56 protein-coding genes (1 of these 56 cut by a window edge) are annotated in these 56,602 nt (G+C 71.1%); 21 read left to right on the top strand and 35 right to left on the bottom strand.

What is annotated here, in order from left to right; all coding sequences use genetic code 11:
• The 4 genes from HQQ78_RS02660 to HQQ78_RS02675 form a co-directional block, all read right to left on the bottom strand.
• Window positions 1–549: the 5' portion of an ABC transporter permease gene (locus HQQ78_RS02660; protein WP_056045720.1), read on the bottom strand. 192 nt of this gene lie to the left of the window's left edge; the window shows 549 of its 741 coding nt (coding positions 1–549); its start codon is at window positions 547–549; the stop codon falls past the left edge of the window.
• Entirely contained in the window at window positions 546–1,232 is a 687-nt protein-coding gene (locus HQQ78_RS02665; RefSeq protein ID WP_123570197.1) for an ABC transporter permease, read from the bottom strand. Before HQQ78_RS02665 ends, HQQ78_RS02660 begins: the two co-directional genes overlap by 4 nt.
• A complete protein-coding gene (locus HQQ78_RS02670) occupies window positions 1,229–2,065 on the bottom strand; it encodes an ABC transporter ATP-binding protein (protein WP_159824824.1) in 837 nt (278 codons plus the stop codon). The genes HQQ78_RS02665 and HQQ78_RS02670 overlap by 4 nt, the downstream gene beginning before the upstream one ends.
• Before the next feature lie 128 nt (window positions 2,066–2,193).
• On the bottom strand, window positions 2,194–2,841 hold the full coding sequence (locus tag HQQ78_RS02675; protein ID WP_056045731.1) for a TetR/AcrR family transcriptional regulator: 648 nt from the start codon (window positions 2,839–2,841) through the stop codon (window positions 2,194–2,196).
• A 115-nt stretch (window positions 2,842–2,956) separates the two neighbouring features.
• Between HQQ78_RS02675 and HQQ78_RS02680 the strand changes: the two genes are divergently transcribed.
• The 7 genes from HQQ78_RS02680 to HQQ78_RS02710 all read left to right on the top strand — a co-directional run bounded on the left by HQQ78_RS02680 (window position 2,957) and on the right by HQQ78_RS02710 (window position 9,614).
• Window positions 2,957–3,685, top strand: coding sequence for an SOS response-associated peptidase (locus HQQ78_RS02680; RefSeq protein WP_173150959.1), 729 nt, complete (start codon window positions 2,957–2,959; stop codon window positions 3,683–3,685).
• 62 nt (window positions 3,686–3,747) lie between these two features.
• On the top strand, window positions 3,748–4,788 hold the full coding sequence (locus HQQ78_RS02685; RefSeq protein ID WP_173150960.1) for an App1 family protein: 1,041 nt from the start codon (window positions 3,748–3,750) through the stop codon (window positions 4,786–4,788).
• Between the two features lie 95 nt (window positions 4,789–4,883).
• Window positions 4,884–5,246: a helix-turn-helix domain-containing protein gene (locus HQQ78_RS02690; protein ID WP_056045735.1), complete on the top strand. Its 363-nt coding sequence runs from the start codon at window positions 4,884–4,886 to the stop codon at window positions 5,244–5,246.
• A complete protein-coding gene (locus tag HQQ78_RS02695; RefSeq protein ID WP_173150961.1) occupies window positions 5,243–6,526 on the top strand; it encodes a type II toxin-antitoxin system HipA family toxin in 1,284 nt (427 codons plus the stop codon). The genes HQQ78_RS02690 and HQQ78_RS02695 overlap by 4 nt, the downstream gene beginning before the upstream one ends.
• A 109-nt stretch (window positions 6,527–6,635) precedes the next feature.
• Complete coding sequence (locus HQQ78_RS02700) at window positions 6,636–6,962, top strand: DUF6504 family protein (RefSeq protein ID WP_055972315.1); 327 nt, start codon at window positions 6,636–6,638, stop codon at window positions 6,960–6,962.
• A gap of 152 nt (window positions 6,963–7,114) precedes the next feature.
• Window positions 7,115–7,798: a nicotinamide riboside transporter PnuC gene (gene pnuC / locus HQQ78_RS02705; protein WP_159824818.1), complete on the top strand. Its 684-nt coding sequence runs from the start codon at window positions 7,115–7,117 to the stop codon at window positions 7,796–7,798.
• Window positions 7,779–9,614 (top strand): glycoside hydrolase family 15 protein, encoded by a 1,836-nt coding sequence (locus HQQ78_RS02710; RefSeq protein ID WP_371740398.1) that lies wholly within the window; start codon window positions 7,779–7,781, stop codon window positions 9,612–9,614. Before pnuC ends, HQQ78_RS02710 begins: the two co-directional genes overlap by 20 nt.
• A gap of 102 nt (window positions 9,615–9,716) precedes the next feature.
• Here the strand turns inward: HQQ78_RS02710 and HQQ78_RS02715 are convergent, their stop codons facing one another.
• A complete protein-coding gene (locus HQQ78_RS02715) occupies window positions 9,717–11,081 on the bottom strand; it encodes a glucose-6-phosphate dehydrogenase (protein ID WP_056045748.1) in 1,365 nt (454 codons plus the stop codon).
• Window positions 11,082–11,281: 200 nt separating this feature from the next.
• A complete protein-coding gene (locus tag HQQ78_RS02720; RefSeq protein ID WP_173150963.1) occupies window positions 11,282–12,595 on the bottom strand; it encodes an aromatic acid exporter family protein in 1,314 nt (437 codons plus the stop codon).
• A gap of 132 nt (window positions 12,596–12,727) precedes the next feature.
• Here HQQ78_RS02720 and HQQ78_RS02725 point away from each other — a divergent pair, with 132 nt between their 5' ends.
• The 3 genes from HQQ78_RS02725 (at window position 12,728) to HQQ78_RS02735 (ending at window position 17,643) form a co-directional block, all read left to right on the top strand.
• Complete coding sequence (locus HQQ78_RS02725) at window positions 12,728–16,180, top strand: DNA polymerase III subunit alpha (protein ID WP_173150964.1); 3,453 nt, start codon at window positions 12,728–12,730, stop codon at window positions 16,178–16,180.
• A 93-nt stretch (window positions 16,181–16,273) separates the two neighbouring features.
• The gene (locus tag HQQ78_RS02730) at window positions 16,274–17,296 is read left to right on the top strand and encodes a glutathione S-transferase family protein (protein ID WP_123570205.1); all 1,023 of its coding nucleotides are present in this window, start codon (window positions 16,274–16,276) and stop codon (window positions 17,294–17,296) included.
• 11 nt (window positions 17,297–17,307) lie between these two features.
• Window positions 17,308–17,643 (top strand): TraR/DksA family transcriptional regulator, encoded by a 336-nt coding sequence (locus HQQ78_RS02735; protein ID WP_371740319.1) that lies wholly within the window; start codon window positions 17,308–17,310, stop codon window positions 17,641–17,643.
• A gap of 58 nt (window positions 17,644–17,701) precedes the next feature.
• Here the strand turns inward: HQQ78_RS02735 and HQQ78_RS02740 are convergent, their stop codons facing one another.
• Window positions 17,702–18,418: a TetR/AcrR family transcriptional regulator gene (locus tag HQQ78_RS02740; protein ID WP_173150965.1), complete on the bottom strand. Its 717-nt coding sequence runs from the start codon at window positions 18,416–18,418 to the stop codon at window positions 17,702–17,704.
• Window positions 18,419–18,543: 125 nt separating this feature from the next.
• On the opposite strand from HQQ78_RS02740, the gene HQQ78_RS02745 reads away from it, so the two are divergent.
• The 4 genes from HQQ78_RS02745 to HQQ78_RS02760 all read left to right on the top strand — a co-directional run bounded on the left by HQQ78_RS02745 (window position 18,544) and on the right by HQQ78_RS02760 (window position 23,078).
• On the top strand, window positions 18,544–19,467 hold the full coding sequence (locus HQQ78_RS02745) for an NAD-dependent epimerase/dehydratase family protein (RefSeq protein ID WP_173150966.1): 924 nt from the start codon (window positions 18,544–18,546) through the stop codon (window positions 19,465–19,467).
• Between the two features lie 230 nt (window positions 19,468–19,697).
• A complete protein-coding gene (locus HQQ78_RS02750) occupies window positions 19,698–20,939 on the top strand; it encodes a GAF domain-containing protein (RefSeq protein WP_173150967.1) in 1,242 nt (413 codons plus the stop codon).
• A gap of 94 nt (window positions 20,940–21,033) precedes the next feature.
• Complete coding sequence (locus HQQ78_RS02755) at window positions 21,034–22,575, top strand: aldehyde dehydrogenase family protein (protein WP_056045771.1); 1,542 nt, start codon at window positions 21,034–21,036, stop codon at window positions 22,573–22,575.
• Window positions 22,576–22,667: 92 nt separating this feature from the next.
• Window positions 22,668–23,078 carry a DUF779 domain-containing protein gene (locus HQQ78_RS02760; protein WP_173152108.1) on the top strand — a complete coding sequence of 137 codons (411 nt, stop codon included), beginning with the start codon at window positions 22,668–22,670 and terminating at the stop codon, window positions 23,076–23,078.
• 22 nt (window positions 23,079–23,100) lie between these two features.
• On the opposite strand, the gene HQQ78_RS02765 is transcribed toward HQQ78_RS02760, so the two are convergent.
• The gene (locus HQQ78_RS02765; RefSeq protein WP_173150968.1) at window positions 23,101–23,742 is read right to left on the bottom strand and encodes a hypothetical protein; all 642 of its coding nucleotides are present in this window, start codon (window positions 23,740–23,742) and stop codon (window positions 23,101–23,103) included.
• Between the two features lie 88 nt (window positions 23,743–23,830).
• On the opposite strand from HQQ78_RS02765, the gene rplU reads away from it, so the two are divergent.
• From rplU to HQQ78_RS02785, 4 genes are all read left to right on the top strand, one after another.
• Complete coding sequence (rplU, locus tag HQQ78_RS02770) at window positions 23,831–24,142, top strand: 50S ribosomal protein L21 (RefSeq protein WP_054144935.1); 312 nt, start codon at window positions 23,831–23,833, stop codon at window positions 24,140–24,142.
• 14 nt (window positions 24,143–24,156) lie between these two features.
• Window positions 24,157–24,423 carry a 50S ribosomal protein L27 gene (gene rpmA / locus HQQ78_RS02775; protein ID WP_043596143.1) on the top strand — a complete coding sequence of 89 codons (267 nt, stop codon included), beginning with the start codon at window positions 24,157–24,159 and terminating at the stop codon, window positions 24,421–24,423.
• Window positions 24,424–24,547: 124 nt separating this feature from the next.
• A complete protein-coding gene (locus HQQ78_RS02780; RefSeq protein ID WP_173150969.1) occupies window positions 24,548–25,723 on the top strand; it encodes an alcohol dehydrogenase catalytic domain-containing protein in 1,176 nt (391 codons plus the stop codon).
• 231 nt (window positions 25,724–25,954) lie between these two features.
• On the top strand, window positions 25,955–26,923 hold the full coding sequence (locus HQQ78_RS02785; RefSeq protein ID WP_173150970.1) for a phosphodiesterase: 969 nt from the start codon (window positions 25,955–25,957) through the stop codon (window positions 26,921–26,923).
• Between the two features lie 450 nt (window positions 26,924–27,373).
• Here HQQ78_RS02785 and HQQ78_RS02790 read toward each other — a convergent pair whose 3' ends face one another.
• On the bottom strand, window positions 27,374–28,207 hold the full coding sequence (locus tag HQQ78_RS02790; RefSeq protein WP_173150971.1) for an oxygenase MpaB family protein: 834 nt from the start codon (window positions 28,205–28,207) through the stop codon (window positions 27,374–27,376).
• A 38-nt stretch (window positions 28,208–28,245) separates the two neighbouring features.
• On the opposite strand from HQQ78_RS02790, the gene HQQ78_RS02795 reads away from it, so the two are divergent.
• Complete coding sequence (locus tag HQQ78_RS02795; RefSeq protein ID WP_173150972.1) at window positions 28,246–28,722, top strand: NUDIX domain-containing protein; 477 nt, start codon at window positions 28,246–28,248, stop codon at window positions 28,720–28,722.
• A 187-nt stretch (window positions 28,723–28,909) separates the two neighbouring features.
• Here the strand turns inward: HQQ78_RS02795 and HQQ78_RS02800 are convergent, their stop codons facing one another.
• From HQQ78_RS02800 to HQQ78_RS02820, 5 genes are all read right to left on the bottom strand, one after another.
• Window positions 28,910–30,565, bottom strand: a complete 1,656-nt coding sequence (locus tag HQQ78_RS02800) for a stealth family protein (protein WP_235452728.1) — start codon at window positions 30,563–30,565, stop codon at window positions 28,910–28,912.
• Window positions 30,566–30,692: 127 nt separating this feature from the next.
• Complete coding sequence (locus tag HQQ78_RS02805) at window positions 30,693–31,064, bottom strand: DUF6804 family protein (protein ID WP_056045790.1); 372 nt, start codon at window positions 31,062–31,064, stop codon at window positions 30,693–30,695.
• 3 nt (window positions 31,065–31,067) lie between these two features.
• The gene (locus HQQ78_RS02810) at window positions 31,068–31,652 is read right to left on the bottom strand and encodes a GDSL-type esterase/lipase family protein (protein ID WP_173150973.1); all 585 of its coding nucleotides are present in this window, start codon (window positions 31,650–31,652) and stop codon (window positions 31,068–31,070) included.
• Window positions 31,653–31,744: 92 nt separating this feature from the next.
• Window positions 31,745–31,951: a hypothetical protein gene (locus HQQ78_RS02815; RefSeq protein ID WP_173150974.1), complete on the bottom strand. Its 207-nt coding sequence runs from the start codon at window positions 31,949–31,951 to the stop codon at window positions 31,745–31,747.
• Window positions 31,948–33,537, bottom strand: a complete 1,590-nt coding sequence (locus HQQ78_RS02820) for an SDR family oxidoreductase (protein WP_173150975.1) — start codon at window positions 33,535–33,537, stop codon at window positions 31,948–31,950. Before HQQ78_RS02820 ends, HQQ78_RS02815 begins: the two co-directional genes overlap by 4 nt.
• Window positions 33,538–33,563: 26 nt before the next feature.
• On the opposite strand from HQQ78_RS02820, the gene deoC reads away from it, so the two are divergent.
• Window positions 33,564–34,292: a deoxyribose-phosphate aldolase gene (deoC, locus tag HQQ78_RS02825; protein WP_173150976.1), complete on the top strand. Its 729-nt coding sequence runs from the start codon at window positions 33,564–33,566 to the stop codon at window positions 34,290–34,292.
• 139 nt (window positions 34,293–34,431) lie between these two features.
• On the opposite strand, the gene HQQ78_RS02830 is transcribed toward deoC, so the two are convergent.
• The 5 genes from HQQ78_RS02830 to HQQ78_RS02850 are packed head-to-tail and all read right to left on the bottom strand — an operon-like array spanning window position 34,432 to window position 37,782.
• Window positions 34,432–35,373 carry a bifunctional riboflavin kinase/FAD synthetase gene (locus HQQ78_RS02830; protein ID WP_173150977.1) on the bottom strand — a complete coding sequence of 314 codons (942 nt, stop codon included), beginning with the start codon at window positions 35,371–35,373 and terminating at the stop codon, window positions 34,432–34,434.
• Window positions 35,374–35,378: 5 nt separating this feature from the next.
• Window positions 35,379–35,870 carry a hypothetical protein gene (locus HQQ78_RS02835; protein ID WP_254065001.1) on the bottom strand — a complete coding sequence of 164 codons (492 nt, stop codon included), beginning with the start codon at window positions 35,868–35,870 and terminating at the stop codon, window positions 35,379–35,381.
• Window positions 35,871–35,916: 46 nt separating this feature from the next.
• On the bottom strand, window positions 35,917–36,285 hold the full coding sequence (locus HQQ78_RS02840) for a hypothetical protein (protein WP_123570217.1): 369 nt from the start codon (window positions 36,283–36,285) through the stop codon (window positions 35,917–35,919).
• On the bottom strand, window positions 36,282–37,181 hold the full coding sequence (gene truB / locus HQQ78_RS02845; protein WP_173150978.1) for a tRNA pseudouridine(55) synthase TruB: 900 nt from the start codon (window positions 37,179–37,181) through the stop codon (window positions 36,282–36,284). Before truB ends, HQQ78_RS02840 begins: the two co-directional genes overlap by 4 nt.
• A 46-nt stretch (window positions 37,182–37,227) precedes the next feature.
• Entirely contained in the window at window positions 37,228–37,782 is a 555-nt protein-coding gene (locus HQQ78_RS02850; protein WP_159826397.1) for a hypothetical protein, read from the bottom strand.
• A 68-nt stretch (window positions 37,783–37,850) separates the two neighbouring features.
• Between HQQ78_RS02850 and HQQ78_RS02855 the strand changes: the two genes are divergently transcribed.
• Window positions 37,851–38,720, top strand: coding sequence for an A/G-specific adenine glycosylase (locus HQQ78_RS02855; protein ID WP_371740320.1), 870 nt, complete (start codon window positions 37,851–37,853; stop codon window positions 38,718–38,720).
• Between the two features lie 28 nt (window positions 38,721–38,748).
• On the opposite strand, the gene rbfA is transcribed toward HQQ78_RS02855, so the two are convergent.
• The 16 genes from rbfA to HQQ78_RS02935 form a co-directional block, all read right to left on the bottom strand.
• Window positions 38,749–39,288 (bottom strand): 30S ribosome-binding factor RbfA, encoded by a 540-nt coding sequence (gene rbfA, locus HQQ78_RS02860; RefSeq protein WP_123570219.1) that lies wholly within the window; start codon window positions 39,286–39,288, stop codon window positions 38,749–38,751.
• A gap of 101 nt (window positions 39,289–39,389) precedes the next feature.
• Window positions 39,390–42,182 (bottom strand): translation initiation factor IF-2, encoded by a 2,793-nt coding sequence (gene infB, locus HQQ78_RS02865; protein WP_173150979.1) that lies wholly within the window; start codon window positions 42,180–42,182, stop codon window positions 39,390–39,392.
• 88 nt (window positions 42,183–42,270) lie between these two features.
• On the bottom strand, window positions 42,271–42,762 hold the full coding sequence (locus tag HQQ78_RS02870) for a YlxR family protein (protein WP_371740321.1): 492 nt from the start codon (window positions 42,760–42,762) through the stop codon (window positions 42,271–42,273).
• Between the two features lie 4 nt (window positions 42,763–42,766).
• A complete protein-coding gene (gene nusA / locus HQQ78_RS02875) occupies window positions 42,767–43,756 on the bottom strand; it encodes a transcription termination factor NusA (RefSeq protein ID WP_173150980.1) in 990 nt (329 codons plus the stop codon).
• A gap of 163 nt (window positions 43,757–43,919) precedes the next feature.
• Window positions 43,920–45,680: a proline--tRNA ligase gene (locus tag HQQ78_RS02880; protein WP_173150981.1), complete on the bottom strand. Its 1,761-nt coding sequence runs from the start codon at window positions 45,678–45,680 to the stop codon at window positions 43,920–43,922.
• A 26-nt stretch (window positions 45,681–45,706) separates the two neighbouring features.
• On the bottom strand, window positions 45,707–46,543 hold the full coding sequence (locus HQQ78_RS02885) for a hypothetical protein (protein WP_056045829.1): 837 nt from the start codon (window positions 46,541–46,543) through the stop codon (window positions 45,707–45,709).
• A complete protein-coding gene (locus tag HQQ78_RS02890) occupies window positions 46,540–47,634 on the bottom strand; it encodes a VWA domain-containing protein (protein WP_371740322.1) in 1,095 nt (364 codons plus the stop codon). The genes HQQ78_RS02885 and HQQ78_RS02890 overlap by 4 nt, the downstream gene beginning before the upstream one ends.
• A complete protein-coding gene (locus HQQ78_RS02895) occupies window positions 47,631–48,629 on the bottom strand; it encodes a VWA domain-containing protein (RefSeq protein WP_056045834.1) in 999 nt (332 codons plus the stop codon). Before HQQ78_RS02895 ends, HQQ78_RS02890 begins: the two co-directional genes overlap by 4 nt.
• Window positions 48,620–49,102 carry a hypothetical protein gene (locus HQQ78_RS02900; protein ID WP_173150982.1) on the bottom strand — a complete coding sequence of 161 codons (483 nt, stop codon included), beginning with the start codon at window positions 49,100–49,102 and terminating at the stop codon, window positions 48,620–48,622. Before HQQ78_RS02900 ends, HQQ78_RS02895 begins: the two co-directional genes overlap by 10 nt.
• A complete protein-coding gene (locus tag HQQ78_RS02905) occupies window positions 49,089–49,976 on the bottom strand; it encodes a DUF58 domain-containing protein (protein WP_173150983.1) in 888 nt (295 codons plus the stop codon). The genes HQQ78_RS02900 and HQQ78_RS02905 overlap by 14 nt, the downstream gene beginning before the upstream one ends.
• 5 nt (window positions 49,977–49,981) lie before the next feature.
• A complete protein-coding gene (locus tag HQQ78_RS02910) occupies window positions 49,982–51,013 on the bottom strand; it encodes an AAA family ATPase (protein ID WP_371740323.1) in 1,032 nt (343 codons plus the stop codon).
• A gap of 55 nt (window positions 51,014–51,068) precedes the next feature.
• Window positions 51,069–51,728 (bottom strand): methionine ABC transporter permease, encoded by a 660-nt coding sequence (locus HQQ78_RS02915; RefSeq protein WP_056045843.1) that lies wholly within the window; start codon window positions 51,726–51,728, stop codon window positions 51,069–51,071.
• Window positions 51,728–52,789, bottom strand: a complete 1,062-nt coding sequence (locus HQQ78_RS02920; protein WP_173150985.1) for a methionine ABC transporter ATP-binding protein — start codon at window positions 52,787–52,789, stop codon at window positions 51,728–51,730. Before HQQ78_RS02920 ends, HQQ78_RS02915 begins: the two co-directional genes overlap by 1 nt.
• Before the next feature lie 81 nt (window positions 52,790–52,870).
• Window positions 52,871–53,794, bottom strand: a complete 924-nt coding sequence (locus HQQ78_RS02925) for a MetQ/NlpA family ABC transporter substrate-binding protein (protein WP_056045848.1) — start codon at window positions 53,792–53,794, stop codon at window positions 52,871–52,873.
• A gap of 228 nt (window positions 53,795–54,022) precedes the next feature.
• Entirely contained in the window at window positions 54,023–55,171 is a 1,149-nt protein-coding gene (gene ispG, locus HQQ78_RS02930; RefSeq protein ID WP_171007237.1) for a flavodoxin-dependent (E)-4-hydroxy-3-methylbut-2-enyl-diphosphate synthase, read from the bottom strand.
• 80 nt (window positions 55,172–55,251) lie between these two features.
• Complete coding sequence (locus HQQ78_RS02935; protein ID WP_199736192.1) at window positions 55,252–56,583, bottom strand: RIP metalloprotease; 1,332 nt, start codon at window positions 56,581–56,583, stop codon at window positions 55,252–55,254.
• Between the last annotated feature and the right edge of the window lie 19 nt (window positions 56,584–56,602).

Here is a 56,602-nt window from a genome sequence, read left to right on the forward strand (position 1 = left end):
GTTCGCCCGGAGGCCCGTGATGATGTAGCTGCCGAGACCGCCCGCGCCGACGAAGGTGGCGAGGGTCGCCGTCGCGACGACCTGAAGGACGGCGGACCGGATGCCGCCGATCAACAGGGGCAGGCCGAGGGGCATCTCGACCTTCGTCATGATCTGCCACTCGGTCATGCCGACGGCCCGTGCGGCGTCGACGGTCTTGCGGTCGACGGCCTCGAACCCCGAGTAGGCACCGGCGAGCACCGACGGGATCGCCAGGATGACGAACGAGATGATCGGCGCGGTGAGGCCGATGCCGACGGACAGGGCGATCAGGGTGATGACGCCGAAGGAGGGCAGGGCACGCGCGCCGCCCGAGATCGAGACGGCGATCGAGCGACCACGGCCGGTGTGTCCGATGAGGTACCCGACGGGAACGGCGATCACCGAGGCGATCACCACCGAGAGGGCGCTGTACCAGAGGTGCTGGCCCAGCCTCGTGGGGATGCCGTCGGCACCCGTCCAGTGGATCGGGTCCGCGAGCCAGGCGAACGCCTCGACGAAGAAGTTCACGGCAGCACGACCTTCTGGCGGGCCGGGACGGGAGCGACGGGCTTGATCTTGGCGTCCTTGCGGCTCCAGGGCATGAGGACCCGCCCGAGGAGCACGAGCAGGAAGTCCAGCACGAGGGCCATGACGATGGTGAGCACGATCCCCGCCACGATCTCGGCGGTGATGTCGCGCTGGAAGCCGTCGATGAAGAGGAGTCCCAGACCGTTGACGCCGAGCACCCCTCCGACCGTGGCGAGGCTGACCGTGCTCACCACGACGACCCGCAGACCGGCGAGCATGACCGGACCCGCCAGGGGGAACTCGACCCTCCAGAACCGTTGCCAGGACGAGTAGCCCACGGCCGTCGCCGACTGCGTGACGTCGGCCTCGACGGCGGCGAGGGCGTCGGCCACCGACCGGACCATGAGGGCGATGCCGTAGAGGGTGAGGCCGATGACGATGTTGACGGGACTCCGCAGCGAGGTGCCGAAGACCACCGGCAGGGCGATGAGGAGGGGCAAGGACGGAATCGCGTAGAACAGACCGGCGACCGTGAGTATCCCCCTCGACACCCGGTACCGGTTCGCGAACCAGCCGATGGGCAGCGAGATGACGAACGCCAGGATGACCGGCGGCACGCTCAGGCCGAGGTGCACGATCGTCTTGTCGAGGATGTAGTCGCTGTTGGACCAGATCCAGTTCACGACGCCTGCCCACCTCGGACCGACTCGGTCAGCACCCCGGCGGTGCGCCCGTCGCCGTCCACCACCACCTGCCCGGTCGGCGTCTGCTCGACGTGGAGGGCACGCTTGCCCCGGTTGGCTCCGATGAACTCGGCGACGAAGTCGGTGGCGGGTGCCGAGAGGATCTCGGAGGGGCTGCCCTGCTGGGCGATCTGGCCGCCCTTCTCGAGGATCACGACCTGGTCGCCGAGGTAGAAGGCCTCGTCGATGTCGTGCGTGACGAAGACGACGGTCTTGTCGAGTTCGCGCTGCAACCGGATGAGCTCTTGCTGCAGGTCGGACCGGACGAGCGGATCGACGGCACCGAAGGGCTCGTCCATGAGCAGGATGTTCGGGTCGACGGCGAGGCCACGGGCCACGCCGACCCGCTGTTGCTGCCCACCGGACAGCTGGCTCGGGTAGCGCTGGGCCAGGTCACGATCGAGACCGACCGTGTCCATGAGCTCGAGGGCGCGGTCACGGGCGACCTTCTTCGACGTGCCCTTGAGGACGGGGACGGTCGCGATGTTGTCGACGACCTTGCGATGCGGAAGGAGACCGGAGTTCTGCATGACGTAGCCGATGCTGCGGCGGAGCCCGACGGGCTCGAGGTCGCCGATCGACTTGCCGTCGATCTCGATGACACCGGAGGTCGGGTCGACCATGCGGTTGATCATCCGCAGGATCGTCGTCTTGCCGCAGCCGCTCGACCCGACGAAGACCGTGGTCTTCCGGGACGGGATCACCAGGCTGAAGTCGTCCACCGCCAGGGTGCCGTCGGGGTACTGCTTCGTCACGGAACGGAACTCGATCATGGGTGGCTCATTCCTCGTGGGCAGCACGAATCGACACTTGCCAGGGCGTTCACCCAACCACAGATCCCGACGAAGCGTCATCGACCCCGCCGGGGCCCCCGACGCCGGCCGTCACACGGCCGACGAGGTCAGTGCGCGCCGACGAGGGGCTCGAGGTAGCCCGTCAGGACCGTGCGGCACTGGTCGACGAAGCGGCCGTCGCCCTCGGCGTCGTCGATGAAGGCACGCGCCAACAGGGCGTTCGCGATCTCGACCGCCACCTGGAGGCCCAGCTCGAGCTCGTCGGTGCGCGGCACCGAGCAGTGGTCGACGAGCACGGCGAGCAGCTGCTCGGCCAGGGGGCTCGTGTACTGGCGCGTCTCGGGCGTGCGCACGTCGGGTGCGTCGCCGAAGCGGATGGCCCGGAAACCGGGCTCGCTGCGGTACATCTCGGCCTTGGCGTCGACGAACAGGTCGACGGCACGACGCCAGTCGGTGACGGCGTCGTCGGACACGGCCTCGTCGACCCGGACGGTCAGACGCTGGACGGAACGCAGGGCGAGCGCGTCGACGACGGCGATGCGGTCGGGGAAGTAGCGGTAGACCGTGCCGATCGAGGCGCCCGCCCGCTCGGCGACCATGGCCGTCGTCAGACGCTCGTAGCCGATCTCGTCGATGATGGCCGCGGCCGCGTCGAGCAGCCCGGTGAGCCGCGCGGAACTGCGAGCCTGGACCGGCTCGTTCCTCAGCAGCGGTGAACCCCCGGGCAGTGCGTCATTGACGTCGGTGACGAGCAACGTTTCTCCGTTTCGTGGCGATGCCTCGACGGGGTCGGGCACGGTGCGATGACGTCGGAAGGGGGACCGAGGTGGCGGTCACCGGATGTCGGCGGCTGCCACCAGAATGGATCGCATGTGCGGACGATTCGTGATGGCACGCGCCTCGAGCGACCTGGTGGCCCTGTTCGACGTCGATGTATCAGGAGACACTCTCCCAGAGCCTTCCTGGAATATCGCTCCGACCCGGCCGGTGAGTCTGCTCGTCGACGCGGCTCCTCGGGGCGAGGACGCCGGCGGCCCGCCGGTCCGACGGCTCGCCGCGGCGCGGTGGGGTCTCGTGCCCGGTGGCTCGGCAGGGCCCGACTCCGGTCCCCCGCTGTTCAACGCACGGTCCGAGTCGGTCGCCGAGAAGCCGTCGTTCCGCGACGCCGTGGTCTCGCGCCGCGGCCTGGTCCCGGCCACCGGGTGGTACGAGTGGCAGACCCTGCGCGACGGCTCGAAGCGCCCCGTCCTCGTGCGGCTGCCCGACGACGAGGTGGTGCTGTTCGGCGCGCTCTACGAGTGGTGGCGAGACCCGTCGGCCGAGGTGGGCGCCCCGTCTCGGTGGCTGTTGTCGACGACCGTGTTGACCCGCGCCTCCTCGGGTCCGGTGTCCGAGGTGCACGACCGCATGCCGGTGCTCGTCGGCACCGACGTCATGGACGACTGGCTCGACCCCGAGACGGAGGGCGACGACGACCTGGTGCAGGGCATCGCCGGCCTCAGCGACGAGATCGCCGCGCGCCTGCTGCACCACGAGGTCGGCCCCGAGGTCGGCTCGTCGTCGGTCGACCACCCCGGTCTGCTGGCCCCCGTCGGCTGATCCGGTCCGTCGGCGGTCCGTCCGTCCGTCCGTCCGACGACCCATCGTGCGAGACTGACCGGATGCCCGACACCCGCAAGGCACCGCCCGCCGCCGTCGAGCCCTTCCTCCACCGAGCGGCCCGCATCGAGAACTCGGTCCACCGCTTCCGCGAGAAGCGAGCCCGACGCCGCGGCCTCCTGCCCACCGTCGTGCCGTACACCGGCTACGGCGCTCCCGGATGGGCGCGGGTGCTGTCCCGCGTCCTGCTCACCCGGACGGGCACGCTGTCGGGCGTGGACCGCCTCAACGTCCGGGGGTGGCGCAGCTTCACCAGCGTGCCCGTCGAGAAGGCCCTGGTCGAGGTCTCGCTCGGCGGTCGCGTCCAACGCGTCCAGGCCGACCGCGGTGGCGTGCTCGACGCCCGCATCGCCGTCGACCTCGAACCCGGCTGGCACGTCGCGACCCTGAGCACCGAGGGGTCCGTGCCGGTCGAGGCGCCGATCTTCGTCATCGATCCGGAGGCGCGGTTCGGCATCGTCTCGGACATCGACGACACCGTGATGGTCACCTCGTTGCCCCGGCCGCTGCTCGCGGCCTGGAACACCTTCGTGCTCAACGAGCACGCCCGGCGCCCGGTGCCCGGCATGGCCGTGCTCTACGAGCGCCTGAACGCGGCGAACCCCGGGTGCCCCGTCATCTACCTCTCGACGGGCGCCTGGAACGTGGCGCCGACGCTGTCCCGCTTCCTGTCCCGCAACCTGTACCCGAGCGGCGCACTCCTGTTGACCGACTGGGGCCCCACCCACGACCGGATCTTCCGCAGCGGTCGCCTGCACAAACAGGAGTCCCTGCGCCGCCTCGCCGACGAGTTCCCCGAACTCAAGTGGCTGCTCGTCGGCGACGACGGGCAGCACGACGAAGAGCTCTACGGCACGTTCCTGCACGACCACCCCGAGAACGTGGCCGCCGTGGCGATCCGTCAGCTGTCGCCGAGCGAGGCCGTGCTGGCCGGTGGACGGTCGCGGTCGGAACATGCCGAGGGCAGGGACGTCGTCTGGGTGTCGGCACCCGACGGCGCCGGCCTGTGGGAACAACTCCTCGACAACGGCGTGATCGACTGACCCTGGTAGCTCGTAGTGATCCTGTGATAGTGGGATAGTCCTGTTTTGTGGGTCGACATGGCTGCTATCGTGGATCATCCCGAGATTGGAGCATCGTGTTCGACGACGACCAGGCCGCACGAGTGCCGGTGCCCCCGCTCGTGTCGACGGACGAGCGTGAACGCCAGGTCGGCGAGCAGGTCCGTCGCCTGAGGCTCGACCGGGGACTCGACCAGCTCGAACTCGCCCGACGGGCCGACCTGTCCCCCAGCACGGTGCAGTCCCTCGAGGCCGGCCGCGGCAGCACGTTGCGCACGCTCGTCCGCGTCCTGCGGGCCCTCGGTGCCGACGACGTCCTCGGGGGCATCGCCCCGGCGAGCGCCGTCAGCCCGCTCGACGTGCTGCGGTCGGCGGGCGACGAGCCGCGACGTCGGGTGTATCGCCCGCGGGGCGGACGATCACCGGGCGGCGACTCGTGAGCTGGGTCCCGGTCCGGGCGGTCGAGGTGACGGCGTGGGGTCTCCGGGTGGGGGCCGTGGCACTCGACCCGGGGATCGGGGCGTACGTCTTCGAGTACTACCCGGACTGGGTGGCGCGCGGCATCGAGTTGGCGCCACTGACGATGCCGGTGCGTACGCGGCGGCACGTCTTCCCGCAGTTGCCCGAGGCGACGTTCCATCGCCTGCCCGCCGTGCTGGCGGACGCGATGCCGGACGACTTCGGCAATGCGGTGATCGACGCCTGGTTGGTGCGCCAGGGGGTGTCACGGCAGCAGGTGAGCCCGCTCGACCGGTTGGCGTACATGGCGGACCGGGCCATGGGGGCGTTGGAGTTCCGGCCGGCGCGGGGACCGCGTCAGCGGACGACGAGCGCGGTCGAACTGAGTGCGCTCGTCGAGGGGGCACGCAGCGTGCTGGACGCCAGCTTCGGCGACGACCGCGAGGCGGAGTCGGCGATCAGGTCGTTGATCCAGGTGGGGACGTCGGCGGGTGGGGCGCGGGCGAAGGCGGTGGTCGCGTGGAATCGTGGCACGGGCGAGATCCGGTCGGGCCAGGTGGCGGCGCCGGACGGGTTCGAGCACTGGTTGATCAAGCTGGACGGGGTGGGCCCGGACTCCGAGCTGGGGTCGGGAGGTCTCGCCGGACGGGTCGAGTACGCGTATTCGCTGATGGCGGGGGCGGCGGGGATCGACATGGCCGAGTGCCGGTTGCTCGACGAGAACGGGCGGTCGCACTTCATGACGCGTCGGTTCGACCGCCGGGCCGAGGGCAAGGCCCACGTCCTCACGCTGTGCGGGGCGGCCCATCTCGACTTCCGGCAGCGGCAGGCCCACGACTACGGGCAGCTGTTCGACGCCGTCCGTCGGATGGGGTCGGGCGACGAGGCGATGGCGCAGGCGTTCCGCCGGATGGTCTTCAACGTGCTGGCGGCCAACAACGACGACCACACGAAGAACTCGTCGTTCCTGTTGGCGGGGCCCGAGGCGTCGTGGGGGCTGTCGCCCGCGTACGACGTGACGTTCGCACACAACCCGACCGGGCGGTGGACGTACCAGCACCTCATGGGGGTGGACGGCGTCTTCCGTGACGTCTCGAGGGCCGACGTGATGCGCCTGGCGGATCGTTTCCTGGTGCGGGACGCGTCGGGCATCGTCGACGAGGTGCGCGACGCGGTGGGGCGGTGGCGGTCGTTCGCCGACGAGGCCGGCCTGCCCCGCGAGGCGGTCGTCCACGTCGAGGAGGCGCTGCCCGGCTGGTGAGGACGCCGGCGCCTGGCGCCCGGGCCTCGGCCTCGCACCGGGGGGTGGCCGATGTCGGTGGGGGTTCGTAGACTCCGTTCGAACACACATTCGAACGAGAGGTCGGCAGATGAGGGTGGACGAGAAGGTCCCGGTCGAGACGACCGCCGACGGGGCGCCCCTGCGCTTCGAGTGGCGGGGGGTCGTGTACGGCGTCGTCAGTTCGCCCGAACTCTGGGTCACTCGGACCGACTGGTGGCGATCGGCGACCCGGGCACCACGCGGGGCGAGCGCGCACCTGCTCGAGATGACGGTCTGGCGGGTCGACGCCGTGCCGCTCACGGACGGTGCCCACCGTGTCGACGGCACCTTCGACCTGGCGCTCGACGGCCGAGGCGACTCGTGGTTGCTGCTCGGGGTGTTCGACGACCGGGTCGAGCAGCAGCTGTTCGCCTGAACCCGGGGCGTCCGTCGGACGACCGTGGCCGGTGAGCCGTGCGACGTCGGGAATTCCCCCCGTGCCACACTCGTTGACGCACCAGGCGCCCTGCGCCCCGGGGACGCCGTGGTCCCGCACCACCCGCCTCCCCGACCGAAGAGAGCCTCCCGATGAATCCGTTGCTGTGGTTGTTCGACGCGCAGGTGCACATCGGCGACCAGACGATCCTCTGGCGCGAGGTGGTGGGCAACGTCTTCGGCCTGCTCAGCGCCCTCGGCGGCATGAGGCGCAAGGTCTGGGCCTGGCCGATCGGCATCGTGGGCAACGCGCTGCTGTTCACCGTCTTCCTCGGCGCGGTGTTCGACACCCCCAACCCGGTGAACCTGCTCGGGCAGGCCGCACGCCAGGTGATGTTCATCGTGGTGTCGATCTACGGCTGGTACCGCTGGAAGCACGCCGACGACGCCGGCGGCGCGGCCGTCGAGCCCCGCTGGGCGGGGTGGAAGAACCGGGTGCTGATCGTCGTCGTCCTCGTCGGCGGCACCGCCGCGTTGACCCCCCTGTTCCGCCTGCTGGGGTCGTACGAACCCGTGTGGGCCGACGCCTGGATCTTCACCGGGTCGCTCCTCGCCACCTACGGCATGGCCAAGGGCTGGGTCGAGTTCTGGTTGATCTGGGTCGCGGTCGACCTCGTCGGCACTCCCCTGTTGTTCAGCGCCGGCTACTACGCGTCGGCGTTCATGTACGTCTTCTACGGCGCCTTCACGCTCGCGGGGTTCGTCGTCTGGGCTCGCACCCGGCGGCAGAAGCCCAAGGTCGAGACGCTCTGGCCCGATCCGACGCTGCAACGCTGATCCCGGCCCCGGCGCGCGCTGGTTTGATGAGCGCATGCCCCTGCCCATCGAGAACTACGCACTGATCGGCGACCTGCACACCGGAGGCCTCGTCGGCTCCGACGGCAGCATCGACTGGCTCTGCCTCCCCCGCTTCGACTCCGCGTCGACCTTCGGTGCCCTGCTCGGCGACCACGACGCCGGACGCTGGCTCGTGGCCCCCTCCGACGCCGCCGCCACCTCGACCCGGCGATACGTCGACGACACCTTCGTGCTCGTCACCCGCTGGACGACGCCCACCGGCGTGGTCGAGGTCACCGACCTCATGCCCTACGGCGACCGGCGGGCCGACGTCGTCCGCCGGGTGACCGGGGTCTCGGGCACCGTCTCGATCCACGTGGACCTCGCGATCCGGTTCGGCTACGGGACAGCCCTCCCCTGGGTGCGGCAGATCCCCGAGGGCGACGAGACGGCCCTGGTCGCCACGGCCGGGCCCGACGCCGTCGTGGTCCGCGGCCCTCGGCTGACCGCCACCGACCACACGCACGAGGCGACGTTCGACGTCTCCCCCGGCGAGACGGTCGACCTCAGCCTCACCTGGTACCCGTCCCATCGCGAACCGCCGGCGCCCCTCGACGTGCCGGCCGGCATCGACGAGACCGTCACCTGGTGGCAGGAGTGGGCCTCACGCTGCTCGGCCCCCGAGGCCTACGCCCCCGAGGTGCACCGGTCGCTCCTGATCCTCCGAGCCCTCACCAACGAGGACACCGGAGGCATCGTCGCCGCGGCGACCACGAGCCTGCCCGAACGGTTCGGCGGCTCGCGCAACTGGGACTACCGCTACGTGTGGCTGCGTGACGCGTCGATGACGCTGCAGGCGCTCATCCTGCACGGATACGCCGAGGAGGCCGACCGGTGGCGCGGCTGGCTGCTGCGTGCCATCGCCGGGGACCCCGCCGACGTGCAGATCATGTACGGCCTGGCCGGCGAGCGGTACCTGCACGAGAGCGAACTCGGGCATCTGCCCGGCTACGACGGGGCCTCACCGGTGCGCATCGGGAACGCCGCGTACGAGCAGTACCAGGGCGACATCTTCGGCGAGGTGATGGTGGCCCTGCACGAAGCCCGACTGCTCGGCGTCGAGGAGAGCGAGTACTCGTGGCCCCTGCAGCGTGCCCTCATGCAGTACGTCGAGGACAACTGGACCCGGCCCGACAACGGCATCTGGGAGATCCGCGGCGAGTTGCAGCACTTCACCCACTCGCGGGTGATGATCTGGGCCGCTCTCGACCGGGCCATCAAGGGCATCGAGCAGTTCGGCCTCGACGGCCCGGTCGACCGGTGGCGTCGGCTGCGTGACGAGGTGCGCACCGAGATCGAGACCCGCGGCTGGAACGCCGACCGCGCCTCCTTCACCCAGCACTACGGCACGACCGAGGTCGACGCGTCCCTGCTGCAGCTGCCGCAGGTCGGCTTCGTCGCCGCCGACGACCCCCGGATGCTCGGCACCGTCGCCGCCATCGAGCACGATCTGCTGCAGGACGGCCTGCTCATGCGTTACCGCACCGAGAGCGGCATCGACGGCCTCGACGGAGCGGAGAACCCGTTCTTGACCTGCTCGTTCTGGCTGGCCGAGCAGTACGCCGCCTCGGGGCGCGTCGACGACGCCGTCGCCCTGATGGACCGGCTGGTCGGCTACTGCAACGACGTCGGGATGCTCTCGGAGGAGATCGAGGTCGCGACGGGACGCCACGTCGGCAACACCCCGCAGGCGTTGTCGCACCTGGCGCTGGTGCGCGCGGCCGACGCGATCGGGAAGGCGCACGACCGCGGGTGACCCGACCCGCGCCTCCTCGGCTGACGGACGCGACGACGGCCGCCCTGCTCGCGAGAGCGGGGCGGCCGTCGAGGTCTGCCGGTCAGGAGTGGGCGACCAGGATCAGGCGGGCCAGTCCGACGGACCGGTCGACCCGGCGGCGTAGGTGTCGAGCGGCACCTGGTCGGCCTTCCAGGCCTCGATCACGGGAGCGACGATCGCCCAGCAGCGCTCGGCGACGTCGCCGCGGATCGAGAGCGTCGGGTCGTCGTGGAAGATGCCGCTGAGCACCTCGCCGTAGGGCGTGAGCTCGGGCTTGCCCAGGGTGACCGACATCGTCGACTTCTCGAGGTCGAACGGGTTGCCCGAGCCGTTCGTGGTGACGCCGAGCTCCATCGTCTCGGGGCTGATCTCGATGCGGAGCGTGTCGGGCGTCGACGAGCCGTTGAGGCCCTCGGGAAGCGCGGGGACCGGCTTGAAGGTGATGAGCACCTCTTTGCGGATCTTGGTCATGCCCTTGCCCGAACGCAGGATGAACGGCACGCCCGCCCAGCGACGGGTCTTGACCTCGAACTCGACCTCGGCGAGGGTCTCGGTCTGGCGCTCGTTGTCGACGCCGTCCTCGTCGGCGTAGGCGGGGACGTCCTTGCCGTCGATCGTGCCGGCCGCGTACTGGGCGCGACGGCTCGAGGCGACCGGGTCGGCGTCTTTGACCCAGGTGGCGCGCAGGACGCGGGCGATCTCGCTGCGCAGCTCGACCGAGTCGATGCTCGACGGGGCGTCCATCGCGATGACGGCGAGCACCTGCAGCAGGTGGCTCTGGATCATGTCGATCAGCGCGCCGGCCTTGTCGTAGTACTGGGCGCGACCCTCGAGGCCGAGGACCTCGTCGTAGAAGATCTCGACCTTCTCGATGTTCTCGCTGTTCCAGACCGGCTCGAAGAGGCGGTTGGCGAAGCGCAGGCCGATCATGTTGAGGACCGTCGCGCGACCGAGGAAGTGGTCGGTGCGGTGGATGCGCTCCTCGGGGACGATCTTGAGGAGTTCGGCGTTGAGCTCGCGGGCGCTCTCTTCGTCCGAGCCGAACGGCTTCTCGAGGGCGAGGCGCAGGCCGTCGGGCAGGTCGATCTCGGCGAGCGCCTGGATCACCTTGGTGCTGATGGCGGGCGGCAGGGCGAAGTACATGACCGGCGTGCCCTCGCTGGCCTCGAACAGGGCCTTCAGGTGCTCGACCGTGGTCGGGTCGCCCTGGATGTACCGGCTCGACGCCAGCGTCTTCTTGGCGAGGTCGCTGCCGGCGTCGCCGTTGAAGGCGGTCTTCACGACGTCGTCCCACTCTTCGGGGCTGCGCTCGCTGCGGCCGGTGCCGATGAGCTGGACGTCGACGCCGCGGTCGCTCTTGAGCAGGCTCGCGAGGCCGGGGAGCAGCAGACGCTCGGTGAGGTCTCCGCTGGCTCCGAGGATGATGAGGGTGGTGGTGTCTGTCACAGTGCAGCTTTCGTGGGAGGGCGACGATCGTGTCGTCGCTGGTCGATCAGGCGGCGGGGGTTCTCGGGGCCACGGGTGTCAACGCACAGGGGGGACGGACATTCCCGTCGACCGCCCCGGCCGCGGAGGGCACGGGTCGCGTCTCGGCGCCGGTGCCCGGTCAACCGTACTGCTCCCGGAGGGTGAGCGCCGTATCGGGGTCAGCGACCGTCGTCGGCCTCGCCGTCCTGCACGGTGTCGTGCGGGGCGGTGTCGCGGGGTGCGCTGTCGTCGTCGACCGGCCCCGTGCTGTCGGTGCCGCCCACCCGGCCGCCGGTGTCGTCGTCGTCGGCCGCGCGCCCCTCCTCGGCGGCGTCGTCCTCGGGGCGGGGCGCGGTGGTGTCGTCGGGGTCGAGCGCGGCGATGATGCGTCCGAGCGAGACGGCGATCGAGACGCCGCCGCTCGTGTCCGTGGTCGGGCGGTCCCGGTGGCGGTCGACGGCGTCCCAGAGGTCGGCGACGCGTCGCCGGGCGTCGGTGAACGCGTCGACGTCGTCGGCCCCGTGGCGTCGGATGACGGTGGCGACGCCGTGCACGGCGTGGGCGACGTCGGGCGCGAGGTCGTCGGGCATGCCGATCTGCCGGCCGATCCGGCGACCGAGGATGCCCGAGACCTCGGCGACGTCCTGCAGGTGGAACGAGACGCGCTCGTACGTGGCGAGATCCGCGTACTCCTGGCCGAGGTCGCGGCGGCGGAGCAACCACCGCGGGTTCATGCGACGGGACTCGTCCGCGTACGCGACGGTCTCGCGGACGCGGCGGAGGGTGCTCGGCAGGACGCCCACGCGACGCTCCCATTCGTCGTCCTCGAGGGGCCAGGGGGTCTCGAACACGCCGGCGACCTCGTCGGCCCGGTCGGCCAGCGAGTCCTTCACCCGGAGGAGGCGCTCCTCGGCTCGCGAGGCGTAGAGCGGCGGCACGAGCACCAGGTTGACGACGACGCCGACGACGACGCCGACGCCGATCTGCACGATGTAGCCCAGCGAGTAGGCCTCGGCGTTCGCGCCGCCGAGCAGCAGCACGAACAACCCGGCCGTGAGCACCCAGTCACGACCGGCGCCGAGCCAGCGGATGCCGGCCACGAGCACGCCGACCCCGACGACGAGCGCCACCGCCAACACGCCGGGCCGACCGTCCTGCAGCGAGAAGACCGCCGTGGCGAGGGCGATGCCGACGACCACGCCGACCAGCACCTGGAACCCCTGTCGCAGCGAGCTCTTGATGGTCGGGTACATCGCGATCACGGCGCCGAGCGGCGCGTAGTACGGGTAGTCGGCGGCGACGCCGGGCACCTGCGGCGCGATCCAGTAGGCGAGGGCCGCGGCGAGCGCCGTCTTCACGGCGAGCAGGAGGCGCGGTTGGGCCAGCAGGACGCGGGTCCAGTGGGTCGCGGTGCGGGCGTCGCGACGCAGGGCGGACCGTCGATCGGGCGAGGTGGGGCGTCGATCGGTCGGGGTGGGGCGTCGATCGGACATGCCCCGATGATGACAGGCCGTGGGACCCGAGGGACGGGCCACGGGGTGCGACGGCCGATCGGAGCGACGTACACTGGTCGAACACCTGTTCGAACGACCCGGCCGGGGGTTCAGCAGCCCGAGGTACCGACCATGAGCTTCACCCACCTGCGCGTCGCGTCGGCGTTCAGCGCCCACCACGGCACGGCGCACCCGAAGGCGCTCGTCGACGCCGCCGTCGCGGCGGGTGCCGACGCGGCGGCGATCACCGACCGGGACGGGCTGTACGGGGCGATCCGGCACGTCGGGGCCTGCCGGACGGCGGGCGTCGACCCGATCGTCGGGGTCGAGCTGGGCTGCCGGGACGACCGCGAGGGGTTCGTGGACGGTGGTGCCGTCGGAGGCGGGGCCACCGGCGGGGTCGACCGCATCGTGGTGCTGGCGCACGGGGCGCGGGGCGGCGGGCCGGCGAAGGCGGGGTGGGCGGCGCTGTGCCGGCTGATCAGCGCGTCCCACGGTCGGGCCACCCGCCGCGCCAGCGGCAGCGCCAACAGCGTGGCGACCATCGCCCGGTCCCGGGTGAGGGGCTTCGTCCAGGGCGAGACCGAGCCGGCGGCGACCGTGCTGCTGGGGCCCGACTCCGACGTGGGCCGGCTGGTCCAGGCGGGGCGTCACAGCGAGGCCGCGGCGTCGCTCGCCGACTGGGCGGCGACGCTGCCGGGCGGCGTGGTGGTCGAGGTGGTCTGCCACCTGACCGAGCCGGGCGAGAGCCGCAGCATCCGGCACGCCGCCCGCATGCTCGAGTTGGCCGACCACGTCGGGGTGCCGGCCGTGCTCACGAACGCCGTGCGGTACCTCGATCCCGACGAGGCCGTCACGGCCGACGTGCTCGACTCGGCAGGGCACCTGGCCGCCCTCGGCTCGTTCCGGCCCCAACCGAACGCCCAGGCCTACCTCAAGCGCCCCGCCGACATGCGCCGACTGGCCCGTCTGGTGAGCGACGCCTCGTCGTTGCCCCGCAGCGTCGGCGACGAGATGCTCGCCGCCACCGAACGCCTGGCCGACCGGTGCCGGCTCGACCCCGTCGCCGACCTCGGCTGGGGCCGCCCGAAGGTGCCGGAGCTCAGCGCGATCGGCGTCGACGGCGACCCCGACCAGGCGCTGTTCCGGCAGGCCCAGGCCGGCGTCACCGAACGCTTCGGCGACGCCGACCGTGCCCTGCGCGACAAGGTCGAGGACCGCATGCGCTACGAACTCGGCATCATCACCGGGTTCGGCTTCGCCGGGTACTTCCTCACCGTGGCCGACGTCTCCGCACTGATGCGCGACCTGCGGGTGCGCAACGCGGCGCGGGGATCGGGGGCGGGCAGCCTCGTCACCTACCTGCTGCGCATCTCGAACGTCGACCCGATCGAGCACGACCTGCTGTTCGAACGGTTCCTCGGCAACAAGCGCGAGACCCTGCCCGACATCGACATCGACGTCGAGGCGGCGCGGCGGCACGAGGTCTACCGGGCGATCTTCGACCGGTACGGCAGCAACCGGGTCACGCTCATGTCGATGCAGTCCACCTACCGCGGACGCGGGGCGGTGCGCGACGCCGGTCTCGCGCTGGGCCTCGACGACGAGCAGATCGACCTCGTGGCCAAGAACGTCTGGCGGTCGAACGCCCGAGACCTGCGCACGGCGATGGCCGAGAAACCCGAGCTGCGCGAGATCGCCGAACTCGCCCGGAGCAACGACCAGATCGACCTGCTCGTCGACCTCAGCGAACGGCTCGACCGTCTGCCCCGGCACATCTCGATGCACCCGTGCGGGGTCATCCTCGGCGACTCCGACCTGCTCAGCACGACCCCCGTCCAGCCCAGCGGCATCGGCCTGCCGATGAGCCAGTTCGACAAGTACGACATGAACGACGCCGGCCTGCTCAAGCTGGACGTCCTCGGCGTCCGCATGCAGAGCTCGCTCGCCTACGCCCTCGACGAGATCGAACGCGTCAACGGCCCCCGTGCCGCCCTCGCCGGTGCCCTGCCCGTCGACGTGCCCTACGTGAACCGCCAGGGTCGGATCGAGCTCGACGAGATCCCGCACGACGACGAGCCCACCTTCGAGGCGATCCGCACCACCCACACGCTCGGCATGTTCCAGATCGAGAGCCCCGGTCAGCGCGAGCTGATCGGCAAGATGCAGCCCGACCGCTACGAAGACCTCATCGCCGACATCTCGCTGTTCCGGCCCGGCCCGATGAAGGGCAACATGATCGCGCCGTTCCTCGACACCAAGCACGGATTCCAACAGCCCGACTACCTGCACCCGAGCTTCGCGTCGTTCCTCGACGACAGCTACGGGGTGGTCATCTACCACGAGCACGTGCTGCGCATCCTCGAGGCGACCATGCAGGTGTCGCTCGCCGAGGCCGACGAGATCCGACGGCACATGGGCAAGGGCGACGACGACGCGCTCGAGGCCACCTTCCGCGAGCGCACCCGCGGCAACCTCGACCCCGCGACCGGGAGGCGACGCTTCGACGACGCCGCGGTCGACCGGATCTGGGCCGCGCTCAAGGGGTTCGGGTCGTTCGGCTTCTGCAAGGCCCACGGGGCCGCGTTCGCCCTGCCGACCTACCAGAGCGCGTGGTTGAAGACCCACTACCCGGCCGAGTTCCTGGCGGGCGTCCTCACCCACGACCCGGGCATGTACCCGAAGCGGTTGCTGCTGACCGAGGCGCGACGCATGGGCGTCCCCGTGCTGCCGCTCGACGTCAACGCCTCGACCGACGTCTACCGGGTCGAGCGCCTCCGGCCGCCGGCGACCCCGATCGCGCCGACCCGGGTGGGCGACCTCGGTCTGCGGCTGTCGCTGGCCGACGTGCACGGCATCAGCGACGCCGAGCTGGCCCGGGTGGTCGTGAACCGTCCCTACGACTCGATCACCGACTTCTGGCAGCGGGCGACGCCGTCCCGATCGCTCTTAGAGCGCCTGGCGCAGGTCGGGGCGCTCGACTCGGTCGCCGGGCCCGGCCGCACCCGCGGCGACGTCCTGGCGCGGGTGCGAGCGCTCACCGGCCGGTCGTCGCGCCCGAAGGCCACCGACGTCGAGAACCAGCTCGACTTCTCGATCGACGACTCCGACACGGTGCCGACCGGCACGCCCGACGTCGACGCCCGGCAGCGGGTCGCCGACGAGCTCGACATCCTCTCGATGGAGGTCAGCGAACACGTGATCGAGAGCTACCGGCCCATGCTCGACGACCTGGGCGTGGTGCGCGCCGCCGACCTGCGCGACCACTGGAACGGCACGACCGTGCTCGTGGCGGGCATCCGCATCGCGACCCAGACCCCGCCGATGCGCAGCGGCAAACGCGTGGTCTTCATCAGCCTCGACGACGGCAGCGGCTGCTCCGACTCCACGTTCTTCGAGGAGGCCCAGGCCCGCGCCGGCTCGCTGCTGTTCGGCACACAGCTGATGGTGATCCAGGGACGCACGCGTCGCACCGGCGAGCGCGGCATCTCGCTCGAGGCCGAGAACGCGTGGGACCTCAAGGCGATGTGGCGCGACTGGAACGCGGCCCGCGCCTCCTCGTCCCTAGCCGTCGGCAACTCCTGACCCGTGTCGTCACCACGGCGGCCGGGGCCGCCGCTCGTCCGCGCACGTCGCAGCAGCCAGGAATTGCCGACACCCCGTGCGTAGGGTGGCGACATGAGCGATCAGCAGGTCAAGGGCAGCTACGTCGAGCCGGGCCAGGAGTACACCCGCGACACCAACTACATCGAAGACCGCATCACGCGCGATGCCGTCGACGGGTGGCCGGTCGAGGCCGGTCGCTACCGCCTGGTCGCCGCCCGGGCCTGCCCCTGGGCGAACCGCAGCGTCATCTCGCGACGCCTGCTCGGGCTGGAGGACGCGATCTCGCTCGGCCTGCCCGGCCCCACGCACGACGCCCGCAGCTGGACCTTCGACCTCGACCCCGACGGACGCGACCCCGTCCTCGGCATCGAACGCCTGCAGGAGGCGTTCTTCGCCCGCACGCCCGACTACCCGCGCGGCATCACCGTGCCGGCGATCGTCGACGTGCCGAGCGGCAAGGTCGTCACGAACGACTTCCCCCAGATCACCCTCGACTTCGCGACCGAGTGGACCGCCCACCACCGCGAGGGCGCCCCCGACCTCTACCCCGAGGCCCTCCGCGGCGAGATCGACGAGGTGAACGCCGTGGTCTTCCACGACGTCAACAACGGGGTCTACCGCGCCGGTTTCGCCGGGTCGCAGAAGAGCTACGAGCGGGCCTACCGCACCCTCTTCGAGCGGCTCGACTGGTTGTCCGAGCGACTGGCCGGTCAGCGCTACCTCGTGGGCGACACCATCACCGAGGCCGACATCCGGCTGTTCACCACGCTCGCCCGGTTCGACGCCGTCTACCACGGGCACTTCAAGTGCAACCGGAACAAGCTCAGCGAGATGCCGGTGCTCTGGGCCTACGCCCGCGACCTGTTCCAGACCCCCGGGTTCGGCGACACGATCGACTTCGACCAGATCAAGGCGCACTACTACGTCGTGCACTCCGACATCAACCCCACGGGCATCGTCCCGGTCGGTCCGGACGCCTCGGGATGGCTCACCGACCACGGGCGCGAGCAGCTCGGTGGCCGCCCCTTCGGCGACGGCACTCCCCCGGCACCGCCCCGCGCCGGCGAAGAGGTGCCGACGCTCGTCGGGGCCTGAGGCACCGCCTCGTGCTCGATCCCTCGGACCGGTTGCGCACCACACGCGACGAGGCCCTGGCGCTGGCCGCGCGACTGCTCGGGGACATGGAGGCGGTGGCCGCGGCCCGCGAGGGAGCCAACGTCGACGACGAGCACGACCCCGAGGGGTCCACGATCGCCTACGAACGGTCGCAGCTCGACGCCGTCCGGCGATCGGCCATCGAACGCGCCGCCGACGCCGAGGCCGCCCTGGCCCGGCTCGCCGACGGCACCTTCGGGCGCTGCGAGCGATGTGCGGCCCGGATCGGCGAGGCTCGGCTCGAGGCGCGACCCACCGCCCGACTCTGCATCGACTGCGCGAGCTGACCCGCGCCTCCTGCCGGTGCCTCGTCCCGCGCCCTCAGCGGGGGCGTCGGCGGGGGCGTCAGCCCCAGATGCGAGCGATCTGCTCGTCGAGGAACGACTCGAACCAGGCGTCGCGGTCGGTGACGACGTTGGTGAGGTGACCGAAGAGCTCGAAGCTGAGATGCCCGTAGAGGGCCGTCCAGGCGGTGATGCCCGCGGCCAGCACACCGGGGGCGACCGACGCCCCGAGGCCCTGGGCGAGCTGCGTGAACTCGTCGGCCAGGCCGGCTCGTACGGGCATCGCCCGCAACGTGGCTCCGCTCGCCGCCGCGTCGTCGACCGCCCCGAGCAGGAGCAGCCCCACCGCGATCGCCGGTTCGACGGTGTCGACGGGGGCCGCGTACCCGGGGACGGGTGAGCCGTAGAGCAGGGCGTAGCGGTGCGGGTCGGCGATCGCCCAGCGACGGGTCGCACGGGCCGTCTCGCGGAAGCGCTCCTGGTGGTCGGCCCGGTCGACGTCCTGCTCGGCCCGACGGGCGGCCTCGGCGAGGTCGACGTAGGCGTCGGTGATCAGGCGGGTCAGCAGGGCGTCGCGGCTCGGGAAGTACCGGTAGATCGCCGAGGACGCCATGCCCAGGTCGCGCGCGACGGCGCGCACCGAGAGGGCGGCCGCTCCCACCTCGGCCAGCTGCCGGTGGGCCGAGGCGAGGGCGCGCTCGACGATCTCGGTCCGTGCCCGCTCGCGGACGCCGCCCACGGCCCGGTCGCGTCCGTCGTCCCCTGCGTTCGTGGTCATGCCCCGATCCTGTCGTCCGAGAGCACGCGACACAAACGAGAGCACCGCTCTTGCGTATCGGGCCGCCCGACCCTAGGGTCAGATCCGAGAGCACCGCTCTCGCTCATCGCCCCCAGGAGGACCCCATGCCCACCCATCTCGTCGTCGGAGCCGGAGCCATCGGCACCCCCCTCGTCCGCCGCCTCGCCGAGCGGGGCGACACCGTGCGCGTCGCCACCCGCCGCGGCACCGCGATCGCCGGGGCCGCCCCGTTCACGCTCGACGCCAAGGACGCCGCCGCCCTGACGAACGCGGCCCACGGCGTCGACACGATCGTGGTCTGTTCGAACCCGCCCTACCCCGCCTGGGGCGTCGAGTGGCCGGCCATCACCACGGCCCTGATCGAGACGGCCTCCACCACAGGGGCGCGCATCGTGCTGATGGGCAACCTCTACGGCCACGGGCCGGTGTCCGAGCCCATGACCGAGCACACGCCCCTCGCCTCCGCCGAGGGGAAGGGCAGGGTGCGTGCCGACAGCTGGCAGCGGCTCCTGGCCGCGGCCGACCGGGGCGTCCGGGCCGTCGAGGTGCGCGCGAGCGACTACTTCGGGCCCGGTGCCGGGCGCAACGCCCACCTCGGCAGCGACTTCTTCGGGCCGCTCGTCGCGGGCCGCACCGCCCACGCGGTCGGCGACGTGACCCAGCCGCACGCCTGGGCGTACCTGCCCGACGTCGTCTCGACCCTCGTGGCCGCCATCGACCGCGACGAGTGGGGACGCGCCTGGCTGACGCCGCACGCCACCCACGCCTCACGGGTCGCGATCGCCGAGGAGGCGCGCCGCCGCTACGGCCTGACCGGTCGCGTCCGCCCGTGGAACCCGCTGCTGTGGGCCGGCCTGACCCGCACGGTGCCGTTCCTCCGCGAGGTGAGGGCGATGCAGTACCAGTTCGACTCGCCCTTCGTCGTGGACTCGTCCGAGAGCGAACTCCTGCTCGACATCGGACCGACCCCGTGGCCCGAGGCGCTGGACGCGACGATCGCGGCCGCCCGCGACGCCGTGCATCGGTAAGTCCTGACTCCTGTCGCCCCGCACGACGACGGCCCCTGCCCCCGGGGACGTCCCGCGACGGCGCGACGGGAAGCAGGAGTTGCCGACGGGACCGACGGTTCCCCGAGGTCACAGCAGACCCCCACGCGCCGCCCTTCCCCGACGGCCGCACGCCACCGTACGCTGACAGCACCCCGGCGACGACGCCGCACGACGGCCGACTCGCCCCGATCGACGACGATTGGTGCTCCATGACGCTGACCGCGAGCCGTCCGCCCCGCGACGTCGGGCCGCAGCGCCGGGTGGTGCGCGACTCGTGGGACCGCGCCTCACGGCACCGGCTCGATCCCGACGGCCTGCCCCGACTCGAGCTGCCCGAGGACGACCTCGACGACTGGCGTCGGGACCACCCGTTGGCACTCGCGCTGCCCGTGGTGCGTCGTCTGCTCACGGACGACGTCTCGGGCTCGGGACTGCTCGTCGCGCTGGGCGACGAGCACGGACGCCTGCTCTGGGTCGAGGGCGACCACGCGGCCCGCCGCCGCGCCGAGGACATGCTGTTCGTCGCCGGTGCGGGCTGGTCGGAGTCGCGGGTCGGCACCTCGGCCCCGGGCACCGCCCTCGTGCTCGACCGAGGCGTGCAGATCCGCGGCGACGAGCACTGGAACCACCGCGTGCGGGCCTGGAGCTGCACGGCCGTCCCGGTCCACGATCCCGTCGACGGGCACGTCATCGGAGTCGTCGACATCACGGGAGACGAGCGGGCGGCCGGCTCGTTGACGCTGCCCCTGGTCACGGCGACCGTCGCGGCCGTGGAGGCGCACCTCGCGCTCCTGGGATTCGCTGCGGTCGATCGCCTCCCGACCCGCACCCCCCGGCGGCCGGTCCGATCCGGTCCGGACTCCCCCGCCGGCCTGACGACCCTGGGCCGTGACGAAGCCGTCCTCACGGTCGGGGACGGCCGCATCGCGCTGGGTGCCCGGCACTCCGAGATCATGACCCTGCTCGCCCACCGGACCGCCGGCTACACCGCTCACGAATTGGCCGACGCGGTCTACGGCGACGTCGACGCGGTGTCCACCCTGCGCCCCGAGATGGTGCGCCTGCGGCACGTCGTCGAGGCCCTCGACCCCACGCTGGTCCCCTTGTCGCGCCCGTACCGCCTGCCCCGCCCGGTGGCCCTCGACCTCGACGCGCTCGTCGGACTCGTCGACCGCGGTGCCCACCGCGCCGCCGTGCGAGCCGACACCGGCCCGGCGCTGCCCTCGTCCACGGCGCCCGGTGTCGTGGCGCTGCGGGCCGAGGTCGCGGCGACCGTCCGGGACGCCCTGCTCACCGGCGGGTCGATCGAGAGCCTGGTGTCCTACTCGGAGTCGGACGCGGGTCGCGACGACGTGCGCGTGCTGCTCGAACTGCTACGTCGGCTTGCGCCGGGATCGCCCCGGCGGACGCACCTGGTCGCGCACCTCGAGGCGCTCGGAGGCCGGGACTGACGCGCAACCGGATGCAACCCCGCCCGACGTAGCCTGCCGCCAGCGGCGGGCGACCCCCGCCACCGACCCGACACCGTCGTCGAAAGGGACCGTCATGACCGTCACCACTCCCCCGAACACCTACGCCGCGCCGGGACGGCCCGACGCGAAGGTGGCCTTCAAGCCCCGCTACGACCACTTCATCGGCGGCGAGTACGTCGCCCCGGCGAGCGGGCAGTACTTCGAGAACCCGAGCCCGGTGAACGGCAAGGTCTTCACGGAGGTCGCCCGGGGCAACGCCGCGGACGTCGACAAGGCGGTCGAGGCCGCCTGGCGCGCGTTCGACTCGTGGAAGAAGACGACGATCGCCCAACGCGCGCTGATCCTCAACAGGATCGCCGACGTCATGGAGGCGAACCTCGAGATGCTCGCCGTCGCCGAGACCTGGGACAACGGCAAGCCCATCCGTGAGGCCCTCGCCGCCGACGTCCCGCTCGCGATCGACCACTTCCGCTACTTCGCCGGGGCGATCCGGGCGCAGGAGGGTTCGACCGGCGAGATCGACGCCGACACCGTCGCCTACCACTTCCACGAACCGCTCGGCGTGGTCGGCCAGATCATCCCCTGGAACTTCCCGCTGCTGATGGCCGTGTGGAAGCTCGCCCCCGCCCTCGCCGCCGGCAACTGCGTCGTCCTCAAGCCGGCCGAGCAGACCCCCGCGTCGATCCACGTCTTCATGGACCTCGTCAAGGACCTCCTGCCCGCCGGGGTGCTCAACATCGTCAACGGCTTCGGCGTCGAGGCCGGCGCCCCCCTGGCGAGCCACCCGAACATCCGCAAGATCGCGTTCACCGGCGAGACCACCACCGGGCGCCTGATCATGCAGATGGCGAGCGAGAACCTCATCCCGGTGACGCTCGAGCTCGGCGGCAAGAGCCCGAACGTCTTCTTCGCCGACGTCGCCGACGAACGGGACGACTTCTACGACAAGGCCCTCGAGGGCTTCTCGTTCTTCAACCTGAACTCCGGCGAGGTGTGCACCTGCCCGAGCCGGGCGCTCGTGCAGCAGTCGATCTACGACCAGTTCACCGCCGACGGCGTCGAGCGGGTGAAGAAGGTGAAGCAGGGCGACCCGCTCTCGATGGACACCATGATCGGCGCCCAGGCGTCCAACGACCAGCTCGAGAAGATCCTGAGCTACATGGACATCGGCAAGCAGGAAGGCGCGACGCTGTTGCTCGGCGGCGACCGGGCCGACCTGGGCGGCGACCTGACCGGCGGCTACTACGTCAACCCGACGATCTTCGAGGGCCGCAACTCGATGCGGATCTTCCAGGAGGAGATCTTCGGCCCCGTCCTGTCCCTGACGAGCTTCAGCGACTACGACGACGCCATCAAGATCGCCAACGACACCCTCTACGGTCTCGGTGCCGGCGTCTGGAGCCGCAACGGTGCCCAGCTCTACCGGGCCGGCCGCGACATCCAGGCCGGTCGCGTCTGGTCGAACACGTACCACCAGTACCCCGCCGGGGCGGCGTTCGGCGGCTACAAGCAGTCCGGCATCGGTCGCGAGAACCACAAGATGATGCTCGACCACTACCAGCAGACCAAGAACCTGCTGGTCAGCTACGCGGACGGTCCGATGGGCTTCTTCTGATGACGCCCGAGCAGACGGCCGCCGCCGCGCCGGCAGCGGCAGCAGCCGAGGAGGCGCGGGTCGGCGCGGTCACGCCGGCCCCGGCCTCCGGGATGGTCGCCGCCACCCCCTCCCGGGTCGACGTCTCCCCCGAGGCGGCGGCGTTCCTCGTGTCCCTGACGGCGCAGCACGGCCCGCTGATGTTCCACCAGTCGGGTGGCTGCTGCGACGGTTCGTCGCCGATGTGCTACCCCGTCGGGTTCTTCCGGGTGGGAGCCGTCGACGTCCATCTGGGCGACCTGCACGTCGACGGGATCGACCCGATCGAGGTCTACATGTCCCGGAGCCAGTTCGAGTACTGGAAGTACACGCACCTCACGATCGACGTCGTGCCGGGCCGCGGGGCCGGGTTCTCGATCGAGAGCCCGGAAGGCCGGCGGTTCCTGATCAGGTCACGACTGCTGGACGACGACGAGCTGCGGGCGTTCGGACTCGACGACGCGATGGGCGACACCCCGACCTGATCGGCCGACGCCGCCCGGGGACTCAGTCGGTCGGCGGGTGGGGCAGGGCGTAGACGCCGTGCCCCACCCGGTCGACCACTCCCTGCCGGGCGAGGACGCTCAACGTCGACAGCACGCTGCTCCGACGGTAGTCGGGCAGGGCGGCGACGATCTCGGTGGTCCGTCGGGCGCCGTTCCGCAGCACCTCGGGCACGCGGTCGGCCAGGGAGTCGCCGACGGGCGCGGCCGCCGGGGCGACGTCCGTCGGGTCGCCGGCCCGCGCCTCCTGGTCGTACTCGGCTCGGGCCTGGTCGAGGCCCTCGGCCGAGACGCGGGTGGTCGCCCCGTCGACGCCGGAGGCGTGCGCGTAGGGCGCGAGGGTGAGCGACCGGCCGACGCGGGCGTACACGGCCGACGCGCTCGTGCCCTGGTGCTCGGCGATCTCGGGGTACGACGCGCCGCCGAGCAGCAGCACCGCCTCGCCCTCGAGGCCGAGCCACTGGCCGAGGCTCGCGATCTCCCAGCCGGCGGTCGTCACGGCCGAACCCCAGACCTCGATGTCGTCGGCGTGCTCGGTGGTGAGCGTCTCGAGGTCGTCCAGCAGGTCGAGGAGTCGCCGGCGGGCGTCGTCGACGATCTCGGCCGTGAACTGCGGCGGGCGGCGAAGTTTGATCGGTCGTGACATTTGTGAAAGACTATCCAAGTTGCCTTCGTGGCACCACGACGTCGTCCGGCAGTCCGGGCGTCACATCCCCCACTTTTTTGGAGTTCCCATGGCTTTCGCAATCGTGCGCGCCGGTGGCCGTCAGGAGAAGGTCGAGGTCGGCACGATCCTGACCGTCGACCGCCTCAAGGCCGCGACCGCCGACACCGTCTCGTTCGTCCCCGTCCTGCACGTCGACGGCGACACCATCCTGTCGGGCGACGACCTGGCCAAGGTCACCGTCGAGGGCGAGGTCCTGAACGACCTGCGCGGCCCGAAGATCGTCATCCAGAACTACAAGAACAAGACCGGCTACAAGCGTCGCATGGGCTTCCGTGCCGACCTGACCCGCGTCAAGATCACCTCGATCACCACCAACTAAGGGGCTGACACCACATGGCACACAAAAAGGGCGCATCGTCCACCCGCAACGGTCGTGACTCGAACGCACAGCGCCTCGGCGTGAAGCGCTTCGGCGGCCAGGTCGTCCTCGCCGGCGAGATCATCGTCCGCCAGCGCGGCACCCACTTCCACCCCGGCGTCAACGTCGGCCGCGGCGGCGACGACACCCTCTTCGCCCTCGCCCCCGGCTCGGTCGAGTTCGGCAACAAGGGCGGCCGCAAGGTCGTCAACATCGTCGCCTCCGCGACGGCCGTCGCCTAGGCGACAGCACACGCGTCATCCGCCTCGGGGCGGTCGGGCCCAGGCCCGGCCGCCCCGAGGCGTTTCCGTGCCCGCTGTACCCCTCGTCCAGGCGGCACGGGGTGAGGACGCGTAGACGGGAACGATGAAGGCACTCACGTACCAGTCCGTCACCAACGTCTCCGTCGAGGACGTCCCCGATCCCACGATCATCGACCCGAGCGACGCGGTCATCAAGGTCACGTCGGCCGCGATCTGCGGAAGCGACCTGCACCTGTACGACGCCCTGGGCGCGTTCCTCGACAAGGGCGACGTGCTCGGCCACGAGACCATGGGCATCGTCACCCAGGTCGGTTCCGAGGTCCGCCGCATCAAGGTCGGCGACCGCGTCGTCGTCCCCTTCGTCATCGCGTGCGGCCACTGCTTCATGTGCGACCGCGGGCTCTTCTCGCAGTGCGAGACCACCCAGGTCACCGAGTACGACTCGGGCGCCACCCTCTACGGCTTCAGCAAGCTCTACGGCCAGGTGCCCGGTGGCCAGGCCGAGCAGCTGCGGATCGCGCGTGCCGACGCCAACCTCGTGAAGGTCGGCGCCGACCTGCCCGACGAGCGCTACCTCTTCCTCAGCGACATCCTGCCGACCGCCTGGCAGGGCGTCGAGTACGCCCAGGTGCCCGAAGGCGGCACCCTGGTCGTCCTGGGCCTCGGCCCGGTCGGCCAGTTCGCGTCGCGCATCGGCAAGTACCGCGGCTACCGCGTCATCGGCATCGATCCGGTGCCCGAGCGTCGCGCCATGGCCGAGCGCCACGGCGTCGAGGTCCTCGACCTGACGAAGGACGTCGCCGACGTCGTCAAGGGCATGACCGACGACCGCGGACCCGACTCCGTCGTCGACGCCGTCGGCATGGAGGCACACGAGCACGCCGGCATCGGCCTCGTGCAGAAGTTCGCCGCCGCCCTGCCCGACGCGATCGGCCAGGCCGTCATGCAGAAGGCTGGCATCGACAGCCTCGGCGCCATGCACCTCGCCTTCGAGATCGTGCGCCGTGGCGGCACCGTCTCGCTCAGCGGGGTCTACGGCGGCACGGCCGACCCCACGCCCTTCCTCACGCTCTTCGACAAGCAGATCACCATCAAGATGGGCCAGTGCAACGTCCAGAAGTGGATGGACACCCTGATGCCCCTCGTCGAGGACCCGACCGACCCGCTCGGCACCGAGGACCTCGTCACCCACCCGGTGCCGCTCTCCGAGGCCGCCGCCATGTACGACGTCTTCAAGAACAAGGAGGACGGCTGCATCAAGGTCGTCCTCAAGCCCTGACGCCTCGACACGTCAGAGACCTCGACGACGCGACCCCCGCCTCCTGGGGGTCGCGTCGTCCCGTGGGGCGGGCTAGCGTCGTCGCTCGGGAATGCGGCCTGTTCGACGACCGTTCACCGAAACGCGCGCGCACGTTCACCCCACTCATGGCAATCGGGTGATGGACTGGTGACGAATCAACAACGAGGGTCTCGTCCCGAGCCCACGTCGGCGACATCGATTGAGAGAACCATGGATCTCCGGACGGCCGAACACCCCAGGCCGAACCACTTCATCCTGCACCTCAGCGACACGCACCTCGTCGGCGGTGACCGCGACCTCTACGGCGCCGTCGACAGCGAGGCCCGGCTCCGTCAGATCATGGACGAGATCGAGGCGTCCGACGGGCGGCCCGAGGCCATCGTCTTCACGGGCGACCTCGCCGACAAGGGCGAGCCGGAGGCCTACCGCAAGCTCCGCGATCTGATCGAGCCCGTCGCCGAGCGACTCGGAGCCCAGGTCATCTGGGCCATGGGCAACCACGACGACCGCAGCGCGTTCCGGTCCGAGCTCTTCGGGCAGCTGCCCTCGCAGCGACCCGTCGATCTCGTCTACGACGTCAACGGCCTGCGCGTCATCACCCTCGACACGACCGTGCCGGGCCACCACTTCGGCCGGCTCTCGGGAGACCAGCTCGACTGGCTCGCCGAGGAGCTCTCGACCGACGCCCCCGACGGCACCATCATCGCCATGCACCACCCGCCGGTCCCGAGCGTGCAGGACCTGACGGCCCTCGTCGAGCTGCGTGACCAGGCGGCCCTCGCCGAGGTGATCGAGGGCAGCGACGTCCGCTCCATCATCGCCGGGCACCTGCACTACTCGACCAACGCCACCTTCGCGGGCGTCCCCGTCTCGGTCGCGTCGGCCACCTGCTACACGCAGGACCTCAACGTCGCCGGCGGCGGCACGCGGGGCCGCGACGGTGCCCAGGCGTTCAACCTGGTCCACGTCTACGAGGGCACCGTCGTGCACTCGGTCGTGCCGATCGGCACCTACGAGACCGTGGGCGAGTACGTGCCTGCCGACGTGGTGGCCGAGCGGCTCGCCGTCGCCGGCGTGCGCATCGCCCCCGCCGCCCCCCGCCACCGCGCGACGGACACGGCACCGGTGCCCGTGGTGCCGCGCGACCTCGCGCTGACGGGGCCGATCGACACGCTCTGACCGGGCGGGCGGGCCCTCGCACCACCGCCCTAACCTGCCGCGCTGCACTCGCCCGCTGGGTAGGTGCCGCCTGCCGGCCAGGTGCCGCCCGCCGTCCAGGTCCCGCCCGCCGCGGCCGGCTTCGAGCACCGGCGGCAATTCCTGCTTCCTGCTCCGTGCGACCTCGTACGCCCCCTTCCCTGGCCCGTCGTGCAGCACGGAGCAGGAGTTGCCGACCCACTCGGTGCCGTCGACCCCGCCCGTCCCGACGCAGCCACGCCGACGACGACCGACCGCCCCGAACACGGTCCGCGCGAGTCGGCAATTCCTGCTCCACGTCGCTCGAACGACGCCGACACGCCCCCGCCTGCGATCGCCGTGACGCGAGTCAGGAGTTGCCGACGAGGGACGAGGACGACGTGACGGGAAGCGGGACGTGCCGACCCGGACGCCGGCGACGGGCGGACCGGGTCAGCCGTGGGCGGGGGTGCGGGCCTCGGCGGCCATGGCCGCGCGCAGCCGACGCAGGTACCCGTCGCGGAGGACGTGACGGAGGCGTGGTGGCAGATGCGGGACGACCGCAGCCGTGACGCGCATGACCCGGTCGTAGCGGCGCTGGGCGGCCGGCGACCAGGGCAGGCCGAAGTCGTCACGGACTCGACCCGGCAACGACCCTGCGGTGACGAGCCGGGCGAGCGGCATCACCGCCCTCAGCCACCACGGCCCCGTCGCTGGGTGCAACAACTCGTGGGCGACCCGACGCGTGACGTCGTCCACCACGAGGTGCGCGACGGCGTCGTCCCAGTAGCGCCGGAACGACGCCGCATCGGCCGGCCACAGCTCGCGCGGCATCTGCAGCGACGTGCCGACGAGGGCGTAGTCCTGGTAGACGGTCTCGGCGTGGGCCGGGTCGATCGGCCCGTGCACCCGCTCGAACAGCTGCACGGCCGAGTCGTAGAGCGTGGCTGCGACCCAGAGCTGCAGACCAGGGTCGAACGCGTCGTACCGCACCGGCGAGGACCCGCCGTCGTGCACCGGACGGTGCGCCCGCCCGACGACCCGGCGGACGTGGGCCACCTCGGACGGCGTGCCGAAGACGATGGCGTAGAGGTACGTCATGGTGCCGTGCAGCCGCGACAACGGGCGCTCGACGAAGTCGCTGTGCTCGGCGACGCCGTGCCCCACCCCGGGGTTCGCGAGTTGCAGCAGGATCGCCCTGCCCCCGCCGGCCAGGAGCAACGACTCGCCCGCCATGTCGGAGATGCGCCGCACGTCCGAGCCGTGAAGGGTCCAGGGCAGTCGCATGCGGTCAGCCTACGGCGGGCCGTCGGTAGGGTGCTGACATGGCCACCCCCGACTTCGTCCTGTCCCTGCGCGAGAAGATCGGCACGGCACCGCTGTGGCTCGCCGGCGTCACCGCGGTCGTGGTGCGCGGTGACGAGACGCTGCTGGTGCGCCGAGCCGACACCGGCGCCTGGACGCCGGTGACGGACATCGTCGACCCGGGCGAGCACCCCGCCGACGCCGCCGTCCGCGAGACCCTCGAGGAAGCCGACCTGAACGTCGTCCCCGAACGGCTGGCCTCGATCGGAGTGACCGACGAGGTCGTCTACCCGAACGGCGACCGCGCGCAGTACCTCGACCACACCTTCGTGATGCGCTACGTGTCGGGCGAGCCCTCCCCCGCGGACGGCGAGAACACCGAGGCCCGCTGGTTCCGGCTGGACGACCTGCCGACCATGGGCCCGGACATGCTCTCTCGTCTCGACGCCGCACTCTCGGGCGAACAGGCCGCCCGCTTCGGCACCTCGTCGAGCTGAGCGGCCGTCCGGACGACGGTGACGGCCACCGCGCCGGTGTCCGGCGTCGGCACCCGGCGCCAGTGACCGGCACCCGGCGCCAGTGACCGGCACCCGGGGCCGGTGACCGGCACCCGGCGCCAGCGACCGGCGACGGGTGACGGCGACGGCCACGCCCGTCACACTCGCGACGCGGGTACGACCGGCGTCAGTCCGACCCTTCGAGCCCCCGCTGGGACGACGATCCTGTCGCCTCGCCCGACTGCGCCGCCTCGGCCCCGAGTGCCCGCCTGTCCTGCTCGGCGTTCTCGAGGGCGACGCGCTGCATCTCGTCCTTCTCCCACGGTGCGGGGAACGGATAGTACCGCTCGAGGAAGTCCGTGACCGTCGCGGTCCGCTCGTCGTCGGTGACCTCGGGGAAGCTGCCGTCGTTGAGGCAGAAGAAGTCGAACGCGCGTTTCTTCAGCACCTCGGACAACGACGCCAGCCCCGACACCATCGTGGTGTCGATGTAGCTGACCTTCGCGTTCTCCTGCACGATCGCCCGACCCGTCATCAGCGAGTAGTAGTGGTAGAGCGAGTTGGTGACCGAGATGTTCTCCTTCGCACGGAAGGGGCTGCCCGCCGTAGCGGCGAACTCGTCGGCGAACTCGTGCTCCATCTCGAAAAGGACGCTGCGGCGCAGCGGCGCGGCGGTGTGCTCGAGGTGACGCGTGAGGACGCGGCCGAAGCGCTGCTGCAGCAGGCGGCGGTTGACCCGCGCGGCGTTCTCGAACCCGCTGCGGTCGATGTTGTTGTGCCCGAGCCCGATGCGGGTGTCGGCCTCGATGAACTTCGTGACGGAACCCGGTGAGAAGAACATGCTCGGCGCGACGGGTCGCCCGAAGAACATGTCGTCGTTCGAGTACAGGAAGTGCTCGCTGAGCCCCTCGATGTGGTGCAGCTGCGACTCGACGGCCTGCGAGTTGTGCGTCGGGAGCATCGAGAGGTCGCTGAAGAACTCCTCGCTGCGCACGACGCGGACGCGGGGGTGCTCGCCCAACCACTCGGGCACGGGCGAGTCGGTCGCGATGTAGATGTTCCGGACCCACGGGGCGAACATGTAGACCGACCGCAGGGCGTACTTGAGCTCGTCGATCTGACGGAACCGGGCCGCCGAGTCGTCGCCCTCGCCGACCACGTGACGCTTGGCCTGGGCGGCCCGGGCACGCTGGTACTCGATCGAGTTGCCGTCGACCCACGAGAAGACGATGTCGATGTCGAACGTGATGTCGGTGGCGTGGTCGTCGAACATGTGCTCGAGGGTGGGCCACTCGATGCCGTACCGCTCGACGGTCTGTTCGACGGCCTCGGCACGGGGCAGTTCGGTGCGCATCAGCGCGTTCTCGGTCGGGGCGAGGATCTCGTCGTCGGTGATGATCCAGAATTCGACCTGCACGGCCGTGCCCGCGCCGTAACGAAGGCGGCCGATGGGCTCGACGCGGGGCCGGTAGACGCGGAAGACCCGCTCGGTCTCGAGCTCGAGTCCGCCCTCGACGACCAGGGACGCCTGACCCTTGCGGGGCTTGGCATAGAAGGGCTCGGTGGCCGAGGCCGCGACCATGGCGGCGGTGAAGCGGTCACGGTGCACGGTGTCCACGGCGATCACGGGGCGGACGTCGTTGCCGCGAACGAGCAGGAAGGGCACCTGGGCGGCGTCGAGCACACGCCGGATGTAGAGCAGGTCCTCGATCATCGACTGCTGGGGCGTGAGGTGACCGTTGAGGAGCGTGAACTGGCCCTTGCGGACCACGACGTCCTCTCGGTCGAGACCACCGGCTCGGTGACGAGGGGTCAGGAGAGGGCTCTCGGACGTGCCGACCATCTCTGACGTACCGGGGATCTCCGTGGCCATGCAGACTCAACCTTCCGTGCGGGCCTCGGGCGGGCGGACGCACCCTCGGCATTTTACGGGGTCGGAGGCACCTCGGCGGATCCGCTGCCCACGACGGTCAGCGGCGGCCTCGGACCGGAGCGGCCCCCGTGGTCGTCGCGGCGGCGGTCGGCACCTTCACGAGCACCCCGACGGCGATCATGAGCGCCGCGGCGACGAACTGCAGCCCCTGCCAGAGGTCGGGCTGGACGGGCACCACGAACACCGGGTTCCAGAGGACGGCCACGGCGGCGAGCAGGGGCAGCGCCCACCAGGCACGCCCCCGGTAGGCGAAGACGAGGACGATCAGGGCGAAGATCGACACCACGTACCGGAACACGGTGAAGACGTCCGAGCCGAGCAACGCGGTGCCGGCCAGCAGGGCGATGGCCGCGATCAGGCCGGGCGCCAGGGCCGGACGCGTGAACGCGGGGGCGGTGGGGGTGGGCACCGCCTACTCGATGTCGTAGGCGACGTCGAGGACGCTGATCGGACGGCTCATCGGCGGCTCGTCACGCAGGCGCTCGAGGGCCGGCTGCAGCTCGCCCAACCAGGCCTGGTAGCCGGCGTCGCTGAGGTGGACGTGGTCGGCGGCGAACTCGGGTCGCAGCACGTCACCGGATTCGTCGGCGAGGGCGGGCCAGAGGTCGAGCCACTGCGCCCGGACCGTCGAGGAGAACTGACGGAGGTGGCGGTTGGCGTCCTTGAGGCGGGGTGCGAATTCCGCCCCCCGCGGCGCGATCGACTGCAACAGCAGACGCGTGCCGGGCAGTTCACGACGCATCGCCACCATGAGGTTCTCGATGCCGCGCACCACCTGTTCGACCGAGCGTCGCGCGGTGAAGTCGTTGGTGCCGATCATGAGCACGACGGAGTCGGGGTTCGCGGCCACGACGTCGTGGAGCCGTTCGGTCAGGCCGGCGACCGTGTCGCCCCCGACGCCCAGGTTGACGACCTGCTCGTCGGGCAACCACGCCGCCCAGTCGCCGTTCTCGGTCAAGCTGTCGCCGACGAAGGCGACGGTCTCTCGGTGTGTCATCACGACCTCCTGGTGGTCTGCTGAAGTGCCCCCATCGTGCCATCACCCGCTGGGAGCCGCGAACCGGCGCGCGCGTGCGCGCCGCCCCGACCTCACTGACGGAAGCGCCGCGGCCTCCTCGACCAGACGCGGTCGAGCGCGTGGCGGACGCGCGGCAGCAGCACCACGAACGACGACACGACGACGAGCACCCCGAACAGCACCCCGAGCCACAACGGCACCGGCGACATGGCCTCGTCGCCCGCCGGGTACAGCGGCACCGGCGACGACGCCAGGACGAGGAGGCGCGGGTCGGTCACGCCACGGCCGTCGCGTCGGTCGTGGCCCCGCCCGCGGCACCGGTCGCCCGGGCGGCCGCCTCCCGCTCGGCCGTCGCCGTGATGCGCCGCAGCATGCCCGAGAAGATCACGCCGTGGAACGGCAGGATCGCGAACCAGTAGAGGCGCCCGCCGAGTCCCTGCGGGAAGAACACCGCGCGTTGGCGGTAGTGCGAGCCGCCGTCGGGACGCGGCTCGACCGTGAGTTCCAGCCACGCGCCTCCGGGGACCTTCATCTCGGCCCGGAGCCGCAGCAGGTGGCCGCGATCGAGCTTCTCGACCCGCCACCAGTCGAGGGCGTCCCCGACGCGCAGGGTGGTCGCACTGCGGCGGCCGCGACGGAGGCCGACTCCCCCGACCAGTCGGTCCAACCAGCCGCGGGCCGACCACGCCAGCGGGAACGAGTACCACCCGTTCTCGCCGCCGATGCTCTCGAGCACCTTCCAGAGCTCGGCGGCCGGAGCGGAGGTGTCGGTCTGCCGGTCGTCGGTGTAGACGATGTGCCCGGACCAGTCGGGGTCGCTCGGCAGCAGGTCGCTCGGCGCGCCGGCGACCGACGAGTCCTGCCAGCTGGTCTCGACGTCGCCGTCCTGTTCACGCTGCAGGGCGAGGCGGACGGCGCGACGGTAGGGCAGCAACCCCTCGGCGGGCGGGGGCACGACGGCGTCGATGTCGTGCTCGCGCACGACGCAGTCGTACTGCAGCGACGCGATGATCGGCACGGCGAGGGCACGGGGCACGGGGGTGACGAGGTTGACCCACTGCGAGGCGAGCCACGGGGTGAAGACGGGGAGGGACGCGATCGGCCGCTGCTTGAGGCCGGCCTCGAGGGCGTACCCGTTCATCATCTGCCCGTACCGGAGCACGTCGGGACCGCCGATGTCGAAGGTGCGGTTGACGTCGTCGGGCACGTCGGCCGCCCCGAGCAGGTAGTGCAGCACGTCGCGGACGGCGATCGGCTGGATGAAGTTGCGGACCCACTTCGGTGCCGGCATGTAGGGCAGCACGTCCGTCAGGTGGCGCACCATCTCGAACGAGGCGCTGCCCGACCCGATGACGACGCCGGCCTGCAGGGCGACGGTCGGGACCCCGCTCGCCAGCAGGACGTCGCCGACGTCCTTGCGCGACTGCAGGTGCTTCGACAGGTCGCCCTCGGGGTGCAGTCCGCCGAGGTAGACGATCCGGCGGACACCCGCGTCGCGCGCCGCGTCGGCGACGGTGTGCGCCGCATCGGCCTCCGCGCGCTCGAAGTCGCCCTTGCCACCCATCGCGTGGGCGAGGTAGTAGACGACGTCGACGCCCTCCATGGCGGGACGCACTGTCTCGGGGTCGGTCAGGTCGCCCTGGACGACCTCGACGTCGCCGGACCAGGGCACGTCCCGCAGCTTCTCGGGCGATCGCACGAGCACCCGCACGTCCGCCCCGGCGGCCACGAGCCGCGGCGTCAACCGCCCGCCGATGTACCCGGTCGCCCCGGTCACCAGCACCCGGCGGGAGGCCACGGCATGGTCGGTGTCGCTCGTGACGGGGGCGCTCGACGGCTCGGCGTCGGGAGTGTTCGCTGACATGGGCCCAAGCTACGCTGGACCCCATCATGACTACCCAGCAGCTCCCCACCGTCTCCGCCGTCGCCGGCATGATCGACCACGCGATCCTCAAGCCCGAGCTCACCCGCGCCGAGGTCGACGTGGCCCTCGACGACGCCGCCGCGAACCACGTCTTCAGCGTCTGCGTCCGGCCCTCCGACATCGCGCACGCCGTCGAGCGCCTCGAAGGCACCGGCGTCCTCGTCGGCACCGTCATCGGCTTCCCCCACGGCACGACCTCGACGGCGGCCAAGGCCGCCGAGTCGCGCCAGGCGATCGCCGACGGCGCCGCCGAACTCGACATGGTCGTCAACATCGGCTGGCTGCGCAGCGGCATGACCGCCGAGGTCGAGGCCGACGTGCGCGGCGTGGTCGAGGCGGCGGGCGACACGCTCGTCAAGGTCATCCTCGAGACGGCCTACCTCGACGACGACCAGATCGTCGCCGGTTCGACGGCCGCCGAGCGCGCCGGAGCCGCCTTCGTCAAGACGTCCACGGGCTTCGCCGGTGGCGGGGCGACGCTCCCGCACCTGCGCCTCATGCGCGAGGCCGTCTCCGACTCGGTGCAGGTCAAGGCCTCGGGCGGCGTGCGCGGCCTCGACACCGTGCTCGAGATGCTCGAGCTCGGCGTCACGCGCTTCGGCACGAGCGCCAGCGGCACGATCCTCGCCGACCTGGCGCACCGCCTCGAGACGGGCCGCGCCTCGGGCGCGGGCGACGACACGACGTCGTACTGACGAACCGAGGAGGCGCGGGTGACGTCGACGACGTGACCCGCGCCTCCTCGGGGCCGTCGGGCCGCGCCCTCGCACGGCTCGGCGTCCCGCCGTCGACGTGCTCCGGACGATCGACTCACGGCGCTCGACGCGAGACGCCTCAGGCGGTCGCCAGCCCCAGGATCTCGCGCGTGCGGACGACGTCGGCCCGGATGTGCGCGATCAAGGCGTCGAGCCCCTCGAAGCGCACGTTGCCGCGCACCCAGTCGACGAAGTGGACGGTGACCTCGAGCCCGTAGAGGTCGAGCGAGACGTCGAGCAGGTGCGCCTCGACCTGCTTGGCCGGCACCCCCTCGAACGTCGGGTTGTTGCCGACCGACACGGCCGCCGGGTAGAGCGTGTCGCCGACCGAGACCCGGGCGGCGTAGACGCCGTCGGCCGGGACGAACCCCTCGCTGTCGCGGGCCAGGTTAGCCGTCGGGAAGCCCAGCTCGCGGCCCCGCTGTTCTCCGTGGACGACGATGCCGCGCACCGACGGCTCGCGGCCGAGCAGGACGCCGGCCTCACGGACGTCACCCGCGTCCATCAGCTCGCGGATCCAGGTGGACGACGCTCGGCGGCCGCCACTCGGTCTCACGTCGTCGATCGACACGACCCGGAACCCGCGCGAGGCACCGAGGCCGCGCAGGGTGTCGACGGTGCCGCTGCCGCGCACGCCGAACCGGAAGTCGTCACCCACGAACACGACGCGGGCGTGCAGGGCCCCGACGAGGATGCGGTCGACGAACTCGTCGGGCGTCAGCGCCCGCAGCTCGGCGTCGAAGGTGAGCATGAGGGTCGCGGCGACCCCGGCCTCGTCGAGCAGCTCGCGCTTCTGACGGTTGCTGACGAGAGCCGTCGGCACGTCGTCGGGTCGCAGGACCGCCAACGGGTGCCGGTCGAACGTGACCACGGTGGACACGAGACCCTCGTCGCGCGCCACCCCCTCGAGCATGTCGATCACGGCGCGGTGCCCGACGTGGACCCCGTCGAACTTGCCGATGGTGACGGCGCTCGGCCCGAAGTCGGGCGGCACGTCGCCGACCAGGTCGTAGAACTGCACGCGCGCTACCTCGTCGTGCCCGGGTCGCGAGGGACCCCACCGGCCCCCACGCCGTCGGCGCCCGCCCCGTCGACCCCCCACGCGTCGACGGCCCGGGCCACGCGGCCCTGCCGTCGCAGCCACAGGATGCCGAGCACGGGCAGGACGAGCGGCACGAAGCCGTACCCGCGACCGAAGAACGACCACACGGTGTCGTGCGGGAAGAGTTCGGGGTCGAGCACGGTCACGAGACCGATGATCAGGACGCCGGCGAGCTCGAAGCTGATGGTCGCCCAGGCCACGGCGTACCACCCCTGGCCACGGCCGATGAGGGCCACGGTGGCGACGATGTAGACGACGGCCGACAACGCGCTCAGGGTGTAGGCCAGCGGAGCCTCGGAGAACTGGGTCGCGATCTGGAAGACCGACCGACCGGTGGCGGCGAGGGCGAGGAGGGCGTACACGGCGATGAGGACCCGGCCGAGGCCGACCGCGCGCGTTGACTTCTGAGTGACCATCTCGTCAAGGATAGGACTCCGACGCCTCCACCGCCGACCGGGTGGGTCAGAGGCCCTGGACGGTCCAGATCTGGAACATCCGGTAGACCATCACCGCGATCGCGAACGACGAGGTCGCCAGCACGAGGTTGCTCCAGCGCGTCCGGTCGACGAGGGCCCAGACCGTCGCGAGGGGCGGAAGGAGGATGGCCGAGACCAGGTAGATGTAGAACTCCACGAGGTTGCCCGTCGGTCCGTTGCCGACGAAGGGCGCGACGATCGCGACGACCAGCTGCACCAAGAGGAGCAGCAGCACGACGGCACCCGTGCCGACGGTGATGTCGTCGGGCTGACGCTTGGCGAAGCAGGCGACCACGCAGACGATGCCGGCCACCACGGCCACCACGACCTGCACCCAGGTGAACCACTCGATCATGCCTGCACCTCGTCGGTCGGGAAGTTCACGATGGGCTTGGCGGCCCCGCCCCGCACCGAGACCAGGCCGGCGAGGGCGCCCGTCGGGGTGACGGCGGCGACGGGCCCCGGGGTGTCGGCCAGCTCGACGGCCACGCGCTTGCCGTGCCCGAGGTCGACGGCCTCGGCAGCGGTCATCGACCACTCGGGGAAGAGGGTACGGGCGACGTCGACCGGAGGGAGCAGCGCCGGGGCGACGTCGATGCCCTCGAGGACGGAGGCGCGGGTCACGTCGAACGGCCCGACCCGCGTCCGACGCAGTGCGGTCAGGTGTCCCCCGACGCCGAGGTCGGCTCCGAGGTCGCGGGCGAGGGCCCGGACGTAGGTGCCGGACGAACACGAGACCCGCACGTCGAGGTCGCGCACGGGCACACCGTCGACGACGGTGTCGCGTCGCTCGAGCACGGTGAACTCGGCGATCGTCACGTCGCGGGCCTTCAACTCGACCTCGACCCCGGCACGGGCGAGGTCGTAGGCGCGACGGCCGTCGACCTTGATCGCGCTGACCGTGGTGGGCACCTGGCTGATCGGCCCGGTCAGTCGCGCGATGCCGGCGTCGACGGCGTCGTCGGTGACGTCTCCGGCCGCGGTCGTCGAGACGACCTCGCCGTCGCTGTCGTCGCTCGTGGTCGAGACGCCGAGGCGGATGGTGGCGTCGTAGCCCTTGTCGAGGCCGACCAGGAAGGTCAGGAGGCGCGTCGACGAGTTCAGGCCCAAGACCAGCAACCCCGTGGCGAGCGGGTCCAGCGTGCCGGCGTGGCCGACCTTGCGCGTGCCCGCGGCCTTCCGCACCCGGGAGACCACGTCGTGGCTGGTGATGCCCTGCGGCTTGTCGACGAGGAGGAGACCGCTGTTCACCCGACGACGTTAGCGCAGCAGGACCGCGACGAAGCCGGGGACGCGCTCAGCACGCGTCGTCGAAACGTCGACGGGGGTGCTCGCGGTCGGAGTTGTCGACGACGGCCGAGGCCCTGGCCCGGGCGTCGAGTCGCGAGTCGTCGGCGGTGACCCACACCCGGTAGTGCCACAGCCCGGCGAGGCCGGGGCGGGCGAGGTCGGTGCCGTCGACGAGCAGCACCGCGTCGGCGGGGCCGGTGACCCACGCGGACTCGACCGCACGGTCGGCGTCGGCGTCCCAGGCCCTGTCGACCCAGCCCGTGCTGCCGCCCATCCGGAACGGCTCGACGAGCACCCGTCGGAAGAGGCTCTCGTCGAGGACCGGAGCGGAGTCACGAGATGCCCCTGCGGGCCGTTTCTCGAAGCCGGCGAGCGAGGCACGGAACGCCGCGTGGCCCTGCTCGCGGAAGGCCTCGAGGAGGTCGTCGGCGAGACCGGCCGCACCCGCGCCTCCATCGCTGTCGATCGCGACGAGCACGCGTCCGCGCCCGTAGTTGTGCACGATCTCGGTGGCGAGTTCGCGCAGCGTGTCCTTCTTGGCAGGGGCCCATCGGGTGGTCATGCGGCCACCGTACGCCCGACGGCCGGGACCTCGCCGGGCACGCCCTCGACGAGCCGTAGGCTCGTACGGTGAGCATCTCCCCCGCCGTGGCCGCCTGGTTCCGCGAGAACGGTCGCGACCTCCCGTGGCGGCGTCCCGGCTTCACGGCCTGGGGCACGCTGGTCAGCGAGATCATGCTGCAGCAGACCCCCGTGGCCCGCGTCCTGCCACGACTCGAGCAGTGGCTCGACCGCTGGCCCACGCCACGCGACCTGGCGGCGTCGCCGGCCTCCGAGGCCGTGCGCGCCTGGGAACGCCTCGGCTACCCGCGTCGGGCCCTGGCCCTCCACGCCGCCGCCGTGGCCATCACCGAGCGACACCACGGGGTCGTGCCGGAGGACGTCCCCTCGCTCCTGGCGCTGCCCGGGATCGGCGACTACACCGCACGGGCCGTCGCGGTCTTCGCCTACGGCCACCGACACCCCGTCGTTGACACGAACGTCCGCCGGGTCCTGGCCCGTGCGGTCGAGGGACTCGCCGAACCGTGGGCGCCGAAGGCCTCGCGGGACCTCCCCCTGATGGAGTCGCAGCTGCCCGACGACCTCGAGGAGGCGCGGGTCACGAACGCGGGCGTCATGGAGTTGGGTGCCCTGGTCTGCACGGCGCGGTCACCGAAGTGCGACGTCTGCCCGCTGGTCGATCGGTGCGCGTGGGTGCTGGCGGGTCGTCCTGCGCACACCGGGCCGCGCCTCCGGACCCAGGCCCGCTTCGAGGGATCGGACCGCCAGGTGCGCGGATTGATCCTGGCCGAGCTGCGGGCCAGCGACGTCCCCGTCACGGCGGCCGAGATCGCGACCGTCTGGCCGGACGACGTGCAACGCGCGAGAGCCCTCGCCGGGCTGCTCCGTGACGGTCTGGCCACGGGGTCGCCCGACGAGGGCTATCGCCTGCCCGACTGAGGCGGGGGCGTCCTGACGGGTGCTCTGGCTAGCGGGTCGAGCCGTCGGGCTCGGTCGACTCGCCTGCGGCGGGTGCCTCGAGCTCGTCGTCCATCGCCAGGTCGTCGTCGAGATCGTCGTCCGCGTCGAGGTCGTCGTCCGCGTCCAGGTCGCGGGGCTTGACGTACGGGTCGGCGTCGCCGGCGTACTCGGCCGACGAGGCCATGGTCTGGCTCTCGTGGTCGCGCTGGCGAGCTTCTTGCAGCAGACGATCGATCGAGGCCGCGTTCTCGGGGAGTGCGTCGAGGATGAACTCGAGGCTCGGGGTGAGCCGCGCGGTGATGTTCTTGCCCACCTCGCTGCGCAACATGCCGGTCGCCGACTTGAGGGCGGCACCCGTGTCGCGCCGTTCGTCGTCGGTGCCGTAGACCGTGTAGAAGACCGAGGCGTGCTGCAGGTCTCCCGTCACCTTGACGTCGGTGATCGTCACGAACCCGAGTCGAGGGTCCTTGATGCCGCGTTCGAGACGCCGCGCGATGATCTCGTGGATGCGGTCGGCCATCTTGCGGGCGCGTTGCGCGTCAACCATTGTTCACTCCTGTTCGTGCTGCTCGCCGCCGTGGCGAGAGGGGTGAGGCCCCGCCCCGACCGTAGTCGGAGCGGGGCCTCGTGTACTGCGACGACGCCGGGTCAGCCCCGGGGCTTCTCGACCATCTCGATGGTCTCGATCTCGTCGCCGATCTGGATGTCGTTGAACTTGCCGAGACCGATGCCGGCCTCGAAGTCCGTCCGCACCTCGGTGACGTCGTCCTTGAAGCGACGCAGCGAGTCAATCGCCAGGTTGTCGCCGACGACGACGCCCTCGCGGATCACGCGAGCACGAGCGTTGCGGGTGATCGTTCCCGAGCGCACGATGACACCGGCGATGTTGCCGACCTTCGACGAGCGGAAGATCTCGCGGATCTCGGCGACACCGGACTGCTTCTCCTCGAACTCGGGCTTGAGCATGCCCTTGAGCGAGTTCTCGATGTCCTCGAGGGCCGCGTAGATGACCGAGTAGAACCGGACGTCGACACCCTCGCGAGCAGCGCGCTCACGAGCCTTCGTGTCGGGACGGACGTTGAACCCGATGATGACCGCGTTGTCGACCGTGGCGAGGTTGACGTCGCTCTCGGTGACGGCACCCACACCGCGGTGGATGATGCGCAGCTGCACGCTGTCGTCCACCTCGATCTTGAGCAACGATTCTTCCAGCGCCTCGACGGCACCGGACACGTCGCCCTTGATGATGATGTTGAGGGCTTCGACCTTGCCCTCTTCGAGAGCACGGGTGAAGTCCTCGAGCGAGATGCGCTTGCGGGCCTTGGCCAGCGAGGCGTTGCGCTCGACGGCTTCGCGCTTCTCGGCGATCTGACGGGCGGTGCGGTCCTCCTCGGTGACGAGGAAGGTGTCACCGGCCCGGGGAACGCTCGACAGACCCTGGACCAGCACGGGCCGGCTCGGGTAGGCCTCGTCGACCGAGTCGCCGTTCTCGTCGACCATGGCGCGGACGCGGCCGTAGGCCGTGCCGGCGACGATGGCGTCACCGACGCGCAGCGTGCCCGACTGGATCAGGACCGTCGCGACGGCACCGCGACCCTTGTCGAGACGGGCCTCGATGGCGACGCCTCGGGCGTCCTTGTCGGGGTTGGCACGCAGGTCGAGACCGGCGTCGGCCGTGAGCAGGACGGCCTCGAGGAGGGCGTCGATGTTCTTGTTGTCACGGGCCGACACGTCGACGAACATGACGTCTCCGCCGTACTCCTCGGCGACGAGGCCGTATTCGGTGAGCTGCTGACGCACCTTCGCCGGGTTCGCGCCCTCTTTGTCGATCTTGTTGACCGCGACGACGATCGGCACGCCGGCCGCCTGGGCGTGGTTCAACGCCTCGACGGTCTGCGGCATGATGCCGTCGTCCGCCGCGACCACGAGGATCGCGATGTCGGTCACCTGGGCGCCACGGGCACGCATGGCGGTGAACGCCTCGTGACCGGGGGTGTCGATGAAGGTGATGGCGCGCTCGACGCCCTCGTGCGGAGCCCACACCTGGTAGGCGCCGATGTGCTGCGTGATGCCACCGGCCTCGCCGGCGACCACGTTGGCGTTGCGGATCGCGTCGAGCAGACGCGTCTTTCCGTGGTCGACGTGGCCCATGACCGTGACGACCGGGGGGCGGATCTGCAGGACGGACTCGTCCTCGTCCTCGAGCTCTTGCTCGAGGTCGATGTCGAAGCCCTCGAGCAGCTCTTTGTCTTCGTCCTCGGGCGAGACGACCTGGATGTTGTAGCCCAGCTCTTCGCCGAGGACCTGGAAGGTGGCCTCGTCGAGCGACTCGGTCGCCGTCGCCATCTCACCGAGGTGGAACAGGACGGTCACCAGGTTGCCAGGGCTCGCGTCGATCTTGTCGGCGAAGTCGCTGATGGACGCACCACGACGCAGACGGACGATCGTGTTGCCGTCGCCGCGGGGGACGCTGACGCCACCCAGCGACGGGGCCGACCGCATCTCGAACTCGGCCCTCTTCGTCCGCTTCGACTTGCGTGCCTTGCTCTTGCCGCCACCACGACCGAACGCACCGGCGGTTCCGCCACCGGGGCCGCGGCCTCGACCGCCACCACCGGAGGGACGGGGCCCGCTGAAGCCGGGACGGAAGCCGCCGGCCGCGCCGGGGGCACCGGCGCCGGGACGCTGGAAGCCACCGCCGGCACCACCGGGACGACCCGCGCCGCCACCGGCGGGACGCTGACCGAAGCCGTTGGGACGGGGGCCGGCACCGACGCCGGGACGCGGAGCGCCCGGACGAGGAGCACCGGGACGGGGAGCCTGCGGGCGCGGGCCCGCGGCGCCGCCGGGACGGGGCATGCTGCTGGCCGCACCGGAGCCGCCGGGTCGAGGAGCACTGGGGCGCCCCATGCCCTGGTTGCTGGCGAAGGGGTTGTTGCCGGGACGAGGGGCACCGGGGCGCGGGCCGCCGGGCTTGGGACCCGCGGCGCCGGGCTTGGCGGCGTCGTCGGCCGGAGCTGCCGCGTCGTCCTTGGCTGCTGCGGCTGCGGCGGCACGCTGCGCCTCGGCCTGGGCCTGGCGCTCGGCGACCGTCAGCGGAGCGACGGGTGCGGGTGCCGCGTCGACGTCGGGCTCGGCAGCCGCCACGGGGGCGGGCGTCGACTCGGCGACGGGAGGCTTGGGGGCTGCCGGACGGGGACCGCCGGGCTTGGGCGCCGAGCTCGCGGGCTGTGCGGCGGCACCGGCCGAGGGGGCCTTGGCGGCGGGGGTCGCGGGCTTCGCGGCACCGGCGAAGGCCTGGCGCAGCTTGCGGGCGACGGGAGGCTCGACGCTGGAGGACGGTCCCTTGACGAACTCGCCCATCTCTTTGAGCTTCTCTAGTGCGGTCTTGCTGTCGATCCCCAGCTCGCTGGCGATCTCGTGTACGCGTGGTTTAGCCACAGTTCTCCTGTCTCGGGCCCTTCCCGAGACGGGAAGAGCCTTAGTTCTGGACGGGTCTCATTTCGAGCCGCTCATTAGTGGTTGCTCATTAGTTGTCCATGTGCCGTTCAGCCTGTTCTGTCGTGGCGATGGGTCGTGAAGTGGTGATCCGCGTGAGGTGGGCGCGGAGCTCGTCGACGTCGGGTTCGGAGTCGAGGCGGAGTGCACGGCGGAAGGCCTTGCGCTTCACTGCCGACTCGAACGCGTCGATCGACGGCGTCAACCACGCACCCCGCCCGGGAAGGGTCGCGGTCGGATCGACCACGAGACGTCCGTTTCGGGCGACGACCCGCACGAGTGCGGATCGTGGAGCGCGCGCTCGAGTACCGATGCACGTTCTGACGGGTTCCACCTTACCCCCTCGGGTCATCGGACGGGAGACGCCGAGGGCGAACGGCGTGGTGCGCCGGTCGCCCTCGACCACCCGGGTTCTCGTCGCGGTGATCAGTCGTCTTCGAGGATGCTGTCGGGCTGGATGGGTCATTCCCGTGACCGGGCCGCCGACGCTGGCGCGTCGTCGACCCGGCGCGCGGATCGACATCCACTCAGTCGTCTTCGAGGATGCTGTCGGGCTGGATGTCGATCCGCGCGCCCGTGAGCTTCGCGGCGAGGCGGGCGTTCTGGCCCTCCTTGCCGATGGCGAGCGACAGCTGGTAGTCGGGGACGAGGGCCCGGACGGCCTTGGTGGAGGCGTCGATCACGAAGGCCGACGACACCTTGGCCGGCGACAGGGCGCTGGCGACGAAGGTGGGGAGGTCGCTCGAGTAGTCGACGATGTCGATCTTCTCGTCGTTGAGTTCGGTGGTGACGGCGCGGACGCGCTGCCCCATCTCGCCGATGCAGGCGCCCTTGGCGTTGACGCCGGGCTCGGTCGCACGGACGGCCATCTTGGTGCGGTGGCCGGCCTCGCGGGCCAGGGAGACGATCTCGACGACGCCGCTGGCGATCTCGGGCACCTCGAGGGCGAAGAGCTTGCGCACGAGCGACGGGTGGGTGCGCGAGACCGTGATCTGCGGCCCCTTGGCGCCCTTGCTGACACCCGTGACGTACACGCGGATGCGCGAGCCGTGCGCGTACTTCTCACCCGGCACCTGCTCCTCGGGCGGGAGGATCGCCTCGACGGTGCCGAGGTCGACGTGGATCATGCGGGGGTTGGGCCCCTGCTGGATCACGCCCGCGACGATGTCGCCCTCGCGGCCCTTGAACTGGCCGAGCACCTTGTCGTCGCCGATGTCGCGCAGGCGCTGGTTGATGACCTGCTTGGCCGCGAAGGCCGCGATGCGGCCGAAGTCGCTGGGGCTGTCGACGGACTCGCCCACGACCTCGCCCTCGTCGTCGCGTTCGATGGCGAAGACCGAGACGTGCCCGGTCTTGCGGTCGAGTTCGACGCGAGCGACCGGGATGCGGCTCTCGGGCTGGTTCGTGTGCTTGAGGTAGGCCGTGAGGATGGCCTGCTCGATGATGCGCACGAGTTCGTCGAAGGGGATTTCACGCTCGCGCTCCATGAGACGCAGCACGCTCAGGTCGATGTCCACTGAGGGCCTCCACTATTCAGATCTGCAGGCTGCACGCACGATGGCGCGCGCAGCATCCCCCTACGGTACCCGAGAGCGGGGTGGACGGCGGACCGTCCGCGAGCCCGGCACCGCGCCTCCTCGGGGTCGTCACGACCGGGACGAGGAGGCGCGGTGCCGGCGCTCAGGACGCTCGCGGAGCCGTGAGGGTCGCGACGGCCTCGGCCACGGGGACCGGCGTGCGCTCGCCCGTGCGGCGGTCCCAGAGCTCGACGACGCCCTCGCCGGCCGAACGGCCGACGACGACGATCTGCGGCACGCCGAGGAGTTCGGCGTCGCCGAACTTGACGCCGGGCGAGACCTTGGGTCGGTCGTCGTAGAGGACGTCGAGACGGTGGGCCTCGAGGTCGGCGGTGAGTTTCTCGGCGACCTCGTAGACCACGGGGTCCTTGCCCGTGGCCACGACGTGGACGTCGAAGGGGGCGACGTTGGCCGGCCAGATCAGACCCTTGGCGTCGTTGTTCGCCTCGGCGATCACCGCGAGGATGCGCGTGACGCCGATGCCGTACGAGCCCATCGTGACCGTGACCTGCTTGCCGTTCTCGTCGAGCACCTTGAGGCCGAGCGCCTCGGCGTACTTGCGGCCGAGCTGGAAGACGTGACCGATCTCCATGCCGCGGGCGGTCTCGATGGGGCCGGAACCGTCGGGCGCAGGGTCGCCCTCGCGGACCTGCGCGGCCTCGATGGTGCCGTCCGCGGTGAAGTCGCGGCCCATGACGAGGTCGGCGACGTGCACGCCCTTCTCGTTCGCCCCGGTGACCCAGGCCGAGCCCTCGACCACGCGCGGGTCGACGAAGTAGCGGATGCCCGAGTCGGACTCGCCGCCGAGCACCTGGGGGCCGAGGTAGCCGCGGACCAGCACGGGGTTCTTCGCGAAGTCGGCGTCGCCGGCGGCCTCGACCTCGGCCGGGGCGAAGGCGACCTCGAGCCGCTTCATGTCGACCTCACGGTCACCCGGCAGGCCGACCACGACGAGCTCACGGCGTCCGTCGAGGTGGCTGAGTGCGACGACGACGTTCTTGAGCGTGTCGGCGGCCGTCCAGAGCCCGGAGTCGCGGGACTCGTCGGCGTTGAGCTGGGCGACCAGCGAGTCGATGGTCGGCGTGTCGGCCGGGGCCAGGCGTCGGGAGGGGGCCAGGCCCTCGAGCGGGACCGTGTCGGGGACGATCGTCGTGAAGGCCTCGACGTTGGCGGTGTAGCCGCCCGCCGAGCGGACGAAGGTGTCCTCGCCGATGGTGGTGGGGTGCAGGAACTCCTCGCTGCGCGAACCACCCATGGCCCCGGCATCCGCCTTGACGATGACGTACTCGAGGCCGAGCCGCGTGAAGATGCGCTCGTAGGCGTCGCGCTGCTTCTGGTAGCTGTCGTCCAGACCGGCGTCGGACGCGTCGAACGAGTAGGCGTCCTTCATGGTGAACTCGCGGCCGCGCAGCAGGCCGGCCCGGGGTCGAGCCTCGTCGCGGTACTTGTCCTGGATCTGGAACAGGGTCAGCGGGAGGTCCTTGTAGGACGAGTAGAGGTCCTTCACCAAGAGGGTGAAGGCTTCCTCGTGCGTGGGGGCCAGGAGGTAGTCGGCGTCCTTCCTGTCCTTGAGGCGGAACATGCCGTCGCCGTACTCGGTCCACCGCCCGGTGGCCTCGTAGGGCTCGCGAGGCAGCAAGGCGGGGAAGTGCACCTCTTGGGCGCCGGCGGCCTGCATCTCGTCACGGATGACCGCCTCGATCTTCGCCTTGACGCGCAGACCGAGCGGCAGCCAGGCGAAGACCCCCGGTGCCTGACGGCGGATGTACCCGGCACGGACGAGCAGCCGGTGGCTGGTCACCTCGGCGTCGGAGGGGTCTTCTCGGAGGGTGCGGACGAAGAGCTGGGAGAGACGTGTGGACACCCGTCCAGCTTAGGGGCGTGCCCGGGTCACCACGGCTTGCCGTCGTAGTCACCCGGGTTCTGCTCGTAGTAGCGGTCGCGGTCGGTGTCCTGCTGTTGCTGCTGCTGGCTCTGTTCGCCCTGCTGCTGCAGTTGGTCGAGCGGGTCGTCGGACTCGGCCTGCCCCTCGCCCTCGCCGGGCTCGTCTCCCCCGGCGCCGGGATCGCTGCCGTCGTCCCCTCCCGGCTGCTGCTCGTCGCCCTCGCCCCCCTGGGCCTGCTGCCCCTTCTCGTCGAGGCGCTGCTGGGCGTCGTCGAGCGGCTGGGAGGTGTCGGGCTGCCGGGGGTCCTCCGGCGGCTGGAAGCACCCCTCGGGAGCCTCGTCGACGGTCTTCGCCCCGAGTTCGTACAGCGCCTCGGCGTCGGCGTAGCGCAGTTCGAGCAGGGCAGCATCGCCCTGGGCCTCGATCGTGAGCACCAGGTTGACCCGGATGACGCACGAGATCGTGGCGTCGTCCGGGGCGAGGTCGAGTGCCGTGACGAACTCCTGACGCGCGACGTCGAGCACGCCGATCTGGGCGTAGGCGGTCCCCCGGTCGAAGTGGTGCACCCAGGGCTCGACCACGTTGGCGACGCCGAGGGGTTCGGACCAGGAGGCGCTGCGCTCGAACTCCCTGTCGCCGTACGACCACTGCGTCAGGGCGGCGAAGGCGGGCAGGCTGAGCAGCTTCAGGGCCACGAGCAGCACGACGAGCACGACCGGGGCCGACCAGAGCAGCAGCCGACGCCGGAGGCGTCTCCGGTACTGCTCGACGTCGGGCCCGGCCTCGGCCTCGTGGGCGCGGCGGATCTCGTCGACGGGCGGGGGGACGAGGGTGTCGGTCACGAGCGGACTCCCCTCTCGGGTCGTGAGGCGTCGAGTCTCGACGGCGCATCGCGCCCTCGACCGCGTCCGGCGCGGACGGGCCGTGGTGGACGGACCTCGCCCAGTGCCCTCGCCACGAGTGCGACGTCGAGGAGCAGCAGGACGAACAGGGGGATCGCGGCGATCCAGTAGAGGTCGATCAGGCTGTCGGCCCGCCCCTCGTCGGAGGCCACGGCGCCGTCGCGGGCGTCCGCGACCGCAGCGTCGACGGATGTGTCCGCCGTGCGGTGCACGTACGGCACGCCGAGCTGATCGGCGATGCGCCGCAGGGCGTCCTCGTCGATCGTCGAGACGGCATCGGGATCGCCGGGCTGTGTGCGGTCCTGGATGTACTCCTTCGTCGAGTACTCGTCGCCGTAGCCGTCGAAGACGCGCATCTTGCCTCCCCGCTCGGTGCCGTAGCCGAAGACGGCACCGCCGTCGACGTCGCCGGCGGATGCCGCGAAGCTCTCGGGCTCGGTGCCGCTGGTCTGCTCGCCGTCGCCGAGGTAGTAGACGACGTTGGCCCGTTCGGGCGCACTCTGCCGGGCCTCGGACAGCCGCTCGGCCAGCAGGTCGTTCGCCTCGCTGACGGAACTGCCGCTCGAGTAGTAGGTGACCTCTTGGTTCATGGCGTCGGCGGCGGCGACCACGGCGGAGGCGTCGTCGGTCAGCGGCGTCCGCAGGACGGCGGTGCTGTCGAAGGACAGCAGCGAGAACCGGGCTCCCGCCAGCTGCGAGGTGACCTCGGCGATGTCGGCCCGCACCCCGTCGAGTCGACGCCGACCGTCGCCCCAGTCCTCCGCCGCGATGCTCGACGTCGTGTCGACCACGAAGAAGACGTTGAGCTGGGCGACCGACGCCTGCGCCGACCCGCCCGGCAGGCTCGGCCGCACGGCGACGACGAGGAGCAGGGCGACGATGACCAGACGTCGCACCCAGGTGAGAAGGGCCCGTCGTCGGCCCCGCTCGGCCACCACGCGCCAGCCCGTGAACCCGAGCAGGGCGACGGCGGCCACGGCGAGGAGCCACCAGGGCAGGACGGGCTGGAACACCAGCGCCCGGGCGATCACAGGCGCACCCGCCAGAGCAAGACGAGCCCGCCCATCGCGACGAGCAGGGCGGCGATCGCCAGGGCCTGCGGGTGGTCGGTCACCACGAGCCGTCGGGCACCGGTGAAGAGCCCCGCCTCGCGGGCGTCGATCTCGTCGACGATCTGCGGCACGGTCGTCGAGTCGTCGAGGGCGTAGTAGCCACCGTCGGTCGACTCGGCCGCGGTGCGCAGTTCGGCGGCGACCTGGTCGGCCACGGCGTCCGTGGCGTGGTCGGCGGGGTTCACCGCGTACACGCGGACATCCCGCTCGGTCGCCAGGTCGGCCGCCTCGGTGAGCGTGAGCAGGGCCTTGCCGTTGACGTAGTTGTCGGTGGCGAGCACGACCGACTTGGGCCGCGTGCTGTCGTCGTCGCCGAACCCGAGGACGCACGACGCCAGACCGTCGCCGATCAGCGACGCACCGTCACCGAGGTCGGTGCCCGTCCAGTAGCGGGTCCCGTTCTCGCCCATGGTGTCGAACGAGTCGCGGTACTGCTCGAGTTGCGTGCGCACGAAGTCGTAGTCGTCGGTGAGGGGGAACGCCTGCACGGCCGAGCTGTCGAAGAGGTACAGCCCGACGCGTTCGCCGTCGAGCCCCTGCGAGAGGGTCGAGAACGTGTCGACGATCTGCGAGTCGACCTCGGTCATCGAACCCGACACATCGAGGCAGAGCATGATGTCGCGCTTGTACGACTGGGGCTCGACGACGTCGGTGCTCGAGACGCGGGCCGCGAGCAGGACGCTGATGCCGGTCAGCGCCACCATGGCGACGAGCACGACCGCGAGCGCGGCACGGTAGCGCCGGACGACGCGCTGGTACGCGGGCAGCGCGGTCAGCCGCTCGCCGTGCGCGACCGGGACGCCGAGGCGACGGAGGCGCGCTCTGTCGCGGCGCCTCCACCGCACGTAGAGCCATGCCGCGACCGCCACGACCGCCAGTGCGACCAACGGGACCCACCAGAAGATCAGCCCCATGACGACACCAGGTCCCTCGCGGTGGCGACGGCACGGGCCGGGTCGCCGGGCGCTTCGAGCCGGAAGGCCGGCGGGTAGTACTGCTCGACCGCACCGACGAGCCGGGGCAGGTTCGACTCGCGGAGGTCGGCGAGGGTCATCACGTGGGTGTCGACCCCGTTCGTCTCGTGCGCGAAGAACCGCAGGAGCAGGCTGAGCCGGGAGTGCACGCCACGGTCGTTCAGCCGCCGCGAGGACGCGGCCGTCTCGACCTCGTCGATCAGGGCGAGGTACTTCGCCTTGGTGTCGGCGAGGGCGACCGGTCGGGAGGCCGCGCGGGCCGCCCGCTGGGCCGGAGGGAGGCGGCGGGCCGAGAGACGGATCACGAAGACGTACCAGGCGGCCACGAGCGCCAGCCCGACCAGGCCGAGCACCAGCCAGAGCACCCAGAGCGGGTACTGGTAGGGCCCGAAGAAGTCGTCAGCGCCCGACACGACGGTGCTTCTCGATCAGGGTGAACAGCCCGGGAACGACCTCGGCCTGGCTGCCGAGCCGTTGGCTGCTGATGCCGAGGGCCAGGAGCTCGCGCTCGGTGTCGCCGACGCGCCGCAGGGAGGAGTCGTCGAACTCTCGACGGAGCTGCGCGTTCTCGCGCAGGTACGCCGGCAGTCCGGCCATCTCGCGGACGTCGAAGACCTCGCCCGCCCGACCCGCGCGCGTCATCAGGTCGGCGTCGCCGATCGTCAGCCAGACGACCTCGTGCTGCGCGCGCAGACGCCGGAGCAACCGGGTGATGCGATCGTCGATCGCTAGGTCGTCGGTGATCACGAGCAGCATGGAGCGCCGCCGGATGCCCCGCGCGACCCACTCGAGCACGGCCGCGAGGTCGCTCGTCGGGGCGTCGAGGTCGACGCGTCGGTCGACCTGCCGCAGGAGGGTCTCGAGGTGGGCTTCGGTCGCGCCCGCCGGGTGCGCGCGTGTGCCCGACGAATCACCCGCCACCAGTGACACGACGTCCCCGTGCTTGGCGGCGATGTAGGCGAGGGCGCCGGCCGCCATCAGGGCGATGTCTTTCTTGCTTTCGCCACTCGTGGCCGTCGCGGCCATGTTGCGACCGGTGTCCATCACGAGGACGAGGTTCTGCCGGCGGCTCGCGATGTACCGCTTGACCAGGGGCTCGCCGTGACGGGCCGTGGCCTTCCAGTCGATGTCTTTCACCTCGTCGCCCGGGACGTAGGCCCGGAGGTCGTCGAAGTCGTGGCTGCGCCCGTGGTGCACCGAGGCGTAGCCGCCCTCGAGCAGGTCGATCGTGCGTCGGTGGGCGAACAGCCCCATCTTCGTCCGGACGCGCAGCAACAGGCTGGCCACCGGCGTCAGGGGGTCTGGACGGCGCCGAACACGGCGTCGATGATCGTCTCGGGCGCGACCTCGTCGGCCGTGGCCTCGTAGTTGAGGATCATGCGGTGTCGCAGCACGGAGTGCCGCAGGTGCTTGACGTCTTCGGGGATGACGTAGTCGCGCCCGTGCAGCAGGGCGAGGGCACGGGCCGCCTGCATGAAGGCGATGCTGGCCCGGGGGCTGGCCCCGAACTCGACGTAGTCGGCGAGGGTCGCCGGGATGTACTGCTGCGGATGCCGCGTGACGTAGATGAGCTGCACGATGTAGTTGACGATCGACGCGTCGACGTAGACGCGCTTGGCCAGATCTTGCAGGTAGACGACGTCGGCCAGGCCGACGCCCGTGGACGGTGCGGCGGCCTCGTCGTAGACGCCGCTCTCGATGCGCCGGATGATCTCGGCCTCTTCGGCGGGGGTCGGGTAGTCGAGGATCTCTTTCAACAGGAAGCGGTCGAGCTGCGCCTCGGGCAGTTGGTAGGTGCCCTCTTGCTCGATCGGGTTCTGGGTGGCCAGGACGAGGAAGGGCGACGGCAGTCGGTAGACCGTCCCCCCGATGGTCGTCTGGCGCTCTTGCATCGCCTCGAGCATGGCGCTCTGGGTCTTGGCGCTCGAGCGGTTGATCTCGTCGAGCAGGACGAAGTTCGAGTGGACCGGCCCGAGCTGGGTGACGAAGGTCGATTTCTGGGCGTCGTAGATCTGGGTGCCCGTGATGTCGCTCGGCAGGAGGTCGGGCGTGCACTGGATGCGACGGAAGCTCGCGTCGATCGACTGCGCGATGGTCTGGGCCGCGGTCGTCTTGGCCAACCCCGGGACGCTCTCGAGCAGGACGTGCCCGCCGGTGATGAGGGCGACGAGCAGGGTGTCGCGGAGTGCGGTCTGACCCACGACCTTGCGACCGAACGCCTGCGACACCGCCCCGACGATCTGCCGAGCCCGCTCGAGCTCGGCGGGAGTCACGGGGGCCGGAGCCGGCGGCGGGGTCTGGCTGGCGGTGGCGGTGTCGGTCACGCGCCCCACTGTAAACCAGTCCCCCGACAGCTCCCGTGCCCCCGAACACCACATCTCATCGCCGCAGCGCGCGCCTCGCCAGCCAGTTGCCCAGGAACTGGACGAGCTGCACCAGCACGATGATCAGCAGCACCGCGGCCCAGGTCACGACCGGGTCGAACTGCCGGTAGCCGTAGAGCAGGGCGAAGTTGCCGAGCCCGCCGCCGCCGATGTAGCCGGCCACCGCCGACATGTCGACCAGCGCGACGAAGATGAACGTGTAGCCGAGGACGAGCGGTCCGAGCGCCTCCGGCAGCAGCACCGTTCCGATGATGCGGGCCGGGCCGGCCCCCGCCGCCCGTGCGGCCTCGATGACGCCCGGCTGCACGGTGAGCAGGTTCTGTTCCACGATGCGCGAGATGGCGAACGACGCGGCGAGCGACAGGGTGAAGATGATGGCCGGGTTGCCGCTGCCCGACCCGATGACGAACCTCGCCAACGGCTGGGCCGCGGCCAGGAAGATGATGAACGGGATCGGTCGGAACACGTTGACGACCACGTTCAGCACGCCGTAGACGACGCGGTTCGCGAAGAGGGCTCCGCCCCGCGTCAGGTACAGCGCCAGGCCGAGCAGGAGTCCGCCGATGCCGCCGAAGAGGAGGGTCAGGGCGACGATGTAGACGGTCTCGACGGCCGCCTGCCACAGCATCGGCTGCAGTTCGATCAGGGAGTCCATCAGCGTCCTTCCGTGGGTCGGACCGACGTCGTCGGCGAGGTGGGCAGCTCGTTCGCGTCGTCGCCCAGGTCGGCGACGGCCGCTCGGACGGCCGCGTCGTCGCCGGTCACGGCGAGGGTCAGGGTGCCGAACGTGCGTCCCTGGATGTCGTTCACGCCGCCGAAGACGATCTCGAACGACAGGCCGTGCCGCGCGAGCAGCGCGAAGACGTCGCGCTGGTCGACGCCACCCTCGGCGATGCGCACCGACACCAGGACGCCGGGGTGGCGGGCCCGCAGCGCATCGAGTTCGTCACCGTGCGGCGTGCCCGCGATGACCGTCGAGACGAACCGTTTGGTCGACGCCTGCTTCGGGTCGGAGAACACCTCGAAGGTGGGGCCGGTCTCGACGACGCGACCGGAGTCCATCACGGCCACCCGGTCGGCGATCGACTTGATGACGTCCATCTCGTGGGTGATCACGACGATGGTGATGCCGAGCTCGGCGTTGACGCGTTTGAGCAGGGCGAGCACCTCGCTGGTCGTCTCGGGGTCGAGGGCGCTCGTCGCCTCGTCGGCGAGCAGGATGCGGGGGTTCGTCGCGAGCGCGCGGGCGATGCCGACGCGCTGCTTCTGACCGCCCGAGAGCTGGTCCGGCCGCGCGTGGGCCTTGTCACCGAGGCCGACGAAGTGCAGCAGGTCGCTGATCCGCCGCTGGTGCTCGTCCTTGGGTACCCCCGCCGCCTTGAGCGGGAACTCGACGTTGCCCCAGACCGTCTTCGACGAGAACAGGTTGAACTGCTGGAAGATCATGCCGATGCCGGCCCGGACCGAGCGCAGTTCGCGCTCACGGAGGCCGGTGATCTCGCGGCCGTCGACGCGGATGCTCCCGCTCGTCGTGGGCTCGAGGGCGTTGACGAGGCGGACGAGGGTGCTCTTCCCCGCGCCCGAGTAGCCGATGATGCCGAAGATCTCGCCCTCGGCGATCTCGAGGCTGACGCCGTCGACCGCGGTCAGCGGTGCGGCGCCCTTCTCACGGGGCGGGTACGTCTTGACGACGTCGGTCAGGGTGATGGCGGGCACGCGTTCTCCTCGGCACGGGCGGAGGCCCGGACCGCGAGCGGATGCTGCGCGCGGTCCGGGCCGGGGTGGCGACCTGGTGGGTCAGCCGTTCTGTTCGACGAGCTTCTCGGTCTCGGTCAGCGACTTCTCGAGGTCGCTCGCGGGGATCTTCGTGATGATCGCCGTGCCACCCGAGTTGTCGACGACGCCGTCGGTGACGGCCTTGGTGTCCTGGTAGATCTGGACGAGCTTCTGGTAGGTGGCATCGTCCTTGTCTTCCGCACGGGCGGCGAAGACGTTGGCGTAGGGCACCGACGAGGGGTCGTTGGGGTCGTCCTGGGCGATGACGTCGTCGGTCGACAGACCGGCCTTCGTCGCGAAGTCGTTGTTGATGATCGCACCGGCGTAGTCGGGCAGTGACGTGGCGGCGAGGTCGGCGCTCACCGTCGCGACCTTCACCTTCGACTTCGACTCGTCGACGTCGTTGACGCCCGAGAAGATCGTCCCGCCGTCCTTCAGCGAGACCAGCCCGTTCGACTGCAGGACGAGCAGGGCGCGGGCCAGGTTGCTCGAGTCGTCGGGGATCGCGATGGTGTCACCCTCCTGGAAGTCGCTCAGCTCGGTGTACTTCGACGAGTACAGGGGCAGGGGGTAGATCGCCGTCGAACCGATCGGCACGATGTCGTTGCCGGATGCCACGTCGTACTGCGCGAGGTAGACGATGTGCTGGAACTGGTTCAGGTCGATCTCGCCGTCGGCGAGGGCGGGGTTCGGCTGCTCGTAGTCCGAGTAGTCCACGAGGTCGACCGTGATGCCCTCGTCGGCCGCGGCCTGCACGAAGTCGGCCCAGTACGGGTCGCTCGCGCCCACGACGCCGATGCGGACGGTCTCGTCGTCGCCACCGCCGCGGGTGACTCCGATCGCGATGCCGACGGCGGCGAGCACGACGACGACCGCGACGATGACGGCGATCAGACGACCGGGGCCCTTCTTGGGGGCGTCGATCAGGGGGGCGCTGCTGGTCATGGGTTCCTCTCGGGGCGCTGCGGGAGCACCGCTCGGGGGTGGGCCGGGGCCGTCACGGTGCGTCGTCCATGCTGGCGGACGCCCCGGGGCGCGTCACATCGGGGCGTCACACGACGACACACGGCCCCGTCGGCCCGGCCGCGGACGTGACCACGCGAAGGAGGCGCGGTGCGAGATCTCTCGCACCGCGCCTCCTGACGGGGTCGCGTCGCCCCGGGGTGGACCCGGTCAGACGGTGACGACCTCGGGCGAGCCCAGCTCGCCGGGGGGCATCTCGGCAGCGAGACGGTTCGCCTCGTCGATGAGGGTCTGGACGATCTCGGACTCGGGAACGGTCTTGATGACCTCGCCCTTGACGAAGATCTGACCCTTGCCGTTGCCCGAGGCGACGCCGAGGTCGGCCTCGCGGGCCTCGCCAGGACCGTTGACGACACAGCCCATGACGGCGACGCGCAGCGGGACGGTCATGCCCTCGAGCCCGTCGGTGACGTCGTTGGCCAGCTTGTAGACGTCGACCTGGGCGCGACCGCAGCTCGGGCAGCTGACGATCTCGAGCTTGCGCTCGCGCAGGTTGAGCGACTGCAGGATCTGCAGGCCGACCTTGACCTCTTGGGCCGGCGGGGCGCTGAGGCTGACGCGGATGGTGTCGCCGATGCCCTCGCTCAGCAGGATGCCGAAGGCCGTGGCCGACTTGATCGTGCCCTGGAACTCGGGCCCGGCCTCGGTCACGCCGAGGTGCAGGGGCCAGTCGCCGCGTTCGGCGAGTTGGCGGTACGCCTTGACCATGACGATCGGGTCGTTGTGCTTGACCGAGATCTTGAAGTCGTGGAAGTCGTGCTCCTCGAAGAGCGAGGCCTCCCACACGGCGGACTCGACGAGCGCCTCGGGGGTGGCCTTGCCGTACTTCTGCAGGATGCTGGGCTCGAGCGAGCCGGCGTTGACGCCGATGCGGATCGAGACGCCGGCGGCCTTCGCCGCGGCGGCGATCTTGCCGACCTGGTCGTCGAACTTGCGGATGTTGCCGGGGTTGACCCGGACCGCCGCGCACCCGGCGTCGATCGCCTGGTAGACGTAGTTGGGCTGGAAGTGGATGTCGGCGATGACCGGGATCTGGCTCTTCTTCGCGATGATCGGAAGGGCCTCGGCGTCGTCACGGCTCGGCACGGCGACGCGCACGATGTCGCAGCCGCTGGCCGTGAGCTCGGCGATCTGCTGCAGGGTGGCGTTGATGTTGGGGGTCGGAGTCGTGGTCATCGACTGCACGCTGACGGGGGCGTCGCCACCCACGAGCACCTTGCCGACCTTGATCTGCCGCGTCTTGCGGCGCGGGGCGAGGACTTCGGGGACCTTCGGCATTCCGAGATTGACTGCTGGCACGGAGTCATCGTAAACCTCGGCGCTGGACGCCGAGTGACGGACGCGTGACCGGTGCGTCACGGGTCTCTCGCGACCGGACGTCAGCCGAAGATGTCGATCGGGTTCACGATGTCGGCATAGGTGAGCAGGACGGTCATGCCGCCGAGCAGGATCACGATGGCGAAGGTCACGGGGATGGCCTTGGCCGTGTCGACCGGGCCCGGGTCGGGCCGGCGGAGGAGCTTGGCGAAGCCGCGGCGGATCGCCTCGATGAGGGCCCCGGCCACGTGACCGCCGTCGAGCGGCATCAGCGGCACCAGGTTGAACACGAAGAGGGCGACGTTGAGGCTCGCGAGCAGCCCGACGAGGGTGCTGATGCGGTCGACCACCGGGATCGTGTCGAGGCTGGCGATCTCGCCCGCCATGCGACCGACGCCGACGACGCTGACCGGTCCGTTCGGGTCGCGCTCGGCCCCGCCGAAGGCGGCCTGGGCCACCCCGACCAGACGCTGCGGCAGGGTGACGATGACGCCGACGACGTGCGAGATGTTGTCGCCGACCGCCGGCAGCACGGCCGTCACGGGCTCGCGCACCTTCTCGTAGGCGAACCCGATGCCGACGAAACCGACCTCCTGCGTCTGCGAGCTGCCGTCGGGGTTCGTCGCCACGGCCCCGCTCGACGTCGTCACGTAGCGCTCGGACAGGGCCGGAGTCACCTGGAGCGTGCGCTCGGTGCCGTCGCGATCGACCACGACGTCGAGGGTGTCGCCGGGAGAACGCTGCAGGATGCCCGTGATCTGGTCGCCGTCGGTCACGGTCGTCCCGTCGATCGACACGATGCGGTCGCCGTTCAGCATGCCCGCGGCGTAGGCCGGGGCCTCGGGCGCGTCCGAGGGGCAGCTCGTCTCGGTGGAGCCGGCGGGCAGGACGCAGGTGCTGACGCTGCCGACCGTCGTGCTCGCCTGCTGGACGCCGAAGCCGCAGAGCAGCACCGCGAACAGGGCGATCGCGATGAGCAGGTTCATGAACGGGCCGCCGAGCATGATGATGACGCGCTTGTACACGGGCAGACGGTAGAAGGTGCGCGACTCGTCGCCCTCGTCGACGGTCTCGGCGCTGGCCGTCCGGGCGTCCTGCACGAGGGTGTTGAAGAAGCCGGTGCTCGACTGGCGCGCGCCTCCCCCGGTCCTTCCCGGGGGGAACATGCCCGACATCGAGATGTAGCCGCCGAGCGGCAGGGCCTTGACGCCGTACTCGGTCTCGCCCTTCTTGCGCGAGAAGACGGTCGGCCCGAAGCCGATCATGTACTGGCCGACCTTCACGCCGAACTTCTTCGCCGGCACGAGGTGGCCCACCTCGTGCAGGGCGATCGACACGGCCAACCCGACGACCATGACCAGGACGCCGAGCACGAAGAGGAGGATCGTCTGCACCGGGCAAGGGTAGCCGCCC

The organism is Frigoribacterium sp. VKM Ac-2859, assembly GCF_013204925.1.
Taxonomy (GTDB): domain Bacteria; phylum Actinomycetota; class Actinomycetes; order Actinomycetales; family Microbacteriaceae; genus Frigoribacterium.

What these genes read in the sequence shown, in the direction of transcription:
- HQQ78_RS02840 (WP_123570217.1), bottom strand. Translation starts at nt 36,285, where the DNA reads ATGATCGAGTGGTTCACCTGGGTGCAGGTCGTGGTGGCCGTGGTGGCC.
- HQQ78_RS02810 (WP_173150973.1), bottom strand. Translation starts at nt 31,652, where the DNA reads ATGACACACCGAGAGACCGTCGCCTTCGTCGGCGACAGCTTGACCGAG.
- HQQ78_RS02850 (WP_159826397.1), bottom strand. Translation starts at nt 37,782, where the DNA reads ATGACCACCCGATGGGCCCCTGCCAAGAAGGACACGCTGCGCGAACTC.
- HQQ78_RS02760 (WP_173152108.1), top strand. Translation starts at nt 22,668, where the DNA reads ATGGTCGCCGCCACCCCCTCCCGGGTCGACGTCTCCCCCGAGGCGGCG.
- HQQ78_RS02765 (WP_173150968.1), bottom strand. Translation starts at nt 23,742, where the DNA reads ATGTCACGACCGATCAAACTTCGCCGCCCGCCGCAGTTCACGGCCGAG.
- HQQ78_RS02795 (WP_173150972.1), top strand. Translation starts at nt 28,246, where the DNA reads ATGGCCACCCCCGACTTCGTCCTGTCCCTGCGCGAGAAGATCGGCACG.
- HQQ78_RS02730 (WP_123570205.1), top strand. Translation starts at nt 16,274, where the DNA reads ATGAGCGATCAGCAGGTCAAGGGCAGCTACGTCGAGCCGGGCCAGGAG.
- pnuC (WP_159824818.1), top strand. Translation starts at nt 7,115, where the DNA reads ATGAATCCGTTGCTGTGGTTGTTCGACGCGCAGGTGCACATCGGCGAC.
- HQQ78_RS02780 (WP_173150969.1), top strand. Translation starts at nt 24,548, where the DNA reads ATGAAGGCACTCACGTACCAGTCCGTCACCAACGTCTCCGTCGAGGAC.
- HQQ78_RS02915 (WP_056045843.1), bottom strand. Translation starts at nt 51,728, where the DNA reads ATGGACTCCCTGATCGAACTGCAGCCGATGCTGTGGCAGGCGGCCGTC.
- HQQ78_RS02800 (WP_235452728.1), bottom strand. Translation starts at nt 30,565, where the DNA reads ATGGTCGGCACGTCCGAGAGCCCTCTCCTGACCCCTCGTCACCGAGCC.
- HQQ78_RS02820 (WP_173150975.1), bottom strand. Translation starts at nt 33,537, where the DNA reads ATGTCAGCGAACACTCCCGACGCCGAGCCGTCGAGCGCCCCCGTCACG.
- HQQ78_RS02895 (WP_056045834.1), bottom strand. Translation starts at nt 48,629, where the DNA reads ATGGGGCTGATCTTCTGGTGGGTCCCGTTGGTCGCACTGGCGGTCGTG.
- HQQ78_RS02720 (WP_173150963.1), bottom strand. Translation starts at nt 12,595, where the DNA reads ATGTCCGATCGACGCCCCACCCCGACCGATCGACGCCCCACCTCGCCC.
- HQQ78_RS02700 (WP_055972315.1), top strand. Translation starts at nt 6,636, where the DNA reads ATGAGGGTGGACGAGAAGGTCCCGGTCGAGACGACCGCCGACGGGGCG.
- HQQ78_RS02790 (WP_173150971.1), bottom strand. Translation starts at nt 28,207, where the DNA reads ATGCGACTGCCCTGGACCCTTCACGGCTCGGACGTGCGGCGCATCTCC.
- HQQ78_RS02785 (WP_173150970.1), top strand. Translation starts at nt 25,955, where the DNA reads ATGGATCTCCGGACGGCCGAACACCCCAGGCCGAACCACTTCATCCTG.
- HQQ78_RS02755 (WP_056045771.1), top strand. Translation starts at nt 21,034, where the DNA reads ATGACCGTCACCACTCCCCCGAACACCTACGCCGCGCCGGGACGGCCC.
- rplU (WP_054144935.1), top strand. Translation starts at nt 23,831, where the DNA reads ATGGCTTTCGCAATCGTGCGCGCCGGTGGCCGTCAGGAGAAGGTCGAG.
- HQQ78_RS02685 (WP_173150960.1), top strand. Translation starts at nt 3,748, where the DNA reads ATGCCCGACACCCGCAAGGCACCGCCCGCCGCCGTCGAGCCCTTCCTC.
- HQQ78_RS02835 (WP_254065001.1), bottom strand. Translation starts at nt 35,870, where the DNA reads ATGGTCACTCAGAAGTCAACGCGCGCGGTCGGCCTCGGCCGGGTCCTC.
- HQQ78_RS02680 (WP_173150959.1), top strand. Translation starts at nt 2,957, where the DNA reads ATGTGCGGACGATTCGTGATGGCACGCGCCTCGAGCGACCTGGTGGCC.
- HQQ78_RS02750 (WP_173150967.1), top strand. Translation starts at nt 19,698, where the DNA reads ATGACGCTGACCGCGAGCCGTCCGCCCCGCGACGTCGGGCCGCAGCGC.
- HQQ78_RS02925 (WP_056045848.1), bottom strand. Translation starts at nt 53,794, where the DNA reads ATGACCAGCAGCGCCCCCCTGATCGACGCCCCCAAGAAGGGCCCCGGT.
- HQQ78_RS02745 (WP_173150966.1), top strand. Translation starts at nt 18,544, where the DNA reads ATGCCCACCCATCTCGTCGTCGGAGCCGGAGCCATCGGCACCCCCCTC.
- rbfA (WP_123570219.1), bottom strand. Translation starts at nt 39,288, where the DNA reads ATGGTTGACGCGCAACGCGCCCGCAAGATGGCCGACCGCATCCACGAG.
- HQQ78_RS02870 (WP_371740321.1), bottom strand. Translation starts at nt 42,762, where the DNA reads ATGTCGATCCGCGCGCCGGGTCGACGACGCGCCAGCGTCGGCGGCCCG.
- deoC (WP_173150976.1), top strand. Translation starts at nt 33,564, where the DNA reads ATGACTACCCAGCAGCTCCCCACCGTCTCCGCCGTCGCCGGCATGATC.
- rpmA (WP_043596143.1), top strand. Translation starts at nt 24,157, where the DNA reads ATGGCACACAAAAAGGGCGCATCGTCCACCCGCAACGGTCGTGACTCG.
- HQQ78_RS02670 (WP_159824824.1), bottom strand. Translation starts at nt 2,065, where the DNA reads ATGATCGAGTTCCGTTCCGTGACGAAGCAGTACCCCGACGGCACCCTG.
- HQQ78_RS02725 (WP_173150964.1), top strand. Translation starts at nt 12,728, where the DNA reads ATGAGCTTCACCCACCTGCGCGTCGCGTCGGCGTTCAGCGCCCACCAC.
- HQQ78_RS02740 (WP_173150965.1), bottom strand. Translation starts at nt 18,418, where the DNA reads ATGACCACGAACGCAGGGGACGACGGACGCGACCGGGCCGTGGGCGGC.